General features: G+C 40.2%; 55 protein-coding genes and 1 pseudogene (2 of these 56 cut by a window edge). 14 read left to right on the top strand and 42 right to left on the bottom strand.

Annotation, left to right across the window (positions count from 1 at the left end; translation table 11 throughout):
* Positions 1–500 carry the 5' portion of a carbohydrate porin gene (locus tag ACED20_RS00535; protein ID WP_378103264.1) on the bottom strand. The gene continues 844 nt to the left of window position 1, outside the view, so the window shows 500 of its 1,344 coding nt (coding positions 1–500); the start codon lies at positions 498–500; the stop codon falls past the left edge of the window.
* A gap of 341 nt (positions 501–841) precedes the next feature.
* Between ACED20_RS00535 and ACED20_RS00530 the strand changes: the two genes are divergently transcribed.
* Positions 842–1,522 carry a type 1 glutamine amidotransferase domain-containing protein gene (locus ACED20_RS00530; RefSeq protein WP_378103263.1) on the top strand — a complete coding sequence of 227 codons (681 nt, stop codon included), beginning with the start codon at positions 842–844 and terminating at the stop codon, positions 1,520–1,522.
* An 88-nt stretch (positions 1,523–1,610) separates the two neighbouring features.
* On the opposite strand, the gene ACED20_RS00525 is transcribed toward ACED20_RS00530, so the two are convergent.
* The 11 genes from ACED20_RS00525 to ACED20_RS00475 form a co-directional block, all read right to left on the bottom strand.
* Positions 1,611–2,111, bottom strand: coding sequence for a GNAT family N-acetyltransferase (locus ACED20_RS00525; RefSeq protein WP_294199366.1), 501 nt, complete (start codon positions 2,109–2,111; stop codon positions 1,611–1,613).
* 116 nt (positions 2,112–2,227) lie between these two features.
* Positions 2,228–2,614, bottom strand: coding sequence for a nuclear transport factor 2 family protein (locus ACED20_RS00520; protein ID WP_378103262.1), 387 nt, complete (start codon positions 2,612–2,614; stop codon positions 2,228–2,230).
* Positions 2,615–2,673: 59 nt separating this feature from the next.
* Positions 2,674–3,414, bottom strand: a complete 741-nt coding sequence (locus ACED20_RS00515) for a YoaK family protein (RefSeq protein ID WP_294236929.1) — start codon at positions 3,412–3,414, stop codon at positions 2,674–2,676.
* 226 nt (positions 3,415–3,640) lie between these two features.
* Positions 3,641–4,282 (bottom strand): MarR family winged helix-turn-helix transcriptional regulator, encoded by a 642-nt coding sequence (locus ACED20_RS00510; RefSeq protein ID WP_294224432.1) that lies wholly within the window; start codon positions 4,280–4,282, stop codon positions 3,641–3,643.
* Positions 4,283–4,320: 38 nt separating this feature from the next.
* Positions 4,321–5,019: an SDR family NAD(P)-dependent oxidoreductase gene (locus ACED20_RS00505; RefSeq protein ID WP_294224435.1), complete on the bottom strand. Its 699-nt coding sequence runs from the start codon at positions 5,017–5,019 to the stop codon at positions 4,321–4,323.
* A gap of 212 nt (positions 5,020–5,231) precedes the next feature.
* Positions 5,232–5,513: a TIGR03643 family protein gene (locus tag ACED20_RS00500; RefSeq protein WP_294224438.1), complete on the bottom strand. Its 282-nt coding sequence runs from the start codon at positions 5,511–5,513 to the stop codon at positions 5,232–5,234.
* A 145-nt stretch (positions 5,514–5,658) separates the two neighbouring features.
* Positions 5,659–7,137, bottom strand: a complete 1,479-nt coding sequence (locus ACED20_RS00495) for a cryptochrome/photolyase family protein (protein ID WP_378103261.1) — start codon at positions 7,135–7,137, stop codon at positions 5,659–5,661.
* The gene (locus tag ACED20_RS00490; protein WP_378103260.1) at positions 7,122–8,420 is read right to left on the bottom strand and encodes a DASH family cryptochrome; all 1,299 of its coding nucleotides are present in this window, start codon (positions 8,418–8,420) and stop codon (positions 7,122–7,124) included. Before ACED20_RS00490 ends, ACED20_RS00495 begins: the two co-directional genes overlap by 16 nt.
* A complete protein-coding gene (locus ACED20_RS00485) occupies positions 8,372–8,527 on the bottom strand; it encodes a DUF2256 domain-containing protein (protein ID WP_294199358.1) in 156 nt (51 codons plus the stop codon). The genes ACED20_RS00490 and ACED20_RS00485 overlap by 49 nt, the downstream gene beginning before the upstream one ends.
* A 1-nt stretch (position 8,528) precedes the next feature.
* The gene (locus ACED20_RS00480; RefSeq protein WP_294265203.1) at positions 8,529–9,848 is read right to left on the bottom strand and encodes an AarF/ABC1/UbiB kinase family protein; all 1,320 of its coding nucleotides are present in this window, start codon (positions 9,846–9,848) and stop codon (positions 8,529–8,531) included.
* 108 nt (positions 9,849–9,956) lie between these two features.
* On the bottom strand, positions 9,957–10,610 hold the full coding sequence (locus ACED20_RS00475) for a TetR family transcriptional regulator C-terminal domain-containing protein (RefSeq protein ID WP_294230808.1): 654 nt from the start codon (positions 10,608–10,610) through the stop codon (positions 9,957–9,959).
* 97 nt (positions 10,611–10,707) lie between these two features.
* Between ACED20_RS00475 and ribA the strand changes: the two genes are divergently transcribed.
* The 4 genes from ribA (at position 10,708) to ACED20_RS00455 (ending at position 14,628) form a co-directional block, all read left to right on the top strand.
* Entirely contained in the window at positions 10,708–11,298 is a 591-nt protein-coding gene (gene ribA / locus ACED20_RS00470; RefSeq protein WP_294236917.1) for a GTP cyclohydrolase II, read from the top strand.
* Positions 11,299–11,404: 106 nt separating this feature from the next.
* Positions 11,405–12,838, top strand: coding sequence for an SDR family oxidoreductase (locus ACED20_RS00465; RefSeq protein WP_378103259.1), 1,434 nt, complete (start codon positions 11,405–11,407; stop codon positions 12,836–12,838).
* Between the two features lie 437 nt (positions 12,839–13,275).
* Positions 13,276–13,848, top strand: a complete 573-nt coding sequence (locus tag ACED20_RS00460) for a hypothetical protein (RefSeq protein ID WP_294236913.1) — start codon at positions 13,276–13,278, stop codon at positions 13,846–13,848.
* An 84-nt stretch (positions 13,849–13,932) separates the two neighbouring features.
* A complete protein-coding gene (locus tag ACED20_RS00455) occupies positions 13,933–14,628 on the top strand; it encodes an ABC transporter ATP-binding protein (RefSeq protein WP_294236910.1) in 696 nt (231 codons plus the stop codon).
* Positions 14,629–15,122: 494 nt separating this feature from the next.
* On the opposite strand, the gene ACED20_RS00450 is transcribed toward ACED20_RS00455, so the two are convergent.
* A complete protein-coding gene (locus ACED20_RS00450; RefSeq protein ID WP_294231513.1) occupies positions 15,123–17,060 on the bottom strand; it encodes an SPFH domain-containing protein in 1,938 nt (645 codons plus the stop codon).
* Between the two features lie 453 nt (positions 17,061–17,513).
* Between ACED20_RS00450 and ACED20_RS00445 the strand changes: the two genes are divergently transcribed.
* A complete protein-coding gene (locus ACED20_RS00445; protein WP_294231515.1) occupies positions 17,514–17,942 on the top strand; it encodes a hypothetical protein in 429 nt (142 codons plus the stop codon).
* A gap of 241 nt (positions 17,943–18,183) precedes the next feature.
* Here the strand turns inward: ACED20_RS00445 and ACED20_RS00440 are convergent, their stop codons facing one another.
* From ACED20_RS00440 to ACED20_RS00425, 4 genes are all read right to left on the bottom strand, one after another.
* Complete coding sequence (locus ACED20_RS00440) at positions 18,184–18,987, bottom strand: patatin-like phospholipase family protein (RefSeq protein ID WP_378103258.1); 804 nt, start codon at positions 18,985–18,987, stop codon at positions 18,184–18,186.
* Between the two features lie 369 nt (positions 18,988–19,356).
* Positions 19,357–19,971 (bottom strand): PH domain-containing protein, encoded by a 615-nt coding sequence (locus ACED20_RS00435; RefSeq protein ID WP_294198938.1) that lies wholly within the window; start codon positions 19,969–19,971, stop codon positions 19,357–19,359.
* Between the two features lie 118 nt (positions 19,972–20,089).
* Complete coding sequence (gene lpdA, locus ACED20_RS00430; protein WP_294317005.1) at positions 20,090–21,478, bottom strand: dihydrolipoyl dehydrogenase; 1,389 nt, start codon at positions 21,476–21,478, stop codon at positions 20,090–20,092.
* A 281-nt stretch (positions 21,479–21,759) separates the two neighbouring features.
* Positions 21,760–22,023 carry a hypothetical protein gene (locus tag ACED20_RS00425; RefSeq protein ID WP_294198936.1) on the bottom strand — a complete coding sequence of 88 codons (264 nt, stop codon included), beginning with the start codon at positions 22,021–22,023 and terminating at the stop codon, positions 21,760–21,762.
* A 367-nt stretch (positions 22,024–22,390) separates the two neighbouring features.
* On the opposite strand from ACED20_RS00425, the gene ACED20_RS00420 reads away from it, so the two are divergent.
* Positions 22,391–23,407: a hypothetical protein gene (locus ACED20_RS00420; RefSeq protein WP_378103257.1), complete on the top strand. Its 1,017-nt coding sequence runs from the start codon at positions 22,391–22,393 to the stop codon at positions 23,405–23,407.
* Between the two features lie 34 nt (positions 23,408–23,441).
* Here ACED20_RS00420 and ACED20_RS00415 read toward each other — a convergent pair whose 3' ends face one another.
* From ACED20_RS00415 to ACED20_RS00350, 14 genes and pseudogenes are all read right to left on the bottom strand, one after another.
* Entirely contained in the window at positions 23,442–26,099 is a 2,658-nt protein-coding gene (locus tag ACED20_RS00415; protein WP_378103256.1) for a glycoside hydrolase family 3 N-terminal domain-containing protein, read from the bottom strand.
* Positions 26,099–27,541, bottom strand: a complete 1,443-nt coding sequence (locus ACED20_RS00410; protein WP_378103255.1) for an alpha-L-fucosidase — start codon at positions 27,539–27,541, stop codon at positions 26,099–26,101. Before ACED20_RS00410 ends, ACED20_RS00415 begins: the two co-directional genes overlap by 1 nt.
* A gap of 586 nt (positions 27,542–28,127) precedes the next feature.
* Positions 28,128–29,039, bottom strand: a complete 912-nt coding sequence (locus tag ACED20_RS00405) for a TIGR01777 family oxidoreductase (protein ID WP_378103254.1) — start codon at positions 29,037–29,039, stop codon at positions 28,128–28,130.
* Between the two features lie 146 nt (positions 29,040–29,185).
* Entirely contained in the window at positions 29,186–29,893 is a 708-nt protein-coding gene (locus ACED20_RS00400; protein ID WP_294198932.1) for a YqjF family protein, read from the bottom strand.
* A 38-nt stretch (positions 29,894–29,931) separates the two neighbouring features.
* Positions 29,932–30,387, bottom strand: a complete 456-nt coding sequence (locus ACED20_RS00395) for an SRPBCC family protein (RefSeq protein WP_294231526.1) — start codon at positions 30,385–30,387, stop codon at positions 29,932–29,934.
* A gap of 10 nt (positions 30,388–30,397) precedes the next feature.
* Entirely contained in the window at positions 30,398–31,204 is an 807-nt protein-coding gene (locus tag ACED20_RS00390) for a DCC1-like thiol-disulfide oxidoreductase family protein (protein WP_378103253.1), read from the bottom strand.
* 78 nt (positions 31,205–31,282) lie between these two features.
* Complete coding sequence (locus ACED20_RS00385; protein ID WP_294221459.1) at positions 31,283–31,684, bottom strand: hypothetical protein; 402 nt, start codon at positions 31,682–31,684, stop codon at positions 31,283–31,285.
* Positions 31,685–32,088: 404 nt separating this feature from the next.
* A complete protein-coding gene (locus tag ACED20_RS00380; protein WP_378103252.1) occupies positions 32,089–32,469 on the bottom strand; it encodes a hypothetical protein in 381 nt (126 codons plus the stop codon).
* 124 nt (positions 32,470–32,593) lie between these two features.
* The gene (locus tag ACED20_RS00375; protein ID WP_294221466.1) at positions 32,594–33,097 is read right to left on the bottom strand and encodes a GbsR/MarR family transcriptional regulator; all 504 of its coding nucleotides are present in this window, start codon (positions 33,095–33,097) and stop codon (positions 32,594–32,596) included.
* A 117-nt stretch (positions 33,098–33,214) separates the two neighbouring features.
* Positions 33,215–34,390: a peroxiredoxin family protein gene (locus ACED20_RS00370; protein ID WP_378103251.1), complete on the bottom strand. Its 1,176-nt coding sequence runs from the start codon at positions 34,388–34,390 to the stop codon at positions 33,215–33,217.
* A gap of 122 nt (positions 34,391–34,512) precedes the next feature.
* Positions 34,513–35,967: a VWA domain-containing protein gene (locus ACED20_RS00365; RefSeq protein ID WP_378103311.1), complete on the bottom strand. Its 1,455-nt coding sequence runs from the start codon at positions 35,965–35,967 to the stop codon at positions 34,513–34,515.
* Positions 35,956–36,330 (bottom strand): annotated as a pseudogene (locus ACED20_RS00360) (thrombospondin type 3 repeat-containing protein); the annotation flags it as partial. The gene ACED20_RS00365 and the pseudogene ACED20_RS00360, both read right to left, overlap by 12 nt.
* 554 nt (positions 36,331–36,884) lie before the next feature.
* A complete protein-coding gene (locus ACED20_RS00355) occupies positions 36,885–38,006 on the bottom strand; it encodes a TonB-dependent receptor plug domain-containing protein (RefSeq protein ID WP_378103250.1) in 1,122 nt (373 codons plus the stop codon).
* A gap of 12 nt (positions 38,007–38,018) precedes the next feature.
* Positions 38,019–38,537 (bottom strand): RNA polymerase sigma factor, encoded by a 519-nt coding sequence (locus ACED20_RS00350; RefSeq protein ID WP_294198924.1) that lies wholly within the window; start codon positions 38,535–38,537, stop codon positions 38,019–38,021.
* A gap of 336 nt (positions 38,538–38,873) precedes the next feature.
* On the opposite strand from ACED20_RS00350, the gene ACED20_RS00345 reads away from it, so the two are divergent.
* The 6 genes from ACED20_RS00345 (at position 38,874) to ACED20_RS00320 (ending at position 42,570) form a co-directional block, all read left to right on the top strand.
* Complete coding sequence (locus ACED20_RS00345; protein WP_294198923.1) at positions 38,874–40,076, top strand: aminopeptidase C; 1,203 nt, start codon at positions 38,874–38,876, stop codon at positions 40,074–40,076.
* A gap of 437 nt (positions 40,077–40,513) precedes the next feature.
* A complete protein-coding gene (locus ACED20_RS00340; protein ID WP_294198922.1) occupies positions 40,514–40,948 on the top strand; it encodes a transposase in 435 nt (144 codons plus the stop codon).
* A 131-nt stretch (positions 40,949–41,079) separates the two neighbouring features.
* Positions 41,080–41,223: a hypothetical protein gene (locus ACED20_RS00335; protein WP_378103249.1), complete on the top strand. Its 144-nt coding sequence runs from the start codon at positions 41,080–41,082 to the stop codon at positions 41,221–41,223.
* A gap of 225 nt (positions 41,224–41,448) precedes the next feature.
* Positions 41,449–41,877, top strand: a complete 429-nt coding sequence (locus ACED20_RS00330) for a transposase (RefSeq protein WP_378103248.1) — start codon at positions 41,449–41,451, stop codon at positions 41,875–41,877.
* 35 nt (positions 41,878–41,912) lie between these two features.
* The gene (locus ACED20_RS00325; protein ID WP_378103247.1) at positions 41,913–42,239 is read left to right on the top strand and encodes a helix-turn-helix domain-containing protein; all 327 of its coding nucleotides are present in this window, start codon (positions 41,913–41,915) and stop codon (positions 42,237–42,239) included.
* A 19-nt stretch (positions 42,240–42,258) separates the two neighbouring features.
* Positions 42,259–42,570 (top strand): hypothetical protein, encoded by a 312-nt coding sequence (locus tag ACED20_RS00320; protein WP_378103246.1) that lies wholly within the window; start codon positions 42,259–42,261, stop codon positions 42,568–42,570.
* A 741-nt stretch (positions 42,571–43,311) separates the two neighbouring features.
* Here the strand turns inward: ACED20_RS00320 and ACED20_RS00315 are convergent.
* The 9 genes from ACED20_RS00315 to ACED20_RS00275 all read right to left on the bottom strand — a co-directional run bounded on the left by ACED20_RS00315 (position 43,312) and on the right by ACED20_RS00275 (position 54,692).
* The gene (locus ACED20_RS00315) at positions 43,312–43,464 is read right to left on the bottom strand and encodes a hypothetical protein (RefSeq protein ID WP_378103245.1); all 153 of its coding nucleotides are present in this window, start codon (positions 43,462–43,464) and stop codon (positions 43,312–43,314) included.
* Positions 43,465–43,488: 24 nt separating this feature from the next.
* Complete coding sequence (locus ACED20_RS00310; RefSeq protein ID WP_378103244.1) at positions 43,489–44,196, bottom strand: hypothetical protein; 708 nt, start codon at positions 44,194–44,196, stop codon at positions 43,489–43,491.
* Between the two features lie 15 nt (positions 44,197–44,211).
* On the bottom strand, positions 44,212–44,952 hold the full coding sequence (locus ACED20_RS00305; protein WP_378103243.1) for a hypothetical protein: 741 nt from the start codon (positions 44,950–44,952) through the stop codon (positions 44,212–44,214).
* A 10-nt stretch (positions 44,953–44,962) separates the two neighbouring features.
* The gene (locus ACED20_RS00300) at positions 44,963–45,667 is read right to left on the bottom strand and encodes a hypothetical protein (RefSeq protein ID WP_378103242.1); all 705 of its coding nucleotides are present in this window, start codon (positions 45,665–45,667) and stop codon (positions 44,963–44,965) included.
* Between the two features lie 989 nt (positions 45,668–46,656).
* A complete protein-coding gene (locus ACED20_RS00295) occupies positions 46,657–47,415 on the bottom strand; it encodes a hypothetical protein (RefSeq protein WP_378103241.1) in 759 nt (252 codons plus the stop codon).
* 354 nt (positions 47,416–47,769) lie between these two features.
* Complete coding sequence (locus ACED20_RS00290; protein WP_378103240.1) at positions 47,770–48,531, bottom strand: hypothetical protein; 762 nt, start codon at positions 48,529–48,531, stop codon at positions 47,770–47,772.
* Between the two features lie 842 nt (positions 48,532–49,373).
* Entirely contained in the window at positions 49,374–49,985 is a 612-nt protein-coding gene (locus tag ACED20_RS00285; RefSeq protein ID WP_378103239.1) for a response regulator, read from the bottom strand.
* Positions 49,982–52,957, bottom strand: a complete 2,976-nt coding sequence (locus ACED20_RS00280) for a sensor histidine kinase (RefSeq protein WP_378103238.1) — start codon at positions 52,955–52,957, stop codon at positions 49,982–49,984. The genes ACED20_RS00285 and ACED20_RS00280 overlap by 4 nt, the downstream gene beginning before the upstream one ends.
* Before the next feature lie 673 nt (positions 52,958–53,630).
* Entirely contained in the window at positions 53,631–54,692 is a 1,062-nt protein-coding gene (locus tag ACED20_RS00275) for an NADH:flavin oxidoreductase (RefSeq protein WP_378103237.1), read from the bottom strand.
* 407 nt (positions 54,693–55,099) lie between these two features.
* Here ACED20_RS00275 and ACED20_RS00270 point away from each other — a divergent pair, with 407 nt between their 5' ends.
* On the top strand, positions 55,100–55,489 hold the full coding sequence (locus ACED20_RS00270; RefSeq protein ID WP_295211927.1) for a helix-turn-helix domain-containing protein: 390 nt from the start codon (positions 55,100–55,102) through the stop codon (positions 55,487–55,489).
* A 7-nt stretch (positions 55,490–55,496) separates the two neighbouring features.
* Here ACED20_RS00270 and ACED20_RS00265 read toward each other — a convergent pair whose 3' ends face one another.
* Positions 55,497–56,516: a PD-(D/E)XK nuclease family protein gene (locus ACED20_RS00265; protein ID WP_295211925.1), complete on the bottom strand. Its 1,020-nt coding sequence runs from the start codon at positions 56,514–56,516 to the stop codon at positions 55,497–55,499.
* A 102-nt stretch (positions 56,517–56,618) separates the two neighbouring features.
* Positions 56,619–57,671, bottom strand: the final stretch of a protein-coding gene (locus tag ACED20_RS00260) for a transketolase C-terminal domain-containing protein (RefSeq protein ID WP_378103236.1). Its footprint extends 1,380 nt past the window's final position; 1,053 of the gene's 2,433 nt are visible here — the last part of the coding sequence; the start codon falls outside the window, past its right edge; it ends in the stop codon at positions 56,619–56,621.

The following is a 57,671-nucleotide window of genomic DNA, read 5'->3' as shown; positions in this document are numbered from 1 at the left end:
GCTACGGCAAACTTTCCCGCACTGATGGTGATCCTGTTGGCAGGAACCCGCTCTGGTACCTGGTTCAGATCATCCTGAAGATATTCATAACCCTCACCCGGCAATGCAATGTGCTGACGGAGGTAAGCCCTGGCAATAAATACCTGAGGCGATACTTCCCCGACCCTATAAGTTTCCCCGTTCAGTGCTCCCGCGACTCCTGTTGCAAAGCTCAGCCCCTTTCCTCCCGACACTTCAGGATTAAAATAAAGCGTAGCTCCCTTCCAAAGCTTCCGCCCGATAAACAGGGTACCTGTAAGGCTGGTGGCCGCCGGCTCCACTCCATTGTCAAGTGAATTATCTCCGCTGTAAGCCGCGGCAAAACCCGAATGCTTCTGAGCAATGACCGTTGACTGAAAATGGGTTGTCCAGCCGGACGACACTGTATCCTTTACTTGTTGGGCAGACCACAGATTACACGCCAGTACGGCTGCCGGTACCAATATCAATATTCTTTTCATAGATGCTCAAAAATGAATATAAATATAATAAATACTATTTACGAAGCCTGGTAACAACAAACATCTTTTTTATGAAAACCGGCAGAAAAATTTTCCGGTTATTTTTAACAGAGAGCAAATCAGCCTGGGCAGTTAAAGAAATATATTTATCGCATATTAAAAAATTTAAGATAAAAATACTTGTCTAAAAAAATATAGGGGATTGGCAGCAAAGTTGTATCTCTTTTTCCGCGTATGGAATTTATTCAGTTAAATCGAAGTGTACGATATACCGGAAGTGATCTTTACAGAAATACCTTCTCAACATTACATCTGAAACAATTAAAATAACATTACATAAAATGAAAGTACTATTTGTAGTTACCTCTCACGATGAACTTGGAAACACAGGAAAAAAAACAGGCTTTTGGGTAGAAGAATTTGCAGCCCCTTATTATTCTTTGAAAGATGCGGGATTCGATATTGTGGTGGCCACTCCAAAGGGCGGACAGGCACCGATTGATCCGAAAAGTGAAGACCCGGACGCGCAGACACCTGCTACAAAGCGCTATTATGAGGATAAGGAAGTACAGGATATTATCGCAAACACTCAAAAATTAAGTGAGCAGAAAGCGGAAGATTATGATGCCGTATTTTATCCTGGAGGACACGGGCCTCTGTGGGATTTGGCCAATGATGAAGATTCCCAAAGCTTAATTCTCGACTTCTACAACAGCAAAAAACCCGTGGCAGCAGTATGCCATGCACCGGGCGTCTTTAAAAACATCAGGTTGGAAAACGGCGAACCATTTGTAAAAGGTAAAAAAGTGACAGGCTTTTCCAATACGGAAGAAGAAGTGGTTCAGCTGACCGATGTCGTTCCTTTTCTCGTGGAAGACGAACTGAAAAATGCCGGAGGTGAGTATTCAAAAACAGATGACTGGGGCGTTCATGTCGTGGAAGACGGACTCCTAATTACAGGACAGAACCCGGCTTCATCCGAAAGTACGGCAGAAAAACTGATGGCGGCACTGAAAAAATAATAAGAAAACATTTATTTTACTTTATTTTAACCGTAAAAGTACAGATAAACAGCTTCTGTAGCTTTTACGGTTAAATTATTCCTGATTATTACAGTTCAATATCATCCAGACTTCGGATCATCCATACCGTACATGAGCCGTGGCCGGAATTACCCAGTGGATTTTCCAGCAGACGGAAGCCTGAGTTTTCATACATCTTTACCGCTTTTGAAAATTCCGGGAGACTTTCCAGGTATATATTTGTGTAACCCATTTCTTTGGCACTGGCAACACTCTGATGCATCAGGCTTTTTCCTAACCCTATTCCCCTTGCTGAGGGGCAAAGGTAAAATTTCACCAGTTCCGCACATCCTTCCGGCAGGCCTTCTGTAGGATAGATGCCGCAACAACCGGAGATAATCCCGTCGATTTCGCCAACCCAAAGTACGGAATTCTCTTTTCTGAATAACGAAAACAAATCTGATGTGGTAGGATCGGAATAAACGGTTCCTTCCTTCGGCGCATCAAATTCCGTAAAAGTATCTTTTATAAGTTCTGCAAGTGCTTCATTGTCTGATTTTTCAACTTTTCTGATGAGTGTCTGCTTCATAATTTTTTAATTCATTCAAAATTAACATAATGTATCCTGATTGACAAAAATTACTGTAAAAACGTTCAACATGCGTGTAAGAAAGTCAATGGATTACAATCGGTATCTTTTGTATTTTAACTGATATCTCTAAGCGAAATAATCTCATGGTCTTCAAAAACAAACTCTGAGATTCCTTTTAATGTAAGCATATTCCCTTTCTTCATTCCATTGGGCAGATCAATAGCCAGAGTTGCCTGGTAACTGATTTCTATGGTTACAACATGGTTGTTGAAGTTCCAGCTGTCAATACGCTGGTGTCTTTCCGAAAAGTAAGCTGTTGCAGCTTCCGCCTGCTTTTTAAAGTTTTCGATCCCTTTAATACTCATGTCAACATTTCCATCGGATATATTTTCAAACAAAATATCTTCGCTCAGATCCCGGCACATTCCTTTAACATCAAAACGGTTATATGCACTGATATAATTCTCGATCACCGTAATATACCGCTCCCTGTTTTCCATTGAAATAAAATTTAAATGTTCCAAAGATAAAAGTAAAGAATTCAACTATAAAAATCTTCTTATTCTCCGTTTTTTACCCGATATTTCCGTTTTAAATGGTAATACCGAAAAAGGACTTTATCGTACCATAAGGCAAACGACAGAATAAGTACCGGAAGCATAAGTGTCTGTAAGGAAAAATACCGGTAAAGCCAACCTCCCGTGATACCTCCTAAAAAGAATCCGCTAATGATCATAAGTTTTAAAAATATACTTCTGAGAAGCATTGCTTTCTGCGGTTTTCCGTGGGTCAGCAGCTGGGAAAGTTCGATGCCCAAATCCGTAAACAGCCCGGTGAGATGCGTTGTTCTTACCACAGACATCGAAACCCGCGTTACCAGTGCATTCTGCAAACCCATAGCAAAAAGCAGTGAAACGGAAATGATTTTTGAGCTAACCGGATTAAGACCGTCGCTGTACAATGAAGAAAGTCCTACTGCAAAAAGAATAACAATTTCAATGGAAACAGGAATTATGTAAGAAGTATGGGATTGCCGTCCTGATGCAAGCTCCATCACCAGCCCGGTTACGAAAGCACCCAGTAAAAAAGCCAGAATGTAAAGCAGAAAAGTAAAAGCCGAAGCATAATTTTCCAGGAAAAACTGCTCTGAAAAATAGGCAAAATGCCCGGTCACATTCGTGGTAAGCGTATGTACCGAAAATACACCGATGATGTTCACCATACCGGCAACGCATGACAGTAATGAAGCTAATTTTAAATTATGCCGATAAGTCCTTCCTTTCCCTTTATGCCTGAACATCAGATTGCTTTATGGAAAAATACGAAATTATGCAGGATCTTTATTGCAAAGTAGTTCCGATTAATTGCCGGAAAATGGAAACTGGAAGTCTATTCTGCCGTTGTCTTCAAACATTAAACAAGGTAAATTTCTAACCCAAATTATAACGGACAGACATTCTAGTTTATTGAATTACAATGTGATTATTTATTTTTCTACACTTAATCTGAAATAAAGGGTTTCATGTTTAATACTGAATAAGCGTTTCAAGATCCGAAGTTTTATCTTCGCGGTAAAAATGACCATGAAATTCGTTAAGCTTCTTGAGCAGTCCGAGTAATGTTTCTTTTTCTTTATTATCCAGCTGGCCGGATAAAAATTTGGATGTTATGTTTACCCGGTCCACGGATTGATGAAATGCCTTTTCGCCTTTTGCGGTAAGGTTCAGCCTTTTGCTTCTTTTGTCTTTTTCATCATTTTTTTCCGACACCATTCCGGATTCCAGCAAACGCTTGATGATCTGCGTACCGGTCTGCTTTTCGTGGCCGTTACGCTCGATCAGCTGCATTTTGGTAAGATTCGGCTCATCCTTTAGCCGGTACAGGTAAGTAAATTCTTCATTGGCAAGCTCCGGAAAATCTTTAAGTCCTCTTCTGATGGCTTGCTTGGAATACCTTCCCAGCAAAAGAACCTGCTTACAGATTTCGTTTTCAGTAAAAAAAACGTCATGCCTTTCATTCCTGAAAAGCTTGGTCGGGCTTTCTTCCCTGTATTTTTTATCATTTAACCATAAACGGAAATCCTCCAATGTAGAATGAGGTTTACAGGCTTCAGAATTTTCAAAATCTTTTACCTGGTGAAGCAGATTAATGAAAAAGTCGGTATTCATAATACAAATTTAATCTAAATAATTAAGAACAATTCAATCTAAAGTTTTACACTGCCCATTCCGCCGTCTATTCCGAAAACCTGTCCGGTAATCCATGAAGCCTGGTCGGATAACAGGAACGCAGCCATCGAAGCAATTTCCCCGGGATTACCTACCCTTTGCAGCGGATGTCTTTTCGCAGAAGCCTCCCTCTTTTCAGGAGTAGACAGCAACTGAGCGGCCAGATGGGTATCTGTAAGAGAAGGAGCAATAGCATTTACCCTTATTTTCTGTGCGGAAAATTCTGCGGCCAGGCTTTTGGTGAGGCCTTCCACTGCATTTTTACTGGCTGCTACCGAAGCATGAAAAGGCATTCCCAGTTTTGCGGCCACAGAGCTGAAGAGGACAATGGAAGCACTGCCTGATTTTTTAAGGTTAGGCAGGAGCTTCTGGATAATTTTTACCGCACCCATTACATTAATTTCAAAATCATTTTTAAAATCATCCGGAGAAAGCCTGTTAAAAGGTTTCAGGTTAATGCTGCCCGGTGCATATACCAAACCGTCCACAACTTCGGGAAAGGGAATTTCGTCCGGGTTTCCCGAGAGAATATCCATCTCATGAAATTCGATATTCGGATGGTTTAGTTCTGAGTTTTCCGTTTTTGAAATTCCTATGATGTGGTGATCTCCGGAAAGGATTTTTGCAGTAGCAAGGCCAATACCTTTGCCACAGCCAATGATGACGATGTTTTTCATATTTATTTTTTTGATGTTATTTTTTAGATCCTTCAATTAAATTTTCATCTTATTGTCAGGCTGAGCCCAGTTTATCATGAGCCAGACGAAGGAAAGCCTTATTTGCTCATTGATGCCTTTTGATAGAAAGTCCGGAAAAGATTCTAATCAATAGTGAAGTCAGCCTTTCAAAATCTTAACCTAAGTCTTAGGCTTAATATTTACCTCAGCCTCTACCTCTTGGAAATTTTATTATTACTAATAGTCCGCTGCCGGCTGCATCTGAATCTTTTAATATCATCATTCCGTTTTTTCAAATGCTTCTGGCTGACTCCCGAATTAACCCGTTTTCTCCAAAGCTTAAAGCTCGATTCTTTAAGTTCGGAACGCATGAGTTCAATCACTTCCGATTCGCTGACCCCAAACTGAAAAAGGATGGCTTCAAAGGGGGTGCGGTCTTCCCAGGCCATTTCGATGATGCGGTCGGTTTGTTGTGTGTTGAAATTTTTATTCATTGTTTTATTTTTATTTGAACGCAAAGCTCACAAAGACTTTTTACTCCTCTTGTTTTTAAGTTCCATAATGCTACTTCGACAGGCTCAGCACAAACTTTTCACTTATAAAAGCGCACTGAGTTTAATTTTAGCTTACATTTTAATCTTAACCTTTACCTCCAACTATTTCTTTTGCGGTCTTCAAATGCTGTTTCTTCTTTTCCTCAGGCATTTTTTCAAAAGTCCGCACCATCATCGACAGCCTCGGATTTTTGAGGAAAAAGTCTTTGTGCTCGTGGATGAAATTCCAGAACAGGGCATCCCACTTCTCTGTCCACTCTCCGGCTGGATAATCACTCATTTTTTTCAGGTAATTGCTTCCGCTGATGTATGGTTTCGTACTCATTTTCCCGCCGTCGGCAAAGCTGCTCATACCGTAGACATTCGGAACCATTACCCAATCGTAGGAATCGATGAACATTTCCATAAACCACTGATAAACCTCAGTAGGATCGAACTGGCAGAGATTCATGAAATTAGCAAAAACCATCAGTCTTTCAATGTGATGGGCATAACCCGTCTTCAGGATTTTTTTCAATGAACTGTCAATCGGGTAAATGCCCGTTTGCGCTGTATAAAAGGTTTCCGGGAGCTTATTGGTATGATTCCAGTAATTTTTATTCCGCTGGTAAGTTCCCTGGTATACATAGACACCACGCACAAATTCACGCCAGCCGAGAATCTGCCGGACAAAACCTTCCAGCGAGTTCACCGGAATATCATCTTCCTCTGCAAAAGCAATAGCTTTCTCCAGAACAATTTCAGCGGTTAACAAACCAACATTCAGCAATGGCGAAAGAACACTGTGATGAAGGAAGTGTTCTTTTTCCACGATACTGTCTTCATATACTCCGAATTCGGCAAAACGGTTTTCAAAAAACAGGACCAGCCATTTTTCAGCTTCCTCAAAAGTGGCAGGATACAGCTGCTCATCCGTCAGGCTCCCGTAGTTATCGGCAAAATATTGTTCCGTATATTCTTTAGCTTCTTTAAAATAGGCATTGTTTACAGGGAAATGAATGGACGGTGCTTTCCGGTTTTTGGGATATTTCTTCCGGTTCTCCGTATCATATGTCCATTTTCCACCCAAAGGTTTCCCGGTTTTCATCAGGATATTCCGTGTAATTCTCTGCTGCTTGTAGAAATCAGTTTGATGATATGATTTTTTATTCTCAAAATATTCCTTTAAATCTTCTCTGGTATTGATGAACAACGGACTGTCCAGGATTTCAAGCTTAATCTTTGTTTCATTTAATCTTTTTTCCAGCCAGTTATCACAGACGTCGGTCGTACGGATGGTTTCAAAGCCTTCTCTTTCAAGTTTCGGAATTAATTTCCTGATATCAGAATATTCGGAATTGCTTTCTATGTACTCCACTTTAAAGCCTTTTTTCTGCAGAAAATCTTCGTAAAACTTCATCGTAGCCCGATGAAACGCTATTTTCTGTTTGTGAAAAGTGTACTGCTTAAAAAACAGGAATTCCTCAACCAGAAAAACCGGGTGATCTTGGTCAAGGTAGTCCGTATCCCCAAAAAGCTGATGTGGAAAAATCAGTTGTGCGGTATGTTTCATTTTTGCAGCCATAACTGTATAAATTCTTGATGAGGGTCGTACATTTCTGCCTGTTTTTCAGGGTTAAAAACCCGGTCTCTGTTATCATTTCCTACACCGGCAAGGTACATCCAGTTGCCGTAATTGCTATGTACATCATAATCGATCAGCAATTCTTCAAAATACGCTGCACCAATCCGCCAGTCCTGTTTCAGGATTTTACAGAAATAAGAAGCAACGTTCTGTCTTCCCCGGTTACTCATCCATCCGGTATTTTTCAATTCAAGCATATTTGCATTGATAAAATCCGAATCTGTGGTTCCTTCTTTCCATTGACGGATGAGTTCCTCATCATTTTCTGAAATATATGGTTTATTGCTGATCCCGTTTTTCCGGAAAATCAGGTCTTTGTATTCCATCGAAATATATCTGAAAAAATCCCTCCACAACAGTTCAAAAACCAGCCAGTAGGTAGATTCATTGCTGCCGAATTCCTGTTCGTACTTTTTAATTTCATGATAAACGCTCACCGCAGAGAGGCTCCCGTCGGCAAGCCATGCGGAAAATTTAGAGCTGTAATCCGTTCCGATCAAACCGTTTCTTGTTTCTTTGTAATTACTGAGGTGCCGGGTCTCCGAAAAATAGGATTCCATTCTTTTCAGGGCTTCGCTTTCTCCGCCCCGGAAAGGAAATGCGGTTTTTAGATCCGTTTCAGGTTCTTCATATCCCAGCAACCCAAGAGTAACATTATCACATCGAACTTCGATACCGGATTTATCATACACCAGATTTTCAGAAGTAAACTCCGGCCGGATCAACAGGTTTTTCTCAATTTTCTGCCTGAAAGCCGTAAACAGCATCGGCACTTTATCCATGGTTTTAGAAACGAATAAGGGGTGAACCAGAAACTGCGAATACGATTTTTCCCATTCCGCTGACGGCAGTACATTCCTGATTTCAATCTCACGATCCGTTTCTTCTTTCGTCCATTCCTGCTGGCAGAAGATCTTCACGATATCAAAGCGTTCTGCCAGTTCGCTGAATACATCTCCGGTTTTCCCTTTCTTTATGAGAAAAGGAATATTCTTCTTTTTTAAATTTTCCTTAAGATCATTTACCGTTTCCAGCAGGAATTTTGCTCTGTACCTCCCTGTTTTCAGGCTTCCAGACTCTAAGCTGCTGAAATCACGGTCATCAAAAATATATACGGCAACAAAAGGCTGCCCTTCCTGCATCGCGTTGTACAAAGATTCCGAGTCCCGTGTTCTCAGGTCTTTGGTAAATCTGACGATATTGATTTTTTGTTTTTCCGACATCTTTCGCTGCAGTATTTGACTTCGTCCCAGTTTTTCTTCCATTTTTTACGCCAGTTGAATGGCAATCCGCAGACTTCGCAGATTTTGGAGGCTAATCCCGACGGCATATTAAGGGTTTATAAAATTTCTAAAGTTATTGATCCTGATATCTTTTGCTTTCAGGTCGTGCATCATATTGTACAGTCCGAAGAACGTGCGGTTCAGGTAGATGAAATGCCGTGATCCGCGGTTGGTATTCATCCCTTTCATATCGCTGATTTTGGAATAACGCTGCCCCAGATCTGCAATTTCCCTAAAAAATCCTTCATCTGAAAAATCGAATTTATCCTGATTGAATGGCCTGGTGAATAACTCCAGCAGCTCATAAAATAGCTTAGCAAAAAACTCCGTTTCCTGAGGCGTATCTTCTTTACGCAAAATCTCCAGGGTATACAGTTTTTCCCGGAATATTTCAGGATTTTTCAGGTTTTCTTCTTTGGCAAGTTCAAAATACGGGACATAAAAGTCTTCCGGAATTTCTTTGATACATCCAAAATCGATCACCAAAAGCTGACGGCCGTCCGAAATCAGGAAATTTCCGGGATGAGGATCGGCATGTACTTTCTTCAGGATGTGCATCTGGTACATATAAAAATCCCAAAGCGTCTGCCCTATGGTATTCAGCTCATCCTGAGTATTTTCTTTTTTGGTGAATTCCGAAAAGTGAATTCCCGACATCCAGTCCATGGTGATGATCTTCTCGCAGGAATATTCGGGATAATAGGCGGGAAACTTTACATTCGGAAGATGGCTGCAGGCGGATGCGAACAACTGACTGCGTTTCAGCTCGAGGTTATAATCGGTTTCTTCAAACAGCTTGTCTTCCACTTCCTGAAAATAAGACTCCGACCCTTCCTTTTTGATATTGAACATCTTCATTGCAATAGGTTTTACCATCTTCAGGTCGCTGGAAATGCTTTCCCTAACGCCGGGATACTGGATTTTTACCGCCAGGTTCTTATCGCTTTTTTTGGCTTTATGAACCTGCCCGATGCTTGCTGCATTAATAGATTCCGCAGAAAATTCATCAAAAATTTCTTCCGGATTTTTCCCGAAATATTTTCTGAAGGTTTTTTTTACCAAGGCTCCCGATAACGGCGGAACGGAAAACTGTGAAAGTGAAAATTTTTCCACATATTCCACCGGAAGGATATTTTTTTCCATACTCAGCATCTGGGCAACTTTTAAGGCGGAACCTTTCAGTTCTTTTAAAGAGTCGTAGATATCCGCTGCGTTGTCTTCATTCAGGATCTTACGGGCTTCCTCTTCATCTTTTGTAATTTTGTTCCCATAGTATTTCAGGTAATTGACACCGACCTTTGCTCCTGCTTTCAGAAGGCTGCCGGTCCTTTCAATTTTTCCTGTGGGAATTTTATCTAATGTTTTCATTTTTAAATTTCAGGTGTTTGGTGGCCTTAAATAAATTTAGGCTAAAGCCAAATTGAATTATTCTTTTTTAAACGGGCTGAAGCCCGTTCCTATTGATTCATTTTTCCACTATCGGAATTTCTCTTTCCAAAGGAATTTTCCGAGGTCGATCACTTTTCTCAGCGGTTCATTATCCATCAGCTCAAAACCGGTATCCATCGTTTTTTCGATAAAAATATCGGTCTTTTCAAAATCCGGCGACGTATCTTTTTTCCAGAATTCGATAGCTGAAACCAAATGCAGCCAAAGAGTTTCCTGTCTGGCTTTTTCATTGAATCTCCTGATATCCTGCTTCGCCTTTTCAATCATTTCCCATTCGTTGAAATCCAGGGTATTGATAAACTGCCGGTGTGTCTCCCGCAGATTCTGAAGTGCTATTATACTTTTCTGTTTTGTTGTTCCCAGGATAGACAACACCAGGGAGCGGTTCATGGTGAGGTTTTCAAAGAAAATGAAATAAACATTCAAGAGTTTCTCCTTAGAAGAGACCGTTGCCGGGGAGTTAACTTCTTCAGCTAATTCAAGGGATTTTCTGAACAGATGATCCAGCATTTCTTTTTCAACCTGATCGAATCCCGAGAAGAAATGATAAAATTCTTTTTCCTCAAATCCGTTTTCTTTGGCAAAAAGATAAACGTTCTTAGGCCGCTGACCATGATTCAGAAGATAATCTCCGTAGAGTTCAAATATTTTTTCCTGTGTGATAGGCGTATGTTCTTCCATGATAGAATTTATTTATCAACAAATTTAGTAATTAATTTTATTTTAAATTAAAATAAAGTATAAATTTGTACTATATAAACCATTTAATTTTTAAATTATGTTGACGATACAGGCACAATCGAACATTCCTACCGACTTCGGAACATTCAGTGTTTATGCATTTTCCGAACACGAGGATAACTGGAATCCGCATTTGGTATGGGTTGCAGAAAATACGGATTTCAGCAGAACCGTAAACGTCCGTTTCCATTCGGAGTGCATTACCGGTGAAGTCTTCCATTCCAGGAAATGTGAATGCGGACAGCAGCTGGATGCTGCGATGAAGTATATGTCGGAAAACGGCGGGATGATCATTTATCTCCGGCAGGAAGGCCGCAACATCGGTATCATCAATAAACTGAGAGCCTATGCTTTGCAGGAAAAAGGGTTCGATACGGTAGAAGCCAACCTGAAACTGGGATTGCCGGCAGATGGCCGTGACTTTGGGGTTGCTGTGGAAATGCTGAATCTTCTGAACGTAAAAGAAATCAATCTGATGACCAATAATCCTGAAAAGCTGAAATCCCTGGAGAACAGCGGGATTATGCTGAATCAGAGAATTCCTTTGGAAATTGAATCCAATGAAACCAATGAAGAATATCTCAGCAAAAAGAAAGATTATTTCGGACATCTGCTGGAAAAGGTATAATTTTCTCATTAGCTGAAAAAAGAATCCGGATGATCTCTTTTGTTGATGTAGGCCAATGGTTGCAAAACAACAAATCCCTGAATTCCGGCTAACCAATCCGAATCTTATGAAAAAAATTCTGCTCACCGGGGCTACCGGCTATATCGGCAAACGGATGATTAACGTTATTGCAGCACAGGGTTACCAGGTGATCTGCTGCTGCAGGGATGCCGGACGTTTTTCGAAAAGCGTGGATATCGAAGATGCCCAGATCGAAGTAGTGGAAGTAGATTTCCTGAAACCCGAAACCCTGCAAAAAATTCCCAAGGATATTTCGGGGGCGTACTATCTGATGCATTCCATGAGCAACAGCAATGATTATGCGGATTCCGAAAAACAGTGTGCCCTTAATTTTTCTCGATTTATCGAAAAAACAGATTGTGAACATATCATCTACCTGTCGGGTCTGGTAAACGAAAAACAATTATCGGAACATCTGAGTTCACGTTTTGAAGTGGAAAAGATCCTGATGCAGTGTAAAGTTCCGGCTACGGTTCTCCGGGCAGGCATTATTATCGGGTCCGGAAGCGCTTCATTCGAGATCATCCGCGATCTGGTAGAGAAGCTCCCGGTAATGGTTGCCCCGAAATGGCTTCATACGAAATGCCAGCCCATCGGCATCGCTAATGTGCTGGATTTTTTGATCTTTACTTTGTTTAAAAAGCAGGCTTACCGGAGAAATTTTGATATCGGCTGCGACAATGTGCTTACTTATAAAGAAATGCTGCTGGAGTTTGCGAGAATCCGCGGACTGCAACGAACAATCATTACCTTGCCGGTTATGACGCCAAAACTGTCATCTTACTGGCTGTATTTCATTACTTCCACATCCTATAATCTTGCCAAGGCATTGGTCGGAAGTATGAAGATCGAAGTAGTTTGCAGACCGGAAAGCCTTAAAGAAATAAAAGAAATTACCGGTGTACAGCCTTTTTCTTATGATACGGCGATCCGCAGGACGCTTGCTAAAATCCAGGACAACGAGATCGCATCAAGCTGGAAAGACAGTTTTATCAGCAGCCGCAGCGATTCGAGCCTGAAAGATTATCTTGATGTTCCTAAGTACGGATGTTTTACCGATCTTCGTTCCGCTGAATACGACGATAGGGAGAGATGCCTGGACCGGGTTTTTGCCTTAGGGGGAGCCAACGGATGGTACGGACAGAGCCTGTGGAAGATCCGTGGTTTTATGGATCTGCTCGTAGGCGGGCCTGGGCTGAGAAGAGGCCGTACAAATCCTACGCAGCTTCACGAAGGCGATGCGCTGGATTTCTGGCGTGTGCTGCATGCTGATAAAAAAGAAGGTAAACTCATCCTTTTTGCCGAAATGAAACTTCCGGGCGAAGCATGGCTCATGTTTAAAGTACATAAGGGCAAACTCTGGCAGAAAGCGGTTTTCCGCCCGCACGGACTCAGCGGAAGATTGTATTGGTATTCTGTTCTCCCGTTTCACGGGATTATTTTCAAAGGAATGGTGAAGAAACTGGCGAATCCGGGATAAAATATAACGCTTACCTATTGTTTTTAATTTTATGTTTTGATTTGAAATTTACTGTTAATATTTCATTTTTGCCATTCATATTTAATTTTTATTCAATCCAACAATTAAATGTGAACCGATTATATAAATATTTAACATTTATTTAAAACAACATATTAACATCCTTAAAATTTAAATTATCCACTGATTGTCAAACACTTACAATAAAATAATAATTATTCTCCTCATATACAGCTTTTTTTAGGACTTAAAAATACTTATAATAATATATTCACTTTCAATTCTTTAATTAAATCACCATGTAAAGAATAAATAACATCTATCGTGTATCGTTTTTTGTAAAAAAAATTTTGTTACATTTGCTTGAGGGTAATAAATAACGCACCAGGCGTTTTCATGTATTCCTGAAATTTGATTGTAAAAACATTAAAAAGCTTATGAAAAAAATAGTTCTACTCTTTATGTGCCTGTTTGGAATTTCAGCTTTTGCGCAGATCAAGGTGCTGAAGAATGAGACTCTTGTAGAAATCGGTAAAGACAATTCCGTAGGTTTATATAAAAAAGACGACCGGTTCACGATTAATTACCAGGATCTGAATACGGCCAACCTCAATACCTTCCGTTCTTTTTCTTTCCAGAATCTTAATAAAGACGTTTCAGGCCTCTATGAGCTGATTGCCAACGGATTCATCGATACTCCTGAAAGCAATATCGTTCTTGAACTTCCGAACGATATTATTGAACTTCATTTTGAAAAAAACTACGGCACGCCAACGGTTCAGTTTATCCAGTACATTAATAAAAACAGAAAATACGTAGGCAAATCCCAGTTCCTGAATAAGAAACAGATCGATAAAATCTTCGGGAAAACAAGCGGAAAATCTGCGCTGTACGAAAAAACGGCGGCGGCGAACAACATTCACCACAACAATATGAATTATCAGCAGCCCGTTGGCCAGGCATCTCCGGCAACACCTGCTCCCAATGAGAACAGGAAGCCCAGAAAATAAATCAAACATTTTGAAATATTACCCAACTCATTCATCCGGATGAGTTTTTTTATTTTATTTTTGCAAAAAGATCGTTACGAAATTATGTCTCTTCAAATAAATAATTTAACCAAAAAATTCGGTGAGCAGACTGCTCTGAACACTATTAATATCTCTATTGAAAACAATGAGATTATCGGTCTTCTGGGGCCTAACGGAGCCGGTAAATCCACCTTAATGAAATCCATTGTCGGTGCCCTGAAAATTGACGAAGGGGAAATTATTTTTAACGGACAAAACATCACCGATCACGAAATTGAAACCAAGAAAAAAATCGGTTTTCTTCCGGAAAACAATCCGCTTTATCTTGAAATGTACGTGAAGGAATACCTGCAGTTTGTGGCCAACATCCATAAAATACCGGAAACAAGAGTTGATGAAGTAATAGAACTTGTAGGCATCACCCCGGAGAAGTCGAAGAAAATAGGCCAGCTTTCCAAAGGGTACAAACAAAGGGTCGGCCTGGCCCAGGCCATTATACACCAGCCGGATCTGCTCATCCTTGATGAACCGACAAACGGGCTCGATCCCAACCAGATTATCGAAATCCGGAATGTGGTAAAAGAAATCGGCCAGCAGAAAACGGTCCTGCTTTCTACGCACATCATGCAGGAAGTAGAGGCTTTATGCTCCCGTGTGATCCTGATCCACAAAGGCAACATTCTCCAGGACTGCCCCATCGGCGAATTTAAAGGAAAATTTGAAAGCCTTGAGGAGGCTTTTGCAAGTTATACGGCTTAAATTAAATTGATGGAAGATGGGTGCCGGGAAGTATCTGTAATTAAGATATTCTACGAGTCCTGAGATTAAATGCTTTTTTTATTTGGCAAAAAAATCTTATTGAGATTTTAATTATTTTTAAGTTCTTACGTTTGCCTGATCTAAACTTTTGAAAGCAAATAAATATTATCGTCTTCAATTACAACAAACCTCACAGGTTTTTGAAACCTGTGAGGTTTTAGAAACAAACATTCTTTTAAAATGCCGGTTTCCGGTGTATTATTTCTGTAGTCTTTATATTTTCCGTTATTTCATTCTTAATTAAAAGTCTGTAAAGATTTGTCAGCTGAAAAATCAGAATAAGATTGATTATCATGATTTCATAATAGCCGGTCGACTTTTTCTTATGAGCTTTATTGCTGATCTGAAGGAAGACGAAAATAAGAAAACAAATCATCAGAATTACAATAAAGAACGGAATGATCTTAAGCATTTTAAAAATATCAATATATAAACTAAGCATTGTTTTCCGGCTTTTCATCCATTACGACAGAAGTTTCCATATTTTTCTTCTGCACCTGTTCCAGAAGCTGAAGTCCCAAAAGCCCGCTGATCCCTCCGTTTGCAGCATCGCCATTCCCGCCGATCAGCACTTCCGGCATGATCCTTACATTTTGGCTGGCAATATTCTCCATAATTTTCAACTGGGTGAAATTGTTTCCGCCCATGGCTTCTACGGACAGTTTATAAGATTCGGCATTGGATTTACCGATCGCTAAGATCTTTTCAGCCTCTGCATTACCGGTAAGTGAAATCTGTTCTGCGCTTGCTTTTGCTAGCAGTTCTATTTTCTCAGCTTCTGCTTTTGCCAACAGCCTTGTTTTTTCGGCTTCACCGGTAGCCAGCAGTTTCAGCCTATCCCCTTCCGCAGTCGCCTGCAGCCTTACGGAATTGGCATCCCCGGTCGCCTTTTTCACGGAGGCATCGGCAATTCTTTCCGCAATCAATACACCCTGGTCTGCTTTTACGATCTCTTTCTGCATATCGGCAACGGCCGTTTCTTTTTCCAGCGCCTGGCGGGTTTCCTGCGCCAGCATTTCGGTCTCATAAGTAATTTTCTGCTCTTCGGCCAGCTTACGGTCTGTTAAAGTCTTCATCAGGCTTTCCGGAGGAACAATGGCTCCGATCAGCGTATCTACGGCATTTACATTATACTGCTCCAGGACACTGCTGATGTGGTCTTTTGCGGATTGCTGCCTTTCTTTACGGGTTCCCAGGAAAGCAATCACATCGCTGTCCTGCGCCGAGTTCCTGAAATAGTTACCGATGGTTGGCTCCAGCACCTGGCTTACCAGATTGATCATATTCCCGAAACGGGCAATCACTTTTGGCGCTTCATAGGTCGGAATATGGATGATCTGTGAAACATCGAGATTGAAGGGAAAACCGTCTTTACTTCGTACCGTGATGGTAGAAAGATTTTTATCGAGCTGATGGGATTCGCTTCTTTCATAAGCCCAGTTCAGAACAAGATTGGTCGTAGGAACCAGCTCTACCTTCATAATATAAGGATTAATCGGGTATTTTCCGGGACCGATAGGTTCTGCCCAGACGCCTTTATGCCCTTTCTCCACAATATTTCCGTGCTTGAAATCCACACCGCTTAAATCTTTTCCGTCTTCCCCTACATAGCTGATAATGACACCCACGTGTCCGATCGGGATTTCCGTCATTTTTACCATTTCCACTTTGGTAAACCATGGATTCAGGAAATAAGAACCGGCAAGGATGACCTGCTCCTGGAGCCCTTTGTAACCGCCACTGTTTAGGAAAGTATCCACGTCCTGGAATTTATTATGCCCGTTAATGATTTTTCCGGCGATCTGTCCTTCTTCCAGCGGGCTTCCTTCCATGGTGGTAATGATTCCGACAGCATTATCGGGGATCTGTGTCATATCCGTAAGCTCGATTTCAAACAAGAGCGTGTTGATCCTGTAGGATCCAGGAGCTATGATCGCAGTCTGGCGGCCTTTTCTGCCTCCGTTTTTCAGAAAAGCTTCGGCGTCCTGAAAGGAATCGCAGTCTACTTTCCGGCCTAAGATCCTCCCGGTCTCCAGTTCCACCCCGTCTTTTGCGAGCAGGAGCCCTATTTTACCGGTTGGGATTACCGTAAAAGGCTGGAAATCGATGGAATACTGCCAGATCCATTTGCCAAAATATACGCCGGGCGCCAATGTCTGTGCCTGGAATCCGGCTTCCCCATTAGTCGCAATGATCCGTCCTTCCGGAAGTTCCTGCTTGCCGACAAGCACGAATTTTTTAGTAACCAACCCGATCCTGTCCTGAGGAACAATGACAAGCCCAAAGAAAATTCTTAAGATGAATTTGTAAAAAATAACGCACAGCAGTGCCATAACGGCCGGAATCATCCAGCCATGAAAACTTAATTCCATAGTATTGTTTTTATGTTTAATTAAAATTGAAAACAGGAATGATGCTCTGTTTTTTAAGAAATTAAAAACAGAGTACAGGAATTACATGGTAATTCTTTCGGAAAAATTAAGAAACTGAAGGAGGAGAAGTATTAAAAATCGTAAAGGTGATTTCTGATACTTTCAATAGGAAAAACTTAAAGTTAATGAGTTTCATGCTGATCATAAAGGAACGAGATCCTTTTGTGGTACAAATGTACGCAAGAAAAATACTCACTTGTTGCAAAAAGTTTATATATTTTTAAAGCTAAACTATAAATTACTGAAAATCAAATTAATTATTTTATAAAACACTACTATATTCAGCAGAGAATTCTTAAATTTTAACAAAAAACCAACATCGTAAGGATGTAAAACCTGATAATTCCGGCTTCAAATTTGATAATGTTTAAGCCTAACCATTACTATTAAAAAATGATCAGAAAAATTGCAATAGGTGTTTTTTGTATCGCCCAGTTTTCATGGATGCAGGCCAACACCGCGAAAAACGGAATTCCCGTTTCAAAAGTTCATTACCAGAAAGTTCCGAAGTCGGTCATTATCAAAACCAAAAAATTCAAAATCAAAATTGACCAGCAGCCGAATGGCAATTATCTTTATCAGTCCTGGGGTGTCAACGGAAAAGTCACCTCCAAGCCGAATATGATCATTTCAAACGGCGAATTGATTCCCGACGGAACAGGTGGAAATTATTATTATGAGTTCAACAACAACGGTTATACCTACCAGATCTGGAGGAATTATTTGACGGATTCAGCCAAAAAAGCACCGTATACTTTAATGGTTACGAATGAGACCGGTAAAACAATAGTCAATCAGGACGGATACGTTGTTAAAAATTAAAATCAACATTGAATAGAGATTCCTGGCTTTACGGCCGGAAATTTTTTGTTTATTAAGTCAGGAAACTGTGTGAACAAATGATAAACCTAACGGGTTTTTGAAACCCGTTAGGTTTTGTGCGTCATAGCTTTAAAGTCAGGATTTTTTTTGCTGGTCAACAGCGAATTTTGTTTTTCTCAAGTTAATAGTCAATCTTTGGTACAATAAGAATTAACAAGCGAAGCGAATTGACCATTCATCTTTAAACGATGCGTTCCTCTTTTAATGCGGTGTAAAACCGGCTTTCATCAAAGCTGTCTTTCGCAGCCTGATACCCGATGTTGAATATCTGCTCCAGGCGGTCTTTCCGTCTTTCAAAAGTGCCGTAAGCCGAAAGTTCCTGGGAAGAAATAAACCAGTCGCAATGGTCGAATTTTATTTTCTCGATGCGGTAGGAAAGCAGGTCGTAGGAACGGGAAACGATGGCTTTAATGGATTTCAGGTCACTGATTTTGATCTCGTGAGGAGGTGATACGAAAACGCCGATCAGCTTGCCGCAGTCTTTCCGGATGATGTCTGCCGGAAAATTGTTCAGCACCCCGCCGTCACAGTACATTTCATCATCAATGATATAAGGCGTCGTTACTCCGGGAATGGAACATGAAGCGATAATGGCATCTACAATTTTAAAGTTGTCGTCAAAGATCTTTTCCGTACCGCCGACCAATTCCGTTGCTACGATTTTCACTTCCTTATCCAGGTCTCCCAATTTCATATCCCCAAAAATAGGATTCAGGTAGTTCCGGAAAATAACCGATGAAACCAGCCCCGGTTGATTGAAAGCAAAATGCTTCCAGTTGAAAAAGTACACCGAATTGAAAAAGTCCAGGATTTCTTGCGGCTTTTTGCCGATGGCATACAGGCACCCGACAATGGAACCTGCACTGCAACAGGACAGAATATCTACGGTAATGTTTTTTTCAACCAGGAATTTCAAAACCCCGGCATGGGCAATGCCTTTGGTTCCGCCTCCGGATAACACCAGTCCTATTTTCTCAGAATTCATGGATTAAATATAAGAAAACAGAATAAAATAATGGGTCATATTTTTCCAGATCCGGTGATTTTGCCATTTTTTAACACAAATAAAAATTAGATTAATGTAGGTTAAAAGACTAGAAGAGAGAAGCTGGATGCCGGAAGTTTTCCTTCAACGTACTTGTGGGTAATGTCTGATCTAACGCAATGTTCGCAAAGATTTTTTGCATCGGCTGAGTATTATTTCCGTTCGCCAGGGCGCTCTGCTCAGCAAGGCTGAGTATAGAAACATTTATACTAAAGCATTTGATGTTTAGGCTGCTGTTATTTAATTTTCATTTTAATCATCAAAAAAGCCCGGAATTTCCGGGCTTGCTCTATGTTTTTGAATAGTATGCTAATTATTAATATACTTTTCGAAGATTTTCGAGAAATCTTTCTGGTTATATTTATCGAAACTGTTGGTATTCCATGCGAAAATATACTCATTGATGGCTCTTAATTCCTGACTTTTAGAAACATTCTCCTGCTTTCCGGAAGCCACTGAAGTGAGGGCTTTCTGGATGCTGTCGTTGGAGAAATTCAGCAACGAATGGTTGTGATGAACTTCCTGCTGAATCGCCAGCAATGCTTTATACAGGTCCTTCAGCTGATCGATCTGCCCCTTCGCCACGCTTATCATCAGGGGAACATTTCCTATATGGAATGAAATTTCAACATCCAGGTCAATGGTTCCCGCCGTTTGCAGAGCAATATTGGAAAACGGAAACTGATAGTACTCGTATCTTTTCAGAACTCTTTTCTTATCCAAAGCACTTGCTCCATCGATGTGGATCAAAGCACGGTTGGTAAAGCAATACTCATCCCTCCTGGATTTGATCAGAAAGAAAATTTTCTCGTTGTCTTCAGACAGGATATAATCATCCGAGTCTACCTTGTCGTAATCCTGAGAGGAAATGATTTTCCCGATATCTCCCAGTCCTAAAGCTTCTGCTGCTAATTTTTTGAACATAATTTATGTTGATTTATTATTATTTTGTTTATTGAATAAAATTAAGAAAATAAGTGAGATAAAAATAAAAACCACAGACAAAATCTGTGGTTTAAAATATCTAAATTTATCTAGCTTATTAAATATGAATCACTTCACCATAAGCCGCTGCAGCAGCTTCCATAATGGCTTCGGAAACTGTCGGGTGCGGGTGAATGGATTTGATGATCTCATGACCTGTCGTTTCAAGCTTTCTTGCCACAACCGCTTCAGCAACCATATCGGTAACGCCTTCTCCGATCATGTGGCAACCCAGCCATTCGCCGTATTTGGCGTCGAAAATCACTTTAATGAAACCGTCGGTATTTCCGTTAGCGGTTGCTTTTCCGCTGGCAGAAAGAGGGAACTTCCCTACTTTGATTTCGTATCCTTTTTCTTTAGCCTGCTTTTCCGTAAGACCTACCGATGCTACTTCAGGGTGACAGTACGTACATCCCGGGATATTGCCGTAATCGATTTTCTCAACGTGCATTCCCTTGATTTTCTCTACGCAGGTAATTCCTTCCGCAGAAGCAACGTGTGCCAAAGCCTGAGTCGGGATGATATCCCCAATCGCATAGTAACCCGGTACGGAAGTTTCATACCATTCGTTTACCAATACTCTTCCTTTGTCTGTCTGGATGCCCACTTCTTCAAGACCGATGTTCTCGATGTTGGCAGCGATTCCTACGGCAGAAAGTAAAATATCCGCTTCTAAAGTAATGTTTCCTTTTGCGGTTTTTACGGTAGCTTTTACGCCTTCGCCGCTGGTATCCACGCTTTCTACGGAAGCATTCGTCATAATCTCGATACCTGTCTTTTTAAGGGACTTTTCAAGGTGCTTGGAGATTTCTTCGTCTTCTACCGGAACGATGTTCGGCATGAATTCCACCACGGTAACTTTTGTTCCCATTGTATTATAGAAATCGGCAAATTCTACCCCGATTGCTCCTGAACCTACAACGATCATCGATTTCGGCTGCTCCGGAAGAGATAAAGCCTGTCGGTATCCGATTACTTTTTTACCATCCTGCGGCAGGTTCGGTAATTCTCTAGATCTTGCTCCGGTGGCGATGATGATATGTGTTCCTGTATATTCGGTTGTTTTTCCGTCTTTATCGGTCACAGAAACTTTCTTACCTTTCTGAACCTTTGCGGTTCCCATGATCACATCGATCTTATTTTTTTTCATCAGGAATTCAATCCCTTTGCTCATTTTATTGGCTACGCCACGGCTTCTCTGGATCACGTTCGGGAATTCAAAAGTTCCTTCCACTTTATTTAATCCGTAATCTTCAGCGTGGTTGATATAATGAAAAACCTGCGCAGATTTTAACAAAGCTTTGGTTGGAATACATCCCCAGTTCAGGCAGATCCCTCCTAAGTTTTCTTTCTCGATAATGGCAGTTTTGAAACCCAATTGTGCTGCTCTGATCGCTGTAACATATCCGCCAGGACCACTTCCGATGACAATAATATCGTAGTTCATTATTATAAAAATTTTTATGCGAATTTAAGGAAAAATATTGGAAATGACGCATTCCCTGAAATTGGCAGACAGCGAAATTTCCTGGCCGTTTTCAGAAGAAAGGATGGTATTATAAGGCTGGACGAGGGAAGCTGGAGGTTGGAAGTACTTTCCGTTAATATACCCGCTAATTTGCTACTTATCAAATGATCTTGTTTGCAAACTATTGAATTCGTATTCATAAAAAGTCCGCTCCAATAGATGAAACGGACTTTTTTGTTCTTTATAAGTTAACGATTATGTTATCTTGCGCTTCTCAGCAAGCGTTTTTCATTGGCATATCTTTCGTTCAGCGCTCTCAGCTGGTCTCTCTTCATCTTTTTTGTGGCCAAAGGATGATTCAGGATCAGCTTCCTCTCTCTGTTGTATCTTTGTGCGAGCTCCTGAGATTTGCTGTTGACCAACTGACCTTTCGAAGGATGTGGCGGTGCAGGCGGACGTCTCTGCCCATAAACGTTCATCGATAATCCTAGCAATACGACGGTTGATATAAAAAACTTTTTCATGACATTTACTTTTTTGAATGATTTTAAAGAATACATCATTCTGATTATCAAATTGCTGATTGCATTTTCTATACCAAAATCTTATTATGATAAAAATGAGGACCTTTTAGAGGCTGTTTAAAGTTTTTAACATTAAGGAATTAATAAACTGAATTTGACGGCTTCGTACCTAAATGTTTCTTAATTTTAATTTAGAATAAACGTTGCTTATTTTGGATTAAGCACCTAAAGTAAAACTTAATAAAAATTATTAAATAAAATCTAAACAGGCTGTAAAATATAAACTTAAAAATCGACCATTCTAAATTTAAATTTTTACTTTTGAAATAGGTACAATTAGAATAAACTGGAATAACTGAAAACCCCTATGAAAGACAAATTAATTGTGAAATCAGAAAAAAGCCGGATAAACACATCTATTATCATTCTGGGAATATTTTTTACAGTTTTTATATCTTATCTATTCAATACTTCTTTCCAGCCGAAAAATATTTATGAAGAAAGGCTTAAAGCATTATCTTTTTTCGTATTCATCTCATTTATTATATATCTTATTTTCTCTTTGCTCAATCAAAAAGTTGTTTATGTCTATAAAGACCATTTTGAAATTAAAAGATTTTTTAAAACAAAGACCTACAAATTTTCAGAAATACAATCCCATTATTCTAAAAAATTTTCCGGCAAATATGATTCGTGGGGAGCATATTATCTTGTCTTAAATGCAAATAAAAAACTGACATTTGTTGATACAGAATACTTGAATTTTCACCAGTTTTATTTTAAAATCACGGGCAGGATAAAAATCAATAAAAAATTAAATGAAAAGATATCCCATCGAAAATATCTAAAATATTCAATTATCTGCGGTATTCTGGCAATATTGTTATTCTATCTTTCAAGCCATTTTTATAACTTCAAAAAAACTGAAGACCATAATTTTGTTTTTATTACAGGAAAACTGAATGCTGAAATCAAAACGGTAAAAGGAGCAAAAGGCAGCAGGAAATTTGAAATTAATCTGGTGGATTATCCTAACTTTTCATTTCTGATATCAGGGATAAATTATAACGCAATCGAAAGTGATGAAGAATTTTTAAAATCATTTAAAAAAGATCAAGATATAACGATTGGTATCCACAAAGAAGAATATGAGAAAAAAATATCAGAAACAAAAAAACCGAATTTTTTTGATAAATATTTCCGTTATTGCAGTATTGAGATTAGGCAGGTCCAATACAAAAATATTTCATTTATTGATGTAGAAAAAGTTACTGAATCACGAAAACGTAATAATTATGCTATGATCGTAATTTTATCTTTATTGGGCCTGCCATTTGTTTACTTTACGATTAGAAATTTAAAAATATTCAAAAAATACAATTAATAAAATCACTGCTTTTTGTAAAATTAATTTTGATTTATTTTACCTCAATATTCTGTTTCAGCGGAAGATTCTTTGAAGAATTCCCCACAAAAATCCGGTATGTCCCTTTTTCTACGGTCCAGTTCATCTTTTCATCCAGAAATTGCAGCTCTTTGACCGGAACTTCAATGGAAACCTGCTTTGATTCTCCCGGTTTTAAATAAACTTTCCGGAAACCTTTCAGCTCGATAACCGGTCTTGAGACCGAAGCCAGCAGGTCTTTTACATACAGTTGTACCACTTCACTGCCTGCTTTTGAGCCCGTATTTTTTACATTCACCTTTGTAACAATATTTTCATTCTCAGTAAATTTCGTCTGATTCAACTGTAAACCGGAAATTTCAAAAGTTGTATAGCTTAATCCGAAACCGAACGGGTACAGCGGTTCTCCGCTCAGGTCGTAATAATCGTTTCCTCTTCCGGTGGGATGATGGTTATAGGATAAAGGCAGCTGCCCCTCTTCCACCGGAAACGTAACCGGCAGTTTCCCTGAAGGATTTTCTGCTCCGAACAATACCTTGGCCACGGCATTTCCGCCTTCTTCACCCGGATACCAGATATCGAGAATGGCTCCCACCTCATCTTTCCAGTCTGTTGTTTTTATAGCAGAACCGCCTACAAGAATTACTGCGGTTGGCTTGTTCAGTTTTGAAACTTCATGAATAAAAGCTTCTTGGTTTCCCGGCAGGCTCAGCGAAGAACGATCCTGGAATTCTCCTTCATGGATTCCGGTGGTTACAATAACGTACTCTGCATCTTTTGCCTGTTTTAAAGCTTCATCAAAATCTTTTCTATAATCATTCAGCCCGTAATTCCAGACGAGTTCTATGTTGGCTTCTCCCCTGTTTTCGTGAAATTCTACTGCAATGTCATAGGACTGTCCTTTAACAAAATCAAGATCAACCGTTTTGGTGGAATAGCTGAGTTTTTCCCAATTGTCAATAAGCAATTTCCTGTTAAGGTACAACCTGAAACCGTCGTTTCCGCGAAGGCCCAGCTGATATTTCCCCGACTCCGGTGCCAGAAGCTTTCCGGTCCAGCGCACACTGTAGTTATCAGGCTGTAGCTTTTCAGGATCCGGCGAATATAAGGTCCATTTAAAATTAAGCTGTTCGTCCTGTTTTTCAAATGCAGGATTACCTTTTAAATCCGGGTTGGCAAAATAACTACCTTTCAGACCTTTGCCATTGACGGAAGATAAAAATTCAGCGGGAACAGTGACAAACTTTTTCAGGTTCCAGTCGATTCCTTTTGAATAGGTGATCTCAATATTTCTGTTTTTAACAAAGTTCCGGATTCCGTCGAGAATGCTTACTTTTTTATTTCCCGGCCCGGAATATCCACCGAGTCTTGCATCAGCCGCATCGGTTCCTACGACAAGAATTCTTTTCACATTTTCCGGAACAGGAAGTGTTTTATTATTGTTCTGCAACAAAACGAAAGATTCCACAGCGGTTTTTTCCGCCAACGGCTTATGGTTTATTTTTCTTAAATCCTGAATATCTTTATCGGAAACATAAGGGTTCTCAAACAATCCGAGTTCAAATTTTGCCCTCAGCACGCGTGCCACGGCATCATCAATACGTTCTTTTGAAATCCGTCCGTCCAGCAACGGCGGGATAAAAAGTTGATAATGTTTGTATTCGGTCTGGAAAATTACATCCAGTCCTGCATTGATTGCCTGCGCCGAAGCATCATCATAATCTTTTGCCGTAAAATGCAGCACATTGGCTCCGCCCACCGCACTCGCGTCACTGATGACAAATCCTTTAAAATTCCATTCCTTCTTTAATTTTTCCGTCAGCAACCAATGGCTGGCGGTCGAAGGTCTTCCGTCCAGCAGATTGTAGGATGTCATCACCGACCGGCTTTTTCCCTGATGGAAGGCTTTTTCAAACGGCACCAGATGCGTTTCCTCCAGATACCGCCTGCTCCAGTGGATCGGGTACGAATCGCGGCCGCCTTCCCCGACGTTTGCCAGGAAATGTTTCGGCGTAGTGATGATGCCCATGTTTTCAAAGGAACTGACAAAGCTTACGCCCATAACGGAAGTCAGGAACGGATCTTCACCGTAGGTTTCCTCGGTTCTTCCCCACCGGACATCACTCGCTAAGTTCACCACAGGCGTTAAAATCTGCCGGATTCCTCTCAGCTTAGATTCCCTGGCGATGGCTGTTGAAACCCGCTTCACCAGTTCAGGATTGAAAGTCGCTGCCAGACCAATGGCTTGTGGAAAAGCCGTGGCTCCCTCCCGCACCAGCCCATGCAGCGCTTCATCAAACGGAATGATCGGAATGCCCAGCCTTGATTCTTCAACGAAATATTTCTGGATGGCATTTATTTTTTGGGTCAGTTTCTCCGCATCCTCATTGGCGTTGTACGTGAGCATCTGTCCGGCCGCACCGCCGCCCTGGTTTCCGGCACTTACCTGCAGACCGAAAATCCCGTGTGCATACTGCCCTTTCGGGACATGATCCAGATCGCCAGGAATCATAAAGCACTGCCAGAATTTTTCTTCGGGGGTCATTCTTTTAAGCAAATCCTGAATCCTGGCCTCTACAGGTTGTTTCGGATCTTTATACAAAGGTTTCTGAGCGGATATAACGATGGAACCCAACAATGAGATTCCGATGGCAATCGTATTAAATTTCATTATTGTGTAAGTTGGATAACGGTTGCATATTTTAATGCGGCTCTCTGTTCCGGTAACTGAACGTCAATGGAATTCCCCGTTTTCTTCCACTGAATTTTTCCAGACAGCCCCAGCACTTTCAATGATTTCGGCTTATAGTTTTCCGGGATTTCAAAATGGAAGGTCGAAGGAGATTCGTACTCTGTTTTTTCATCCAGGTGGAAAACATTTACTGTTTTTCCGTCTTTACTCCGGGTATAATAAAAATTACCGTCGTGATAAGGGGCGATGCTGCGGGTAGCAAATACCGCCGACTGGTTTTTGTCCATCCAGCCTGCAATTTCCTTTAATCTTTCATAAACAACAGGATCATAATCACCGTTCGGGCCGGGAGCGATATTCATCAGGTAGTTTCCGCCCCTGGAAATGATTTTCACCAGCGTTTCTATGATTTTCTGGGAAGACTTGTAGTTGTCGTTGGGCACATAGGAAAAAGAATCGCCCATGGTGATGCAGCTTTCCCAGGGAATATCCAGGGCTTTTTCGGGAACGGCCTGTTCGGGTGTCACATAATTTTCCCATCTTCCGGGAACGGTGCGGTCTACCACGATAATTCCCGGCTGATTGTTACGGGCCATGGTTCCGACCTTATCCATATCGATGTCCTGCTCCACCTTAATCGTCCGCTGCCATTCTACTTTCGGATCGATGGTATTGAACGGGCGCACCCAGCCTCCGTCCAGCCAGAGGATGTCTATTTTACCATAGCGGGAAGTGATTTCGTTCAGCTGGTTAAAGGTGAATTTTTTAAAGTTTTCCCATCGTTCAGGGTATTTTTTCGGATCATAATTCACATTCCGGTCTTTCGGCGGGAAGTAGGACCACCAGTAATCATCGGAATGCCAGTCGGGCTTGGAAAAATACGCTCCGATCTTGAAACCTTCGTTTCTGAAGGTGTTGAAGATCTCTTTCGTTACATCCGCCTTCGGATTTTTAAAAAAGGGAGTTTTTGGGGACGTTATTTTATAATCAGACTCTTGGGTATCAAACATGGCAAACCCGTCATGGTGTTTTGTGGTAAACACTACGTATTTCATTCCTGCCTTTTTTGCCGCATCCGCCCATTTTTGCGGATTAAATTGTGTCGGATTAAATGTAGTCTGGAGATTTTCGTAATTTTTCAAATATTCGTAATACGATTTCCCATGCTCCGGCTTCCGCTGTGTCCAGGATTCGTCTTCCGGACAGAGGCTCCAGCTTTCCACAATTCCCCACTGGCTGTAGGTTCCCCAGTGCATGAACAGTCCGAATTTTAAATCCTGCCAGTTCTCCAGATTCTTTATCACCAGAGGATCCGTAGGCTTCTGATAACCTTCGGAGACATTATGGGCCTGTGAAAAAAAAGCGGAGGAAAAGAGTAATGAAGAGAGAAATAGTGTTTTCGTTTTCGGTCTGATGAACATTAAGTTTAGTTTTGGCTAATTTAATCATCATTTACGGAAACAGCAAAAGTGGTAGGTCATTTATTAGTCTTCCGCTATAAATCATTGTTTAACAAACAATTATTAGCTGTTCATTTTAACCACAAAAGTTACAAAAGATCATTATGCCGGATCATAAAGTTAGATAATGAATATTTGAAAAGTCCGCAGAAGTTTTTAAAAATTAAAGATTTTAATTTCAGGTGTTCTAAAATATATGCAAACCCAAATAATGCCTGGGAACACAATGAAATGCAATTTTTCACCTCATTTGTCATTCTGCAATAATCTAAACGCGAATCTTTCCATATTGTTCGTTAATACAATGTAGAGATTCCCTGCAGGAAATCATAGATTCGAAGCAGCCAATGACAAACGTAGCGTTGAAGTTTTTATACACTCCATAAATCAGGGACAATCCGGTGACTGAGCTCAATCAAAGTCCCGTCGTCAAATATGTGCAATTATCTGTGCAAATCCGAGTAAATCTGTGGCTAAATTATCCAAACACAGCAAATATGCGCAATCATCCGTGAAAATCAGCGAAATCTTTGGGAAATTTAAAATCTCACGAATTCTGATTTTTATGGATCAAATCGTCAAATGCCTTTTCAACAGAGGGATAGATAAACATGAAACCGCTTTTTACCAATTTCTCAGGATACACATTTCTGCTTTTTAGTAATAATTCGGTTTCGGTCTGTAAAAGTACGGAGGCGATTTCCAGCTGCCATACCGGAGCATTTAGTCCGAACGGGATTTTCATGGCCTTCCTCAGATTCTTCATGAATATTTCGTTTGGCCGAGGATGGGGAGCCGTAATGTTGATGGCTCCTGAGATATTCTTATTATTAATAATATGTTCCACCGCTTTACAGAAATCAGTGATATGGATCCAGCTCACGTTCTGATTGCCGTTGCCCTGTTTTCCACCAAGCCCGAATTTTGTAAGCATTTTCATTTTAGGAAAGGCACCGCCGTTGTTTCCGATTACAATGGATGTCCGTAAAGCGACTTTTCGGATATTTTCATTTTCAACTTTAAAAAATTCCTGTTCCCAGCTTTTGCAGATGTTCATCGAAAAATCATCACCAATGATGCCATTTTCTTCAGTATTCAATTGGGTTTCGGAATGGATGTAGAGGGTTGCCGAACTGGCATTCAGCCAGATTTTCGGTTTATGATTGCATTGATCGACCGCTTCCTGAAGCACTCTGGTACTGTCTATTCTTGAATGATAAATTTCATTTCTGCTTTTTTCGGTGTATCGGCAATCTACGGACTTTCCAGCGAGATTGATGAGAACATCGGTAGTTTCCAGAAGGTTTTTCCATTCGCCTAATGTTCTGGCATTCCAGTGAAACTCGTTTCTGCGTTTTGGGCTACGGGTTAAAATGTAGACCTGATGGCCTTTTTCCGTAAAATATTGTTCAAGGTTTTTTCCGAGAAAGCCGGTTCCGGCGGCGATAATGATTTTCATGGGAAAAGGATTTAGAGGTTAAAATTAAGGGTTCAAAGGTGGCTTTGCCACTTTACTTTGCTTCCTTAAAATAGCAATAATTACCATTGGACTTTGCGTCAGTTTTTCATGTTTTGCAGTAGGTGCTCATTTTTCATAACCATTCATTATCTCTGTAAATATTTCTTCGTTTTCACCCGTATTTTAGAACCTTCCGCCAGCATTACAGAGATAGGCCGCTGAAGATTCAGGTATCTAAAACCGCTTCCGTAGAGACTTTCAAAATCTACTTTAACATCATGATTTTTTACTTCGTAGTATTCCCATTTCGGATGGCATACTTCATATTCTGCCGTTTTATCTTTCTTTTTTGTAAATCCGAAATAGTGTTCGGTAATAAACTCAAATTCAGAATCGGGTTTCATGGGCAAAGGGTTATTTCCGGCAGTTACGGTAATGGAATGCCATGTTCTGTCTTTCCAGGAATACCGGATCAATACCTCATTATCTGTATGATGAATGGTGTTTTGCATGGGCATCGTCTCGTAATGTTCCTGATACACTGAATTGGCAACCAGGCTCAGCGCAGGTTTCGGAACGATCTCTTTCACAAAAACCACGCCTCTTTTACATTGATCTCCTTCTTTTTTCTTTACATAAAATCTCAGATTGACTTCTTCAAAGTTCCGGTGAAAGGGGATCGGAAATCCTAATAATTTTGTGTTTAAGAACATAAATCCGACAAGGCTGATGTAGCATTTGCCATAATAAAAATCCAGTTCCGTGCCTGCCGGAAGATAAGGTAAGAGAAGTTCCGGATTTATTTCGTAATTGATGATGGCCAGTTTCCGCCATTCTGCTGTTAGGAAATTCATAATGTTACTGTTTAAATAAAATGATAAAAATTTTTATTCTAAAAGTCTGCTTCGGCGGCACTTTTAATCATACGGTTTCTTTCCAAAAGGAATTGCTTCATATAATTTCTAAGGAATATGGCATTGAATATTTTACCGATGATTCCGAACGGGGATTCAAACTCGAAAATATCGGTCATAACGGTGTACCGATCTTCCTGCCTGAAAAGATGCTGGTGCTTCATGGATTTAAATGCACCCTTCAGCATAATATCGGTAAAATGATAGGGCTTGTGCATGCTAATAATTTGTGTGGTTAAAGTCTGTACGATGCCTAAATGTTTTGCTTTCCAGGTAACGGTTTCGCCTTGTTCGATGAGTCCGGCAGTTCTTCCGGCAACTGCTTTTTCACCTGTCCGGAATGTGGATTTCTGATGCAAATCAATATCTCTGGCCAGATCAAAGACGTTCCGGATGTCGGCCTGAATGGTTGTCTGTAAACGGATAATGGCCATTTTCAATTGTTTAAAGATTATTCAAGATTAAGATCGCTAAAACGGTCATCCTGAAAAGCGTCCAGGAAAGCGTCGGAACGATACTCAGCGCCAATATCCTGCATCTTCTGATGTGCTCCAGGAACATTACAGCTACTACAGCTCCGAAATAGATAAATGCAGAAGTAGCGTTCAGGTTCAGGAATACTCCGGGAATCAGCAGAACGGTTCCGATGAGGGAAACGGTCATCATATTTCCGAGGTAATCCCACAGCTTTCCTTTGAGGTACGTCTTCAGAAATACGGTCTGCCATAAGATCTGCCCGGCACAGATCCCGGCTTCCCTCCAGAAATGATGATGTAATCCCAATTTGGCTGAAAACACACTTAAAATGTATCCGGAAAAAATGGCTACGAAAGCAATATAAGCCAACCGGTATTTCAGATTAAAGTCAGGAATGCAGGCATCGGTTCCATGATCGTTTTTTGAAGGAATAATCTGCTTGCGGTTGTAAGAAACGAAAGAATAAAGCTTTTTGAATAAGGTATATAAAGGCTTAATCCTGGCTATTTTTTCCAGCAACGGAAAAGAGTTCCCGATAATCAGCAGCAGACTGTCCAGGCCGTAAGTAACATGGTTTTTCTTGTGATCGATCAGGGCAATCTCATTTTTTGCACGGTTGAAATCCATAAGGTTTTTGCTTTCAGTACTTAGTTCGGTAAAAGCTTCCCTCCCGTTTTGATCCAGCATCCCGGCGACAATAAAGCCTTGGGAATACAGGTTGCACATGGGGCATTCGCTGTCATAGATGAGGGTATGGTTTTTAAGGGTTTTCATCGTTACTGATTTTAAAGGTTTAAAAAGTCTCCTCTTGTTCTTTTTTTCTGAATTTTGAAGGTAAAATACATCCAGATTTTAAACAGCAGTGTTTTCATTTTTAATGATTTTATTTTTGCTCATGGCGTGTTTACGACCTTTCAGGAAAAGCAATAGGTTCAGAAGCATCATGATTCCGAGATAAATGGAAAATCCCCCGATTTTTTCGCTCAAAGCAACGACCAGCCTTTCTACGGTTTCGATTTGGAAAAATTCAACGATACAAAGTGCAAAACCGATATTTAAGAGATAAAACCCGATCTTGAATAAGGAATTGGTGGCCATGGCAATATCTTCTTTCTGATGAAAAATATCGATCATAAAGGTTCTGGAGTTTTTGAAGAGAAATTGGGAAACCAGCACGGTTAGCAAGATCACGATTGGCAGATAGATCATGTATGCCTCAAAATTGTAGGTTGTGGTAAGAATTGTTGGATTCATAGTCTTTATTATTTTATAGTTAAATTTTTTCTTAAAAAGTAAAGGGCAAAAATGTTCATAAAGTGTAAGACGCAAAGAATTAAAGTTATATACCCTATTCTTATAGCAGTGACGCTAAAAACCTCTTCCGGAGAATTTACTTTGTCCCAGTGGGTAAGATTAATCGCGATGTAACCAAGATTAATCAGATAATAACACCCTAAAAGAATCCTGTTAATCGTAAGACAAAGATCAGAATCATGAATGAGATAGTGCAGATAATGCTTTCCTGCATGGTAACATCTTCGCCCTACATCAATCGTTAGGTACGAGCTTACAGAAAGAAAAAGGATGTATGAAACCAGAGTAAACATTATATAAATATTATATTTTCAGTAATTTTTGAAATTTAATCTGAAAAAATTTTATTCCGCTGTCTTATTTTGATGCATTGTTTTCACCATATAAAAACCATACCCGAGATAGTACATATTAAAAAATATACCTCCGATTCCCATAAAGTTTATTACATAATCCATTTTAGAATCACTAAATAATACTGCCATGAAATACAGGATCACGAAAAACAGAATAACGCCGTAAAAATAATACCGGTGGAACCTGCTTTTGCTTAATGAAACCCTTACCAGGAAACCGACAATATTTGAAACACCAATAAAGAATAGAGCAATAAAAAATTCTGATCCCGATACTTTTTGGTAATAACAAGTAGCAGCGTACCATAATAATGTAAGACTAATAATCGTCTGAAGTATTACTTCTCCTTTTAAAATATTACTTTTCATGCTTTTAGGTTTTTATTGTTATTATATTTTCAATAATTTATGAAAGTTAATGTTAAATAAAAAAGGCTCCTTGCCTTGGTTCAACTTTGTCAAAATTCAGAATTTTGACAAAGTTTTCGTTTTATCACTTCAATAGGTTGGTAATTTTTCCTACCAGCCAGTGGTCGTCGCTTTTGATCGCAAGATCCATGATGTTGTTTATTTTTCCCGTTACCGTACTGAAGTCGTCCATCAGCCTGATAAATTCTTTCGCACCTTCCGAATCTTTGTCTTCAATGTCTTTCAGTTCTTCCAGAAACGAAATTACCGGTTCTATTTCTCTTTTTCGGCGTTCTTTGGTAATCTGCTTGAATAGGAACCAGACATCTTTTTCGGCTACGAAATACTCTTTGCGGTCGCCTTTTACAAGCTCCTTTCTTACAATTCCCCAGTCCATCAAAGCCCTGAGGTTCATATTGGCGTTTCCCCTGGAAATTTCCAGCTGCTGCATCACCTCATCGGTTGATAGCGGCTTTTCACTCGCGATCAGCAAAGCGTGCACCTGCGCCATCGTACGGTTGATCCCCCAGTTGGTCGCAAATGTTCCCCAGGTCTGGATGTATTTTTCTTTAGCCTCCGAAAGTGTCATTGTCTTGTTGTTTCAGTTTCTTATGACAAATGTAATTATATTTTTTGAATTTTCAATAATTTATGAAAATTAAATTTAAAATTATTTCCTTTAATTTGAGTAATGTTATGAACTTACCTATAAATTCGTACTGATCAGTGAATCCAATACCTGTATGTTCAAATCCCCCGAATAGATAACCACTCCGTTTTTATCAATCAGCACCATCTGGGGAAATGCTGATATCCCATAATTTTTGTTTACGGTTTCTTCTCCCGACAGGACGTCATAGTTTACCTGGTGTTTTAATATAAACTGTTCAATCGACTTTCGGCTGTCTGTTGTATTAACAGCAAGCAATTTAAACTTTGAAGGGTCGTACTTGCGGTGTAATCTGTTTAATTCCGGAACCGCATTTATACAGTAGCTGCAGTTCCTGATCCAGAATTCCAGCAAAATAATCTTTCCCCTATATTCATGTAAACTGACTTTTCCAGCGGTTGCGATTTTATCCAGCGTAAAATCCGGAGCACTTTGCCCCATGCTGATAATCTTTGGTACATTTTTCTCTTCCTGCCTGTATTCTTTTAAATAACTCGAATAGTACCAGCTGCTGTCCGACGGAGGTCCAGGATCAACCACAATATCTGAAAACCCGGTCCTGTTGACATCCCGGCTCCCTTTTTTAAGCTGTATAAAACTGACAGGCATAAAGCTTTTTCTGTCGACAATTAATTTGTTGTAAAATGTAATTTTTTCAGTGGTTGCCGTAAAACCTGTTCCAAGATAATTAGGGAAGCGGTTCTGCATAGTAAAGTTGAGAAGGTAAAAATGTTTTTTCCCAATGAGCGTATCCTTAACATCCTTTACAATATTCTTATCGCCAATTACTGCAGGCAGGATATTCTTTAAGGTGATTATCGAATTATACAAAGCGGACAAACCTTCAAAATCTGCCGCTTTCATCCTGTTTTTTATATGAATGGTCCTGTCAGCCGCAGAGGTTTCAAAAAACCCGGAATTATTGAAAACAGAAAATCCGTCCTGATCTTTATACTGATACCGAAAGCCCACCAGATCATTTTCTTTGCTGAAATCAATATACATTTCACCTTCCGATTTGCTGTGATAGTCTTCTGCGGGATAGGTGAATTCTCTTGTGTAGTGATAATTGACCTTTTTTAACGACTGCAATTTTTGAGAAAATTTTCTGAAGATATCCAGCCCGTTTTCAGGAGTTCCCGCACTCAGCTGTAAACTAATGCACGCAGATACCAGGATGATAAGCCTGAACAGATAGCTAAAGTTTTTCATGATATGTTTTTAATTCCTTCAAAAATACAAAATTTACATCAGATGTATACTTCCCCAATGTCTGAGACAGGCAGCTATTAAATAAAAAGCAGGCATTCCTGAGAATGCCCACTCCACCTAACTTAATTTTTAATAATTTTAAATGTGTCCCATTGTTTACCGTATCTGCATCGCATTAAATATACACTTTGGGGATAAGAAGTAATATCAATATTATTTGTTCCCTTCGGCAACTTTTCTTTTCTGATTAAAACTTTTCCGCTGAAATCGTATACATATAATTCATCAATAAGTTTATTGGATTGAATATGGAGTAAACCCTTTGTAGGATTCGGATAGATCTTGATCTTAGGATGTTCTTCATTTTCAAGTTCGGTTTCAATCTTCTTATAGATATACTCGTTTTTAGAGTTGGATTGACAGGATGGTATTGTTGAACGCTGTAAAATGAGTCTTAATAAAAGTTCATTTAATTTTTCTACTTCATAAGAATCTGTGGTCGGTTCAATATGATTGTTGCCGATTCCGCTGTGATTGGTAAGAAAAGTATAGGTTCCGTTCGTAAGCAGGGCAAAAGTTCTCATAATATATTCCGTTTCCTTATCGGTATCGCTGGCTGCCAATGGAATAATAGTGATCCCTTTTTCAGCGGCAAGCTTTACTTTTTCATATATCTTGTCAATGTTTTCCTGTGAATAGTGCGGAGGAGCATCCAGGACCAAAAACATAATTTTAGTGGAATTACTTTTGCTCCAACTCAGTTTTTCAATGGAAGAATCCAGAGCTTCCACCACTGCTTCCGGTGTATCTCCGCCACCACCGGCCTCCTGTTTTTTAATAAAGTTAATCAGGTTTTCTGCTTTGTCCGTAAAATTAAATTCCCTGGTTACATATTCGTCACCCTGATCTCTGTAAAATACGGAAGCGTAACGTACATCTGTGGTATTCTGAAGCTTCTTTTCCACTTTTTTAAGGACATCCAGCAATTCCGCCTGTAGATAGGAAATTTCGTCTCCCATAGATCCTGTTGCATCTACCACAAAGGCAAGATCAAGATTTCTTTTTGTAAGACATGGCGCATCTAAGGAAATGATATTTTGCCCGTTTCTGAATAATTTTACTTTATCCGACAGTATCCTTCCCTTATCATCTGAAATTGAATATTTCACGGATGAATATTTATAATCTATTCGCGGATTGATCCACAATTCAGCATTTCCTTTATTATCTGAAACTGCTTGCCAGACAACTTTCTTTTCCTCATTCAGAAGCTTTATTCTTTTTCCGATAACAGGTTTCCCATTTTTATTGACGAGTTGTACAGAAACTCTTTTATCAGGAAAGATCTTCCACTGATTTTTGCATTCCGACAAAACAGGAGCAGCCATATCCTCCCAGTAATTCCACTTAAAGAAATCATTTACTTCTCCGGCAGTAAGTTGTCCGGCTTCCGGAAAATCTTCAGTTATTTTAACTTTTCTGTCTTTGGTTTTGGATTTGGTAATTTTTACACCTGAAACTTTAGATGCCAGTTTGGCTGAAGATCTCTCGGGCGAATAAGAAATTTCCTCAGCCACTGCCGTTTTCGGCTTCGGGCAGCCGTTGTATTCCGGCAGTCCGGGAACGGTTGGGCAGGCATCATCTTTATCGAGGATTCCGTCGCCATCGGTATCCGGCCATGGGCAGCCGTTGTTTTCCGCAGGTCCGGCTACAGTCGGGCAGGCGTCGTCTTCGTCATTTATTCCGTCGCCATCCGAATCCGGTAACGGACAGCCGTTGTTTTGTATAGGTCCCGGAACCTCTTTACACTGATCGTCTTTATCAGGGATCCCATCCACATCCACATCCGGCCACGGACAGCCTTTGTTTTCTACAGGTCCCGGAACTTCCGGACATTTATCGCGTCTGTTTTTAACGCCGTCCTGATCTTTATCTTTTGAAAAATCTAATTTTCTTTCTTCCTTATTCTGATCCGAAGCTGTTCTGGTCTTACAACCTTCCAGGATGATCAGAGTCAGTATGGCTATTCCTGCTTTTTTCATGTTTATTATTTTGTATCTGCGTTTACATTTTCTTTTGTATAAGATGTACAAATCTGAAAAGGTTGCAGATAAATATTTTATTTGTTTAGATGATTTGTTAAGCTTACTTCATGGTTTCTGATCTCTACAAGAAATCTGGTTCTTCAAAAGGATTAAAAAAAGAAATTTCCGGAGAAATTTCTTTTTTCAGATGTATAGTGAATGGGCATTAGTTTAATGTAAACCCGATAGTATTCAATTCATTTCCAACGATTTAATAAATATAAAGAAAAAAAAATACCCCCGGAATCTTCTTCTTAATACAATACAGCAAATAAGATCATTTAATTTATAAGACCGCTGGCAATCTTTTAACAGAAGAAACTTCCGACTTCCGGCATCCGGCTTCCTTCTTCCAGCCTTTTGCTCTATTTTCTATTTCGAGTTCACGTTAGTTTAGAAGTCTATCATGATTATCGAGGTAACTTTTCTTTCAGAAGCCTTTTCAGCCTTCGTTTTTCCTTTTTGGAAATGTCTTTGGTTTCGACCAGGATCACGCCGTTTGCCGCTTTGCTCCCGAAGAGTGCAGTAGCTTTTTCCCCTTTGAACACCTGCATGAATTCAATTTTCTTTGGATCCAGCCTGATGAATACCTCCTGCGTTGCAGCAACTCCGTCGATAATAAACAACGGATTATTGTTTAATTGGGAAGAGCCCTGGCAGCTGATGGAAATATCCACTTTTCCGGAACCCGGTACCTCTGATATGGAGTTGATGTTTACTCCTGCCATTTTTCCCCGGATTACGGTGGCAACTTCTTTGTTTCCAAGCCTGTTTCCGGAACCGGACTGATTATTGGCAACAAAGTTGTCCTTCTTAAAATATCCTTTATTATAAGCCAGGATTTCAGGTTCCTGCAAAGGTTCGTTGCGGTTAAATACGGACGCCGGATATACAGCTTCAGCGGTATCGGCAACGGCATTGAGTTCGTATATTTTCTTTTTTACAGTAGAATTCGCTGCAAGGGCCTGAACCATAGAAGACTTTTCTTTTCTGATCCCGGTGGTAATAACTTCTTCTGCATGATAGCGTTTTTCGGTATCCGCTATGATTTTATCTTCCGCAACGGCTGTTGTTTCCTTGGGAAAAACCTGTGGTAAAGGCATGTCGGAAACACGGGCAACTGCATGGGGAACATCTATTTCCGGAACTTTCCGGTAAGCTATTTTTGCCGTCGGGGCTTTAAATATTTCCTTTTGGATATTTGCCTTTACCATACTGTCGGTTTTCCGGATATTGGCGGCTATTTCTGCCTGCTGACTTTTTGGGGCAACGATCTGTTGTGCCATAGCCTGTTTCGGAACTGCCGGAGTTTCGCTTTCAGAGGTAAAATAAAAAATCCCGGAACCGATCAGAAGACTTGCCGCAATACCATAGGGAATCCAAAGCCCCATGCCTTTTCTTTTCTTCTCTTCTTTCTTATCCAGCTTCTCCTCTACTTTTGCCCAGACTTTATCGAATCCCGGAAAAGTCGCAGGTTCTTCCAGGGTTTTGGAAGCTTCATTGAATGTTTTATCTATGCTGTTGTTTTCCATTGCGTTTTTAGTTTAAATGTTTTGGTTTACCATCAGTTCCTGCAGTCTCTTCCTTGCAAAATTGAGCTGGGATTTTGAAGTGCCTTCGCTGATGGAAAGCATATCCGCGATCTCTTTATGAGGATAGCCTTCAATAGCAAAGAGATTAAAGATGGCCCTGCATCCCTCGGGAAGAAAATTCAGGAGGCTTAAAATATCTTTTTCAAAGGATATGTTTTCCGTAGAAAAATCAGCGGAGAAGGCATGGTCTTCATCCAAAGGAATATGAAGTTCCCTCGCCGTGCGCAACTTCTGCAGACATTCGTTCACCGCAATTTTTCTGGCCCAGGATTCAAAAATATCCGGATTCTGAAGCTGGTTCATCTTCGTGAAAATTTTGTAGAAGCTGTCGGCCAGCGCTTCTTCAATATCTTCATCATTTTTAAGATAACGTCTGCATACCGAATACAGCTTCCCGGCCATCTTTTCATAGACTTTTCGCTGGGCATTCCGGTCGTTCCGCTGACATTCCAATAATAGCTCTCGTTCCATAGTCAGGCTTTATATCTACATAGATGCAGAAAGTTTCCAAAAGGTTGGAAACATCGTAAACTTTTTTTTAAAATAATTTAATTCGTGGGAGCAGACAAATTCCGAATATGATTTAATATAAATAAAATCAACACTCTACGCCATTTAAAAAGCTTTTTTACTGCATCGTAAATTTATTACATTATATTAAAAATTTCTGATCTGCCAAACGTTAAACTCCGTTTCGGGAATTTCATTTCCTGTCTTGTCATAAAATTTAACCTAGGGATTTAACCTTTAGTCCTGTAACGAATCTCTATTAGCAACGACTATTCGTATATATAATTTTTTACAGTAATGAAGAATACCAAATTTATATCATTACTTTTTGTTTTGTCTGCAGGAAGTATGATGTTTGCCCAGGATGACTTAATCAACAAGCTAAAAAACAATCAATCCCAGAATGCCAATTTCCAGTTTACCACACTGAAAGATGTAGGAGCCACTTCAGTAAAGAACCAGGGTTCATCCGGCACGTGCTGGAGCTATTCGGGAAATTCTTTCCTGGAGTCTGAAATGCAGAGGATGGGTAAAAAGCCCGTTGACCTGGCAGAAATTTTTACGGCAAGGAATTCTTACCATGATAAAGCAAAATTATACGTTCTGAACAACGGCGCGATCAGCTGGGGCGACGGCGGAGAGCTGCATGATGTCATCAATATGTATAAAAAATACGGTGCGGTTCCCCAGGATGCCTATACCGGGTTGAGACAGGGGCAGACCCTGAACAATTTCTCCGAGATGCAGGGTAAATTGAAGCCTGTGCTCGACAGCCTGGTTCAGGCCGGATCGAAAGGAAAGCTGACGGATAACTGGATGTCTTCCGTAGATGTGATCCTGGATGAATACCTGGGAAAAGTTCCGGCGAATTTTACTTATCAAGGGAAATCGTATACGCCGAAGACTTTCGCAAAAGAAGTCGTAGGCATTAACCCTGATGATTATGTGGAACTTTCTTCCTACAAGGATTACCCGTATTACCAAAAATTTGTTGTTCCGATCCCGGATAACTGGAGCCATGATTCCGACTGGAACGTGCCTATGAAAGATTTAACGGAGATCATTGACAATGCCGTAAATAAAGGCTATTCCGTAGGCTGGGCAACCGATGTGTCGGAGCCGTATTTTTCCTACAAAAACGGGGTAGCCTATGTTCCGGACATGGATCTGGACCAAATTACCAAAGACAATAAAGGAACCTTATTCACCGAGCCGAAAAAAGATAAAACCATCACCGAAGATATGCGTCAGAAGGCTTTAAACAACCTTTCCACAACAGATGACCATGGAATGCACATCGTAGGTCTCGCGAAAGATCAATCGGGAAAAGAATATTATATGGTGAAGAATTCATGGGGTGTAACCAATGATTTTGAAGGATATATTTATGTAACAAGACCTTATGTCGAATATAAATCGACGGCTATCCTGGTTCATAAGGATGCCCTGCCAAAGAGCATCAGAAAACAACTGAAACCGAACCAAAGCATCGGACTATAAACCGAATCATTATTGTCATTGAACGATGACAATTTTAGATATTTAATCTGTTAGAAGCCGTTTCCATATTTTGGAGATGGCTTTTTTGATATATTTAAGTTGTTTCTAAAGTGCACCCAAATGAAGCAGGATCCCATTTCCTTACTGTACTATACATGATTTCCGGCCACCGGCTTCATCTTTACAGCTCATTTATTAATCTCTTTTTCCAATACAAAACAACTGCTTTTATTACATTACGCCACAAAATTATTATTAATTATATACTATATCTTCAAAAAATACTTATACATTCGCTTAATTTAACAACCTCTGGAACAGCAGTAGAAACAGTCTGAAAATCACATAATTTTGATTTTATCTTCCGGGAAATGTTTAATAAGATGAATAGAAAAAACCTTTGATAAGATTACAACTCTATAAAATACAAACGAGGTATGAAAAATTATAAAAATATCCACCTGGGAAAACTCATCCGGATGCGGGTAAAGGAAAAAGGCATAGAGATACGGAAAATCTGCAGCTCCATGAACATCACCGAAGAAGAACTTTTTGCCACTTATGAGCTGAAGAGCCTGGATTCTGAACAGATTCTCCGCTGGAGCAAACTGCTGAACTATGATTTTTTCAGAATCTACAGCCAACACCTGATTCTCTACTCACCACCCGTACCCGATAAGGAAAGTGAAAACCTTAAAGAAGAAAAATCATCCCTGCCTCAATTCCGTAAAAATATTTACACCACGGAGATCATCGATTTCATCCTCGAACTGATAAGCAAAGGCAAAAAAACAAAAAGAGAGGTCATTGAGGAATATGGTATCCCTAAAACGACTTTGTATAAATGGATCAACAGCCGTAAGAAACAATAACATTCCTCTATCAGCCGTTCCGGCTGTTTGCCAAAAAGGAACCGGCAGGAAAATATAAACCAGGCATAAAATCCCTGCACCCGAGTAAATCTACAGACCTGTCGGATTTTAATATCCGAAAGGTTTTTCCTGTGAAAAATATTCCTGCAGCATTTGATCCGATCATCCCAATGGGATATGAAATCCCGATGCCGGATACGCTTTTGCAGTTTGTCCTGACCTTTATTTTCTTATTTTCAATAGGTCTTGTAATGATCCCTCTACAAGTTTTGTAGCAAAAATCCTACAGCTTTTGGTTAACGTACCTCAAAAAATACCTATAAATTCGCCTTGTTGAATGATCATCATTCCGGATATGCCTAAACAGCAGGTAAGCACTGCTCCGGTGTATATAAGCGGCAGTTCCGTGCCAAGGCTTAATTAGGGTTCAATACTAAAACGCCAGGTTGTTACAGGATCAGAATGATGTTTAAAATTCAACTATATAAGACAGTCGAATTATGAAAAATTTCAAAAATATCCATTTGGGGGAACTTATCCGGGCGAGGGTAAAAGAAAAAGGACTAGAGGCCGGCAGAATCTGCAGTTTTATGAAATGTACGGAAGCCGAGCTTTCGGAAATCTATGGGTGCAAAAGCCTGGATTCGGAGCAGATTTTACGATGGAGCAAACTGCTGGATTATGATTTTTTCAGGATCTACAGCCAGCACCTGATCCTTTACTCTCCTCCTGCGGCCTATAATCCTGATGAAAGCCTGAAGATGGAAAAATCGTCGCTGCCCCAGTTCCGCAAAAACATCTACACCACCGAAATCATCAACTTTATTCTGGAATCGATAGATACCGGTGAAAAAACCAAGCAGGAAGTGATGGAACATTATGGCATCCCCAAAACCACGCTCTACAAGTGGATCAGCAAACGAAAATAAAAACAACAGATTGATATCCGATAAACATTAAGACGATGAAAAAATCAGTTCCCGTAAATTACAACAGAATCTACCGCGACATCATCACCAAGAAATTTCCTGAAAAGGCCAAGTCCTGTGAGAAGCTGCTGACCAACAAATCGCTGTCGCCACTGGATATTATCGAAATCAATGAAAAAATATTCGGTAAGCCCGATCAGGAAACCTTTCATGACAACCAGCAACTTCGTTCCTACACAAAGAGTTCAATTCTGAAAATTCTTGATTACCAGAAGAAACATAACCTCAGCAACATGAAAACGGCTGAACATTTCCGCCTGAGCAGGAACTCTATCAGCAAATGGAAAAAACAGTTCTATTAAATACCTGAGAAAAACACAAATGATGCTTCCACTACTTACAAAAACACTGAAATTCAAATCTGATCATGACATCAGAAGTTTTCTATGGAAGAAATTTCCTGCATCCAGGAAATACTTTGTTCATAAGCTTGTTAAAAGCACGGAATGGACAGGCAAACATAAATCTGAAATAGAATCCTTTTTCGGCTCTCAAAGAAGTGTCAGCGATTTTACAGACCGCTGGAGCTATTATATAGAAACCAGAAATAAAAAAAGATATTATCTGATCTTTGATTTCGAAAAAGACCTGGTAACCAGTGTGCGTTACAAAGTCAAAGATCTCGGCAACTGAATTCTCTACTGTAAAGAAATCCTTCGGGAGTCAGGATAAAATAGCACTTATATAAGGTTCAATCTATATTCTGCTTAAACAGACAGCTATTTTAAATTTAAGCTAAACTGTATATACATACTGCCTGGCTTAGTCTCTCAAATCCCAAGAAGGAAAATGCCGATGGCTGAAGTTTTCCTCATTTGTCCTCATACAGATACGCACCACTCCAATCCAATCCAATCCAATCCAATCTCAAACACTATGTTTAGATAACCCTGCGGGAAATCGAAGATTCAACACATTCAATGACAAACGTTGTACTAAAATTTTTATAATGTTGTTTTTATGATCCTAAGCAATAAAATATGCGCAATCATCTGTGAAAATATGGGCAAATCTGTAGTTTAAATTTAGCATTTATTATTAATCACATTTTGTCATGAAAATAAAGCGCAATGATCCGCGTAAATCCATGCCATCTGTAGGAGGATTTTTTACCTACCGGCGGTAAAGGTTACCCGAAACCACAGTATCACTTATACACAATCATCCGTGAAAATCCGTACGATCTGTGGGAACTTTTTTATCATAAATCCCCCCAAACCGGATCAAATAAAAAGCCCGCGGCACAAAGGCGGCGGGCTAAAATATAGGTATTGTCAATTAGGTCATTAAAATACCTATCGGGTATAATGAACATTGTGTTTAATCAATCGTTATCCGATAAGATACGGGTCCGGTTTTCTATGAAAAAGGATTTTACCGCTGTCCGACGTCCGGTACTTCAACAATATTCCCCGAGGCATCGGTTTTAAACAGCCAATAATCGTCATTCTTGGCTATCCTGAAGAATGATCTTAAACGGACCGTATTCTGAAACAATGTATATTCAGCATTTGCCAGGCGATCCATAAGTTAAAATCACTACAGCATCATTTATTCACCCAGGTAAATAAAAGTGTTTACCGTAAGGTATTGTGGCAAAACAGAGAAAGCAGCTGATGATCCGCCGGTAGAAACTGACGCGGAATGGGTATGCTGCCCGGCTCCGCTGGTCACGATATCCCATCCTTCAAGATAGTGGGCGTAACTGCTTCCATCCGGCACCGTTTGTGTTCCGCTGGACGAAGTATGTTGGTCCTCCCAGCTATGGGTATGGTTCCCGACACCGTTCACGGCAGCGGTCATCGTATAAGCCGGTATATTTGCCTGCACCAGTACTGTCGTATTGTTGCCCCCAATGGTGCCGTTCGATTGGCCTGACGTCCGTGTTTTTATGATTCGATCTTCGGCATTTGGCAGGTTGGATGTGAATCCCAATGACAATGCGGCGTTCCGGGCACTTGCAGACAGGGAGTTGAGGCTTCTTCCGTCAAGCAGGTACCAGCCTTTGTGGTCCTGGGTTTCCAACCCGCTCTTCAAATCGCCTTTTACGACAATGCGATCTGCCCTGTAAAGATTGCCGTCCTGGTCTACCGTAACCACTCCCTTATCCTGCATATTCCCTGAAGGCAGCATCCTTATTCTGGTTTCTCCATTTATATCAAGGGTTCTGGTAGGGGTTTCCGTACCTATACCGACATTCTGTGCCTCTACGGTGCTTCCAATGACCATACAGACAATTATATAATATATTATTTTCATTTTATAAGAGTAAATTTAATTTCCTAAATAGATAAAAGTGTTTACACTGATATGCTGGGGAATAATGGAAAAAGCGGTTCCTCCTCCTTCCGAACTCCCCGAAAAGCTATGGGTATGATCCCCTTGTGTACTGGTGTATCTGGTTTCCGAATTATATCCGTAAACGGCACAGCAGGTAGGGGAATACCTGAAATTCAACTGATTGGCAGAGGTATTCTGATGCACTTCGTGAACGGAGTGGTTATGCTGCCCGTCCGCAGATGTGGTTCCCGTAAAATTATAAGAAGGAAGGTTGGCACGGCTGAGTGTTACCGTATTGCTTCCTCCGAGGGCCGCAAGCTGTTCTGAGCCGGTCTTTGTTTTCAGCAACCTTCCCCTTGCATCGGGGAGGCTGGTGAGCGAAAGGCTGTTTGCATTATTCTGTGCACCGGATGGCAGTGTATTCAACGGTCTTCCGTCGAGCAGATACCAGCCGTCATGGTCGGCAGACTGAAATCCTTTTTTAATGTCCCCGATATTCCGGGTAGGAATACTGAGGGTTGCAGAACTGATGTTGCCGTTTGCATCCACGGCAGTGAGCTGATAAGTACCACCGGAAGCCACAGGTAACAGGCGGATCCTCATATCCCCGTTTATATCAAGCATTTTCGTAGGCTGTGTGGTATTGATACCGACCTGGCCGCTCAATCTTTCGGAAGTAAGAATAAAACATGCCGTAAATATGGGCAAAATAAGCTGAAATCTGTTTTTTTTCATAAGTATGTTTTTAAAGTCCTAAATAAACAAAGGTATTTACAGCAATAAATGCAGGAGCGAGCGGTATGGCCTGCCCGGATCCGTTCGAGTTCAGGGAAAGCGTATGGGAATGAGCCCCGGCGGCACTGGTGGTTCTTATAGTATATGTCCACCAATTTACAGTACCTCCGGTGGTATAGCCCCAGATGGTTCCTCCTCCATGAGGTGTACGGTCGTTTGCATAATGGTTATGGCTGCCCGCTGCGGAAGTATTGCCTGAAAAAGAAAAACTCGGCATATTCTGCTTGGTTATATTGTAAGAAGGGTTTCCCCCTACAGACGACAGTGCTTCACCTGAAGTCGCTTTTGCATACTTCCCCGCAAAATCGGGCAGGGTTGAGGTAAAACCGAGGGAAACGGCTGTAGCCTGAGCATTAGCCGGAAGGCTGTTGATATTTCTTCCATCAAGCAGGTACCAGCCGTCATGATCGCCGGCGTAGTAGGTGTCTTTGATGTCTCCTTTTGAAGGAAGCATTTCGGGAACATCCATTTTCAACATATTGCCATTGGAATCAGTAATCAGTAAGCTTTGGGAATTGTTTCCCTGAGGCAACATCCTGATCCTGAGATCACCGTTGACATCAAGCATTTTTGTAGGACTGTCGGTATTGATCCCCACCTGGCTTTTTACGGAAAGCCCGGACAGCAGCAGGGCAATAAATAAAATTTTTTTCATTGTGGTTTTTTTATTGTTTATTGAAAATTATATAAGGATACGGTAGTAATCCGCAGATCCTGCGTCGTCTGGTAAAGACGCCGGCAAGATAACAAAAGTGGCAATCCGGATTTTTCGAATTGCTGTAAAATCGCGGGTCCAATTGTTTTTACAGGTACGAATAATGCGTATAATTGCTGTAATGCAGAATTTTTTCTCATCTTAATCGTGTCATCATTATTTATGTTATTTGAAACTGCTTTATATTCTGTCAAATCAATACCGTATTTTAAGCAGTAGTATCAACCAATTCTAATGGCTGAATTATAATGCAAATGTACAGGACGCTTATTTTACTACCATAGGTTTTTATGTAGTTTTTTATCTACAGATTTTGTAATAAAAATCAAAGGCATTGTCGCGATTTTATGACATCAATTACATTTCGGATATAGGAAATAGGAACTATCACAACATGAATTCGATGATATTCATTTTGTTTTTAGCCATTCAAACAAAAAAAAACAGAAGACTTTAGTTTAAGCAAAAATCGTAAAAAAAGCTGGAAAAGGGGGGCCGGATGCTAAAGCACCTTTGGTTAGGGTATCGCCACGAATTTTGTATATCAAACATGATCCGTGAAAATCTGCGCAAATCCGTGGGAAATTTTCTAACCACAAAAGTTACAAAAGACAGGTATGCTATAAAATAAAGCTAAATGCCTGAGGCCGAATAAAGCACACAAAAGCTTAAAAAAAATCAAAGATTTTTCAATAAAAAAACCAGGCCTATTAATAACAGTCCTGGTTCCCATGCATCTATACTCATAAGCTGTTTAAAAAAAATATCTTAATAGCAATGCATATTGTGTGTTTTTAGAATCTAATGGGGGATTTGTTTTGCTGCCAGCCTGATCGGGGAGGGAGTTGCCGGCTGGCTGCTAAAATCCTATGAAATTGAATAATTATTATGGGCGTTTTCACCCTGTAATGATCCTGATAAATTGGGGATCAGTTCCCCAGATACACCACAGTGAACGAACGATCGGTAACATTATATGAACTGGTACAGCCTGAACAAGGAGTTGCACCGAACTGAATTACCTGCCCTACATTTAGGTACAAGACCACAACCCCACCGGAATTAAGACGGGTTCCAGCCACAATACTGCCTGCTGATGTATACTGATATGAATTGCTATCAAATCTCATTTGCCAGGAAAAAACGTTATTATTGGTGCTGGGCTGCTCTATAGCCTGTAGCGAAAGCTGGTAAAAGCCCGCTTTTGAGGTGGTATAGGTATTGTTGGTTGTATTCCAGTTCCCATCGTTGGTGCTAACGGTGAAAGTGAATTTATTATAACCGCTGCCATCAGTTAGCGTGACGGAGTTTGTCGCTTTACCAGACGCTACAACCGAAGGGACAAAGGTATTGGCCGGAGCTACCGGTTCCGAAAGCCTCACCCAGACATTACCGTCGAAAAAATAAAAGCCGTTGTTGGCAATGTTCACGGCGGTTCCCTGTGCAGTTCCCGTGGAGGCATCGTTTATATAGATCATGGTAGAAACCGGGACATTCGTCATGCTCTGTGCCCGCTGGCGGTCTACCCGCGGAAACAGGAAACCATCTACATTGGTAGAGGTACCGGTTGTATTTTTTGCGGCCACCTCAAGTGTGGACGAAGGCGCTGCGGTATTAACGCCAACCTGAGCTTTTACAGCCTGAGAAAGACACAGTATTGCCAATAAAGAAAATAATTGCTTTTTCATAAAGTGTAGATTAATGTTATCTGAAATTTTTCTAAACGGACCCTGTTTTATGAGTACGTTAAATTCAAAGTGTTTTGTAGAGTTTGTTTTGTATTCCTGAGCAAATATAGATTGTAATCAAAGATTTCAATCAGACAACCTGTAGCTTTTTTACTAAATATCCTTTAGCGGTATCGCTACCTACTACCTGATATAAAGCGGAAGATCAATATCATATCAATAGAATTCAGCTTGTCTGCATAGTGATAATCCGGATCGGTTGGCCCCAGGACTGTATCGGGGGATCTGCTTTGACAATTTTAATGCAGCACGGCTTCGATCGTTATATCCCGGACAAATGCAGGGTATTTACAATCAGTTCCCCAGATACGTTATACTGAAAGAACGATCGGTAACATTATACGTTGTGCTACCACAGCCTGTACAAGGAATCGCCCCGAACCTAATTACCTGATTTACATTTAGATACAAAACTACTACTCCACCGGAATTAAGACGGGTTCCTCCTACAATATTACTTATTCCCGCGTACTGATAGGAATTGCTATCATACGTCATGACCCAGCCAAAACTGTTATTACTGGTGCTGGGCTGCTCTATAGCCTGCATAGAAAGCTGGTAAAAGCCTGCTTTTGAGGTGGTATAGGTATTGTTGGTCGTACTCCAGTTCCCATCGTTGGTGCTGGCTGTAAACGTGAATTTATTGAAGCCGCTGCTGTCTGTCAGCGTGACGGAGTTTGTCGTTTTACCAGACGCCACGACCGAAGGAACAAAGGTATTGGCCGGAGCTACCGGTTCTGAAAGCCTCACCCACACGTTACCGTCAAAAAAATAAAAGCCGTTGTTGGCTATGTTTACTGCCGTTCCCTGCGCGGTACCCGTGGAGGCATCATTTACATAAATCATGGTAGAAACCGGAACGTTCGCCATGCTCTGTGCCCGCTGTCGGTCCACCCGCGGGAATAAGAAACCGTCTACATTGGTTGAGGTACCGGTTGTGTTTTTTGCTGCCACTTCAAGCGTGGACAAAGGGGTTGTGGTATTAACGCCAACCTGCGCATGTGCACCGAATGATAAAATCATTACTGCCAGTGGAGTGAGTACATTTTTTTTCATAAAATTGTAGATTAAAAGTTATCTGAAATTGTTCTGATTTAACCATTTTTTATGAGAACGTTAAATCCAGAGCGTCTTTTAGAATTTGTTTAGATTCTTGAGCAAATTTACAACGCGGTCAAAACATTGCAACCGGTAAACGTATAGCTATTTTTCGATATTTTTGTCATTAAATCGCTACAAAAAAAATTACATAGTTGGATAGAGGGGCTGAAAGCTGGATGATAAGATATGAAAATCAGGATCTTACACAGATTGGGCAAATTCCGTAGATTTTGGCAGACCGGATGCTGGAAGTTAAAGGTTCACGCAAATCGGGCAGATTACGCAGATTTTGATAAGTTGGAAAATAGGTGATAGAGACTGGAAATTTTTGGCTTGTAAAATAAAGTTATACTGAGGCGGAGACCCGATTGGCGAGAGTAAAGCCTGACTGTATTGATTACCGCATACAATTTTCTACCATCTTGGATAAAAAAGGTTAAAACATCGTTTTCTATAACCTACCATTTTTTTCTTTTTACTTTTGTTATTTTCCGGCAAAGATAAACGTTTGCTTCCGGCAACGATTCCGGGGGAAAAGAAATTGGCACGTATACCGCGAAGGTATATGAATATGATTTATGATATTAACGTGAATCCAATACTACTCGCCTTTTTTCCCAATGAATTAAACCGGTAAAACTGGTGGGCAAATCAGGATTATAAACAGAATCTTTCTTAACGGCTGACAAAAAATCCCATTTGATTCTTATATCTTGGGCTGTGATACCGATAGGAAAAACTTATTACTTACCGCTTCCAGGCGTTTAATCCGGTTGCTATTTAGGATTTATGCCTTGTTACTTCAGGCCGTTGTAGATTTTGGAAAGCTCAATAAGGTTTTTTACACCGAGCTTATCGTAAATTCTTTTTTTATGGGTACTTACAGTAGAATGGCTGATGTTAAGAAGTCTGGTAATATCATTCAGCCCTTCACCCTGGGCCAGCAACTCGAAGATCTGGAACTCCCTCTCCGAGAGATCATGGACCGCCTTTTTTGGATTCGCCGCTTGAATGGCTTCGCTGATAACTTTAAAGGGATAATAATATCCGTCTTTCAGAATGCAGTCTATTGCCCTAACAATTTTCTCTTGACCGCATTTTTTATTCAGGTAGCCGTCGGCACCCTGTCTGATATACTGTATCGCCGCATCGTCTTCATGTGCGGTGAAGATCAGAATCAGCAGGTCTTCCTGTATGGCCTTCAGCTCACCGATCATAGCGGTATAGATACTGCCGGGCATCTCAATGTCCAGGATCATAAGATCATATTTTTCCTGCCGGAGTCTATTTTCGGTATCCTCATAATTTTCCACGCAGTCTATCGTCACTTTTTCGAAATGTTCTTTGAGCATAAGAGATATGGCATAGGCCACCACAAAATGATCATCTGCAATCAGTATTCTTTTCATAAGCTTAATGTTTCCCTAATTATAGTTACCCGTGTTCCGGTCGGATTGTTTTTCTGAAACCTGATCTCCGCCCCTATCTTCCTTAATAGTCTAATGACCATAGGTAACCCGAGCTTTTCATTTTTAAAAGGGAGCAGTTCCTCCTCACCATTCTCAAACATCCTGTTGTAGTACAGGATCTGTTCATCAGACATTCCGTGTCCGGTATCGGTTACCTCGAATATAGTCATATCTGTGAATTTTTCTGCACTAATGGTAATTTTTCCGCCAATGGTATGCTTCACGGCATTATCGATCAGGTTGTGCAGGATGACAGCGAACACCGTTTTATTCACACGGGTTTTAAAATCAGCATCGCAGAGATTTACAATTACCGTATCTCTTTTCAGGGCGATTTCCTCAAAAAGTTTTGCCTTGGTATCGATAAGGCTGCACAATTCATATTCCTCCTTCTCAAAAACAGCTTCCGAATGAAACAGCTTTGTATATTCTTTGAGCCCGGAGGTAAACGTAAAGAGTTGCTCAGAGGTTTTGTGCAACATTTCGAAGAGCTCTTTCTGCTTGTCGGGATTTTCGGTATCGTTGAGCTGCTGCGTAAGGTAAGACATGTAGCTCAGGGGTGTTGTGATATCATGGCTGATGCTCTGGATGATCTTCGCTTTTTGTTCCGACTCATTCTTGAGCATATCTCTGGTGGCTTCAAGCACTTTATCCTTTATGTCTAGATTCTCCTTCAGGTTTCTATTTTTTCCCTGAAGAAAACTGGTTCTCACCCGTATGATCACCATAATGATGCATAATAAGATAAAACCGACCAGCAGCCTGAACCAGAATGTCTGGTAAAAAAAAGGGACGATTTCTATCGGAAGGATTTTGTAAGCAAAGGTATTTTCGGAAGTGAGGTATCTGATCTCCAGGCTGTAATCTCCGGGGCTGTCTTCATCCATTACATACATCCGGTTATTACCGATATCTTTCCATTGATCGTGGTTGCCTCCTTTAAGCCTGGCCTGCAGGTGGATGTTTTCAATATCTGAAAAGTACGGAATATCAAGAAAGATATTCAATAATTTAAAGTTACTTTTTATCTTTAATTTGTTCTTGAAAGCAAAATTTTCCTTACTGCTGTATGCCCTTTCTACAAAGAGCGTATTTTTTTTAGGATAAATCCTTTTTACTTCCTGTGGCCTGAAGAAGACAAAACCTTCCATGGACGGAAAGACGAAATCGCCGTCTTCCAGGATGTTGCCTCCCGGATAAGCCGTGTTGAACTCATTGTTCAGCAGACCGTTCAGCTTGGTGTAGCGGTAATAATAGACCGGATTGATTTTGTTGTCTGCATAATTGAGTAGTGTTTTTTCACGGACTCTGAATAAGCCGTTGTTGGTAGAGATCCAGAAAAAGCCGTTTTTATCTTCCAGAAAAGTATGGGCTCCGGAAATGGCCTGTTCCCTGTCTGCCGGAAGTCTCACAGGAACAAGGTTTTTTAGAAGATAGAAGCCCTGATCAGAATATGTAGTTAACCAATAGTGCCCGCTTGCCGACCGTATAACGTTTTTTATATTAATGTTTCCGGCAAGTTTTTTAATAATCTTTTTCTGCGATAAAGAGAGCAGGTACAATCCGCCGTAAGTTCCCACAAAAATAAGATCCCGGCTGTAGGGAACCACGGTAGTCATTTTTTCGGGAATTTTTACAGAGGCCTCCGCTTTTTTAAACCGGTCATCTTTAAAAATTTCTAATATCGAGGTATTATCATGACCCATTTTACCTACCATAAAGAGATCATTGATTTTATTGACGGATATTATCGCCTCATCCAACGATATGGAGTCGCCTTTTTTATAGCCTGTGCTCCGTGATTTCCTGTATATCATCCCGTAATCTACATACAGAACATTTTTTGAACGATCATATGCAAGGCGTCGGTCGTCGGAGAATAACTCTACCTGATATCTTTTTTTTACCGAATCCCTGAAGTATTCGGTGCCATCCTGGGCAATTATCGAATGGCGACTCAACGGCAGGGCAGCATAGCATATCTCATCGGTAAAAGGTACCTTCTTTTGAGAAATATAAAAATTTGACAGACTGAGGATATTAAGTCCTTTGAGGAGGCTCCCGATATAAAGCTTCTGATTTTCCTCATCATAAAACATAGATCCGATATAGTCTTTTTCAATATCTTTATAATCTGCGATAAAGCGGAATACCGGCCTGCCGTTATTCAGTCTGCTGCTCAGATAAATTTTCCCGTGATTAATCATGAATACCTGGTTTTTAGATTGAAACCAGTATATTTTTGTCTTGGGATCGTTACAAAAAGAAGGCTGGTTATCGTAAGAAATTTTCCCATCACGAAGAATTATGGTTTTTCTTCGGACAGGATCCGCAATATGTACCACATTCTCCAGTACAAATGCATTTTTAAGCATAGTATAATGGAAATTTTTCCCGATCACGATCCGCTCCGATGAAGGATCTTTTTGGTATTCAATCGTATTCTTTCCAAAGAAGTAACGTTCCTTACCAAGTGGAATAATGAAGAAATCCGCAATAGGGTAAAATTTATTATTGGCGCTGTTTTGATTCAGGAAAAAATATGTTCTGCCGTCCTCAGGGGCATACGGGCCTAAGAGATAGCTCTTATAAGTAAGAATATTTACCTGTCTTTCTGAAATCTTGATGTATTCCCTGATAAAGAAATTTAAAGAATAAATATCTTTTCCGAAACTTTTAAATTCGTAAAAATTTACGGTATTGATGTTCCTCTTTGGAATAAGGAATTGGTTACCATCATATCTTACAACTCCATTATTGGTTAATATCCATACAAATCCATACTCATCTTTGGTGATATCTTTAACCGTATTTTGAGGAAGACCATTGTCTACATTATACCATTGTGAAGTATAATGTTGTGATTTTAAAAATAATGAAATAACTAAGGCTGTAAGAAAATAAAATTTCATCAAAAGAATTTGTTTTTTTGTTTTGCAAATATAAGCAACCTCAATATAAATTAAGCATATAATTTGTTATTATCTATATTTATGAGTAAAAAATGAATCCATTTATTAAATTATATGTAATTTTTCAACTTTTAAAATCAAAATAATTTAATTATTACATATAATAAATCAGAAGACAGAGATATAATAGCAAATTATAGATTAAACATTCCCCTGCCTGTCGGTAAGTCTGATGAAATTTTTTTTTTTCCGGTTACTGTTTTTCATCATGCCGGGAGGTATTATTTTAATCATCACAAAAAAATATATTGAAAATTTAAAAAAATAAAGATCAGAATTGCAACGCGTCAACGGCGGACATCCCCCGGAATGTTCAGTAGATACGGTAGAATGTTATTACCCTCCCAAAAACAGAGAACCCGGCCACTGGAGATGCGTGTTGCCCGAATTAAAAAACCGCTTCAGAAAAATTTCCGGAGCGGTTTCGTTTAAATAATTGATAGGTAAAATATATGAATGGTAAATGGTCAATACGCTGCGCTTATCAGGCTATTTACGTGAACAATTAACCATTGATTGCAAGGAGTGAATGGTCAATACGCTGCGCTTGTCAGTTTATCTACATAAAACAATTGACCATTGACTTGCGATGGCAAAATTCACCATTGACCTTTTAATACAGGACAGCCATGCTTTCGGCTTTGAAATCCTGAAGCTCTTCGGTCTTTCCTTCCTTGATTTTTTTCACCCATTCCGGATCCTGCAGGAGCGCGCGTCCTACGGCTACCAGGTCGAAATCTCCTCTTTCCAGTCTTCTGGTCAGCTCGGATAAATCTGTTTTTTCCGTTCCCTGGCCGGCAAAAGCACTCATGAAATCCCCTTCCAGTCCTACGGATCCTACGGTGATGGTCGGCTGCCCGGTGATCTTTTTCGCCCAGCCGGCAAAATTCAGGTCGGAACCTTCAAATTCAGGTTCCCAGAAACGTCGCTGCGAGCAGTGGAAAATATCAACACCTGCTTCTTTCAACGGCAGCAGCCACTCTTCCATCTCCTCCGGTGTCCGGGCCAGCTTCGCCGAATAGTCCTGCTGCTTCCACTGGGAAAGCCGTATAATGATGGTAAAATCTTCGCCCACTGCGGCTCTGATGGCCTTCACGATATCCACCGCAAACCGGCTTCTTTCCTTCAGTGTTTTCCCGCCGTATTCATCGGTTCTGGTATTGGTTACTTCCCAGAAAAACTGGTCGATCAGGTATCCGTGAGCACCATGGATTTCCAGCACGTCAAAACCTAAGTCTTTTGCAGATTTTGCTGAAGCGGCAAACTGCGCAATGGTATCCTGAATATCCTCCAGCGTCATTGTCGAAGCTTTCTCCATCGGAACTTCCGGATAATCATCCGAACTCCGGGTATCTCCCACATGCCAGATCTGAGGCCCCATTTTGCCCCCGTTTTCATGAACGGCACCGATTACATTTTTCCAGCCATTCAAAGCTTCGGTTCCGTAAAAATCCGGAATGTTCTGCATGTTTTTTGATGCAGGCCTGTTGATGACCGTTCCTTCGGAGATAATCAGTCCGACTTCCGCTTCGGCTCTCCGGGCGTAATAGTCTGCAATCTGCTGCGTAGGAACTCCATTATCCGATTGTGCCCTCGTCATCGGGGCCATCACGATTCTGTTTTTCAGTTCCAAATTCTTATACTTAAAAGGCTTGAACAATGCGTCTGTGCTCATTTTTTAATATTTATTTTTATAATTGTTACACAAAGTAACTAATAATAGTTCATATTAGTATCTCACAAAGAAAAAAAGTAGTAACTTCGCGGTAACTGATGTTGGTAACGCGGAGGTAACTTGGGCAATGGAAAAGCTAAGGCTTCGACGGGCTCAGCCTGACAGAGCTGTAACATGGAGTTAAAAAATTTATGTTTGCTTTTCAGCTCTGTAAAACTTTAGAACAGTTAGTAGATAGAAAAGCTCTTTGTGAAATCTTCGTGTTCAAAAGACGTTAAGCAATAAACAGGGCTTTCCTTCGTCAGGCTCAGGATAAACTGGACTCAGCCTGACAATGCAAAAAATTAATTTTTATGAGCTTCACGTTCGTACAAAGCATATAAGTCGCAAATTATGAATAAATCGTTATGAAAAAAAACGAATTAATGCAATACAGCTGTCCTTTAGGCAAAGCCATGTCTGCTTTGGGGAGCAAATGGAAACCGATTATCGTACTGGTGATTAAAGACCGCAAACTTCGTTTCGGAGAATTAGCCGTACGCATCAATGTGATTTCCCGGAAAGTCCTTACCGACCAGCTGCGGGAAATGCAGAATGACGGACTGGTGATCCGGGAAGAGTTCAGGGAACTTCCGCCGAGGGTGGAATATTCGCTGACGGAAAAAGGGTTGGCCCTGCTGCCAATTCTGTACCTGCTGGAAGAATGGGAAATGAAATACCATGTATATGATCCTGATAAAGTGAAGGATTGTAAGATGATTCTGGAAGGGAAAAGGGTACAAAAGACTGTTATTTAATCATGAGTTAGAAATCATGGGAATAATATTCTTTTTGTTTTTCTAATTGTACCAATATCTCTTTAACAGCATCTTCGAGTTTAGCAAATTCCTTTCCGGGAAATCTTGTGTAACAGCAGATGCCATTTTCATCATGATATTTATAGTCACAATTACCAATATATTCATCAATTTCAGTTTTGAAATCAAATTTATCATAGTAATAAATAGCAATGCTGAATTTACCATCCTCCTTAAAAATTAAAGTGACATTATTCTCATCATTAAAAGGATAAAAGCGTATTGCATACTCAAAACTTCCCCAACTTTCAGTATACTTGTATCTGTTAATTTCTATTTCTTCTTTAACCTTTTCCGCTATATTGATAAAAAAATTTTTAAGTTGAGCCTTTGCAAAAATTATCTGAGAAAAATTCTTCTCATAAAAATCACAATAAGATTGTTCCATACTTATTAATTTACTGTTTGAAAATTGCATTAAAAAGTCATGCGTAAAATAATCCCATTTATTATCAAACACATGCAATTTTGCACTGATTATTTTGTCAAAAATGCTTCGGATGTTTAAATACTTCCAATTGTTAGGGCAGTTCTCTTTTTTATAAGAGAAAATGACATATTTTTTATTATGTAGTGGATATTTCAGATTAATGTCATTTTCATAATCATCAAATGGGTTGGCCATCCAATGTTTAATTTTATTTTCGAAGACCAGAATATTATTTTCATTGTATAAAATTAAATCAATACGTTTTCCATTTGAAGTTATAAACTGGGTATTGACTTCGCTGTCTGTAATCAAACTATTTAGGAAATCGTCGTCATTCAGATCAGCTAACAGTATTTTCATAAACTCATCCCGCCGCTGATATTCTGTTTTCTTTTTCAATAGATATGATAATACCTCTGTAAAAGGATTTTCATAAAAGCCTCTGGTACCGATCGAGAAAAGATTATTAGATTTTAGATTTGGATTTTCAGGAATATTATTAAATATTTCTTTAAGCTCAGATAGATCATTCTGCATTTCAGGGGTTATTAATTATTATGTAAAATACGATTATTTAATTAAAAAAATTTAAACCGCTTCCCAAAAGAAAGCGGTTTCAAATTTTATTTCAAATCTCAATTAAAATATCGCCGGATATTTCTGAGGATTGGTTTCATTGAACATCGCGTAGATTTTCTCTACCATATCGTCTGCAGACGGCTTGCTGAAGTAATCACCATCGCTGGCGTAGGCCGGTCTGTGATCGTTGGCTGCAATTGTTAACGGATCGGAATCCAGGTATCTGAAAGCTTTTTGTTTCTCTAAGATCTGCTGTAAGATGAAAGCAGACGTTCCGCCTTCCACATCTTCGTCGATTACCACCAAACGGTTGGTTTTCTTCACGCTTTCTGCGATTTCATGCGTTAAATCGAAAGGAATCAGAGACTGAACGTCGATCACTTCTGCCGAAATACCGATTTTCTCCAAAGCTTCCGCCGCTTCCATCACGATTCTCCAGGTAGAGCCGTACGTTACCAGTGTTACGTCTTTTCCTTCTTTTGTTACTTCGATTTTTCCGACAGGAACAGTGAATTCCCCTAAGTTGTCAGGTTGTTTTTCTTTTAAACGGTAACCGTTCAGGCATTCAACAATCACTGCAGGATCGTCGCTCTGAAGCATAGTGTTGTAGAATCCGGCCGCTTTGGTCAGGTTCCTCGGAACCAAAACCAGAATTCCTTTGGAAAGATTTAAGATCCCTGCCATCGGTGAGCCTGAATGCCATACACCTTCAAGCCTATGTCCTCTTGTTCTGATGATAACCGGTGCTTTCTGCCCGCCTTTTGTCCTGTACTGTACGGTTGCCAGGTCATCACTCATCCCCTGTAAACAATATAGGATATAATCCAGATATTGAATCTCGGCGATCGGTCTCAAGCCTCTCATGGCCATCCCGATACCCTGTCCTAAGATCGTCGCTTCACGGATTCCCGTATCGGCTATTCGAACATCACCGTATTTTTCCTGCATCCCTTCAAGCCCCTGGTTTACGTCACCTATATTTCCGGCATCTTCCCCAAAGACTAAGGTTTCAGGATATTTTTCAAAAATTTTATCAAAATTATTACGTACCACTACCCTTCCGTCTACATCTTCCGAATTTTCAGAGTATACCGGCTTGATTTCTTTCACATT

It is taken from the genome of Chryseobacterium sp. sg2396 (assembly GCF_042610505.1).
In the GTDB taxonomy this organism is placed as follows: Bacteria; Bacteroidota; Bacteroidia; order Flavobacteriales; family Weeksellaceae; genus Chryseobacterium.
The sequence above is the reverse complement of the archived record's forward strand: the minus strand, read 5'-3'. Positions and strand labels throughout refer to the sequence as shown.

Excerpts from the sequence above, each read along its gene's own strand:
- ACED20_RS00530 (WP_378103263.1), top strand. The coding sequence starts at position 842 with ATGAAAGTACTATTTGTAGTTACCTCTCACGATGAACTTGGAAACACA.
- ACED20_RS00525 (WP_294199366.1), bottom strand. The coding sequence starts at position 2,111 with ATGAAGCAGACACTCATCAGAAAAGTTGAAAAATCAGACAATGAAGCA.
- ACED20_RS00520 (WP_378103262.1), bottom strand. The coding sequence starts at position 2,614 with ATGGAAAACAGGGAGCGGTATATTACGGTGATCGAGAATTATATCAGT.
- ACED20_RS00515 (WP_294236929.1), bottom strand. The coding sequence starts at position 3,414 with ATGTTCAGGCATAAAGGGAAAGGAAGGACTTATCGGCATAATTTAAAA.
- ACED20_RS00510 (WP_294224432.1), bottom strand. The coding sequence starts at position 4,282 with ATGAATACCGACTTTTTCATTAATCTGCTTCACCAGGTAAAAGATTTT.
- ACED20_RS00505 (WP_294224435.1), bottom strand. The coding sequence starts at position 5,019 with ATGAAAAACATCGTCATCATTGGCTGTGGCAAAGGTATTGGCCTTGCT.
- ACED20_RS00500 (WP_294224438.1), bottom strand. The coding sequence starts at position 5,513 with ATGAATAAAAATTTCAACACACAACAAACCGACCGCATCATCGAAATG.
- ACED20_RS00495 (WP_378103261.1), bottom strand. The coding sequence starts at position 7,137 with ATGGCTGCAAAAATGAAACATACCGCACAACTGATTTTTCCACATCAG.
- ACED20_RS00490 (WP_378103260.1), bottom strand. The coding sequence starts at position 8,420 with ATGTCGGAAAAACAAAAAATCAATATCGTCAGATTTACCAAAGACCTG.
- ACED20_RS00485 (WP_294199358.1), bottom strand. The coding sequence starts at position 8,527 with ATGCCGTCGGGATTAGCCTCCAAAATCTGCGAAGTCTGCGGATTGCCA.
- ACED20_RS00480 (WP_294265203.1), bottom strand. The coding sequence starts at position 9,848 with ATGAAAACATTAGATAAAATTCCCACAGGAAAAATTGAAAGGACCGGC.
- ACED20_RS00475 (WP_294230808.1), bottom strand. The coding sequence starts at position 10,610 with ATGGAAGAACATACGCCTATCACACAGGAAAAAATATTTGAACTCTAC.
- ribA (WP_294236917.1), top strand. The coding sequence starts at position 10,708 with ATGTTGACGATACAGGCACAATCGAACATTCCTACCGACTTCGGAACA.
- ACED20_RS00465 (WP_378103259.1), top strand. The coding sequence starts at position 11,405 with ATGAAAAAAATTCTGCTCACCGGGGCTACCGGCTATATCGGCAAACGG.
- ACED20_RS00460 (WP_294236913.1), top strand. The coding sequence starts at position 13,276 with ATGAAAAAAATAGTTCTACTCTTTATGTGCCTGTTTGGAATTTCAGCT.
- ACED20_RS00455 (WP_294236910.1), top strand. The coding sequence starts at position 13,933 with ATGTCTCTTCAAATAAATAATTTAACCAAAAAATTCGGTGAGCAGACT.
- ACED20_RS00450 (WP_294231513.1), bottom strand. The coding sequence starts at position 17,060 with ATGGAATTAAGTTTTCATGGCTGGATGATTCCGGCCGTTATGGCACTG.
- ACED20_RS00445 (WP_294231515.1), top strand. The coding sequence starts at position 17,514 with ATGATCAGAAAAATTGCAATAGGTGTTTTTTGTATCGCCCAGTTTTCA.
- ACED20_RS00440 (WP_378103258.1), bottom strand. The coding sequence starts at position 18,987 with ATGAATTCTGAGAAAATAGGACTGGTGTTATCCGGAGGCGGAACCAAA.
- ACED20_RS00435 (WP_294198938.1), bottom strand. The coding sequence starts at position 19,971 with ATGTTCAAAAAATTAGCAGCAGAAGCTTTAGGACTGGGAGATATCGGG.
- lpdA (WP_294317005.1), bottom strand. The coding sequence starts at position 21,478 with ATGAACTACGATATTATTGTCATCGGAAGTGGTCCTGGCGGATATGTT.
- ACED20_RS00425 (WP_294198936.1), bottom strand. The coding sequence starts at position 22,023 with ATGAAAAAGTTTTTTATATCAACCGTCGTATTGCTAGGATTATCGATG.
- ACED20_RS00420 (WP_378103257.1), top strand. The coding sequence starts at position 22,391 with ATGAAAGACAAATTAATTGTGAAATCAGAAAAAAGCCGGATAAACACA.
- ACED20_RS00415 (WP_378103256.1), bottom strand. The coding sequence starts at position 26,099 with ATGAAATTTAATACGATTGCCATCGGAATCTCATTGTTGGGTTCCATC.
- ACED20_RS00410 (WP_378103255.1), bottom strand. The coding sequence starts at position 27,541 with ATGTTCATCAGACCGAAAACGAAAACACTATTTCTCTCTTCATTACTC.
- ACED20_RS00405 (WP_378103254.1), bottom strand. The coding sequence starts at position 29,039 with ATGAAAATCATTATCGCCGCCGGAACCGGCTTTCTCGGAAAAAACCTT.
- ACED20_RS00400 (WP_294198932.1), bottom strand. The coding sequence starts at position 29,893 with ATGAATTTCCTAACAGCAGAATGGCGGAAACTGGCCATCATCAATTAC.
- ACED20_RS00395 (WP_294231526.1), bottom strand. The coding sequence starts at position 30,387 with ATGGCCATTATCCGTTTACAGACAACCATTCAGGCCGACATCCGGAAC.
- ACED20_RS00390 (WP_378103253.1), bottom strand. The coding sequence starts at position 31,204 with ATGAAAACCCTTAAAAACCATACCCTCATCTATGACAGCGAATGCCCC.
- ACED20_RS00385 (WP_294221459.1), bottom strand. The coding sequence starts at position 31,684 with ATGAATCCAACAATTCTTACCACAACCTACAATTTTGAGGCATACATG.
- ACED20_RS00380 (WP_378103252.1), bottom strand. The coding sequence starts at position 32,469 with ATGAAAAGTAATATTTTAAAAGGAGAAGTAATACTTCAGACGATTATT.
- ACED20_RS00375 (WP_294221466.1), bottom strand. The coding sequence starts at position 33,097 with ATGACACTTTCGGAGGCTAAAGAAAAATACATCCAGACCTGGGGAACA.
- ACED20_RS00370 (WP_378103251.1), bottom strand. The coding sequence starts at position 34,390 with ATGAAAAACTTTAGCTATCTGTTCAGGCTTATCATCCTGGTATCTGCG.
- ACED20_RS00355 (WP_378103250.1), bottom strand. The coding sequence starts at position 38,006 with ATGGAAAACAACAGCATAGATAAAACATTCAATGAAGCTTCCAAAACC.
- ACED20_RS00350 (WP_294198924.1), bottom strand. The coding sequence starts at position 38,537 with ATGGAACGAGAGCTATTATTGGAATGTCAGCGGAACGACCGGAATGCC.
- ACED20_RS00345 (WP_294198923.1), top strand. The coding sequence starts at position 38,874 with ATGAAGAATACCAAATTTATATCATTACTTTTTGTTTTGTCTGCAGGA.
- ACED20_RS00340 (WP_294198922.1), top strand. The coding sequence starts at position 40,514 with ATGAAAAATTATAAAAATATCCACCTGGGAAAACTCATCCGGATGCGG.
- ACED20_RS00330 (WP_378103248.1), top strand. The coding sequence starts at position 41,449 with ATGAAAAATTTCAAAAATATCCATTTGGGGGAACTTATCCGGGCGAGG.
- ACED20_RS00325 (WP_378103247.1), top strand. The coding sequence starts at position 41,913 with ATGAAAAAATCAGTTCCCGTAAATTACAACAGAATCTACCGCGACATC.
- ACED20_RS00320 (WP_378103246.1), top strand. The coding sequence starts at position 42,259 with ATGATGCTTCCACTACTTACAAAAACACTGAAATTCAAATCTGATCAT.
- ACED20_RS00315 (WP_378103245.1), bottom strand. The coding sequence starts at position 43,464 with ATGGATCGCCTGGCAAATGCTGAATATACATTGTTTCAGAATACGGTC.
- ACED20_RS00310 (WP_378103244.1), bottom strand. The coding sequence starts at position 44,196 with ATGAAAATAATATATTATATAATTGTCTGTATGGTCATTGGAAGCACC.
- ACED20_RS00305 (WP_378103243.1), bottom strand. The coding sequence starts at position 44,952 with ATGAAAAAAAACAGATTTCAGCTTATTTTGCCCATATTTACGGCATGT.
- ACED20_RS00300 (WP_378103242.1), bottom strand. The coding sequence starts at position 45,667 with ATGAAAAAAATTTTATTTATTGCCCTGCTGCTGTCCGGGCTTTCCGTA.
- ACED20_RS00295 (WP_378103241.1), bottom strand. The coding sequence starts at position 47,415 with ATGAAAAAGCAATTATTTTCTTTATTGGCAATACTGTGTCTTTCTCAG.
- ACED20_RS00290 (WP_378103240.1), bottom strand. The coding sequence starts at position 48,531 with ATGAAAAAAAATGTACTCACTCCACTGGCAGTAATGATTTTATCATTC.
- ACED20_RS00285 (WP_378103239.1), bottom strand. The coding sequence starts at position 49,985 with ATGAAAAGAATACTGATTGCAGATGATCATTTTGTGGTGGCCTATGCC.
- ACED20_RS00280 (WP_378103238.1), bottom strand. The coding sequence starts at position 52,957 with ATGAAATTTTATTTTCTTACAGCCTTAGTTATTTCATTATTTTTAAAA.
- ACED20_RS00275 (WP_378103237.1), bottom strand. The coding sequence starts at position 54,692 with ATGAGCACAGACGCATTGTTCAAGCCTTTTAAGTATAAGAATTTGGAA.
- ACED20_RS00270 (WP_295211927.1), top strand. The coding sequence starts at position 55,100 with ATGAAAAAAAACGAATTAATGCAATACAGCTGTCCTTTAGGCAAAGCC.
- ACED20_RS00265 (WP_295211925.1), bottom strand. The coding sequence starts at position 56,516 with ATGCAGAATGATCTATCTGAGCTTAAAGAAATATTTAATAATATTCCT.